The sequence below is a fragment of the Pseudomonas sp. FME51 genome, assembly GCF_014897305.1.
Map to the genome: position 1 here is coordinate 54,411 of NZ_JABUYN010000014.1, position 53,821 is coordinate 108,231.

55 protein-coding genes (1 of these 55 running past the window's edge) are annotated in these 53,821 nt (G+C 58.6%); 30 read left to right on the plus strand and 25 right to left on the minus strand.

Features of this window, described 5'->3' with window-relative positions; genetic code table 11:
• The 7 genes from rhlB to INT39_RS19380 all read right to left on the minus strand — a co-directional run.
• Positions 1-14, minus strand: partial view of an ATP-dependent RNA helicase RhlB gene (rhlB, locus tag INT39_RS19350; protein ID WP_193075625.1) — the beginning only. 1,516 nt of this gene lie to the left of the window's left edge; 14 of the gene's 1,530 nt are visible here — the first part of the coding sequence; it begins with the start codon at positions 12-14; its stop codon lies off the left edge, out of view.
• Positions 15-71: 57 nt separating this feature from the next.
• Complete coding sequence (locus INT39_RS19355; protein WP_193075626.1) at positions 72-734, minus strand: alpha/beta hydrolase; 663 nt, start codon at positions 732-734, stop codon at positions 72-74.
• A 9-nt stretch (positions 735-743) separates the two neighbouring features.
• A complete protein-coding gene (yeiP, locus tag INT39_RS19360; RefSeq protein ID WP_193075627.1) occupies positions 744-1,310 on the minus strand; it encodes an elongation factor P-like protein YeiP in 567 nt (188 codons plus the stop codon).
• 72 nt (positions 1,311-1,382) lie between these two features.
• On the minus strand, positions 1,383-4,682 hold the full coding sequence (gene mscK, locus INT39_RS19365; protein WP_193075628.1) for a mechanosensitive channel MscK: 3,300 nt from the start codon (positions 4,680-4,682) through the stop codon (positions 1,383-1,385).
• 158 nt (positions 4,683-4,840) lie between these two features.
• On the minus strand, positions 4,841-6,643 hold the full coding sequence (locus tag INT39_RS19370) for an acyl-CoA dehydrogenase (protein ID WP_193075629.1): 1,803 nt from the start codon (positions 6,641-6,643) through the stop codon (positions 4,841-4,843).
• Between the two features lie 139 nt (positions 6,644-6,782).
• Positions 6,783-7,757, minus strand: a complete 975-nt coding sequence (locus INT39_RS19375) for a serine/threonine protein kinase (protein WP_193075630.1) — start codon at positions 7,755-7,757, stop codon at positions 6,783-6,785.
• Positions 7,758-7,896: 139 nt separating this feature from the next.
• Positions 7,897-8,613 carry a ComF family protein gene (locus tag INT39_RS19380; protein ID WP_193075631.1) on the minus strand — a complete coding sequence of 239 codons (717 nt, stop codon included), beginning with the start codon at positions 8,611-8,613 and terminating at the stop codon, positions 7,897-7,899.
• A gap of 78 nt (positions 8,614-8,691) precedes the next feature.
• On the opposite strand from INT39_RS19380, the gene bioB reads away from it, so the two are divergent.
• From bioB to INT39_RS19415, 7 genes are all read left to right on the plus strand, one after another.
• The gene (gene bioB, locus INT39_RS19385; protein WP_193075632.1) at positions 8,692-9,741 is read left to right on the plus strand and encodes a biotin synthase BioB; all 1,050 of its coding nucleotides are present in this window, start codon (positions 8,692-8,694) and stop codon (positions 9,739-9,741) included.
• Positions 9,742-9,860: 119 nt separating this feature from the next.
• Positions 9,861-11,033, plus strand: coding sequence for an 8-amino-7-oxononanoate synthase (gene bioF, locus INT39_RS19390; protein WP_193075633.1), 1,173 nt, complete (start codon positions 9,861-9,863; stop codon positions 11,031-11,033).
• Positions 11,030-11,746: an alpha/beta fold hydrolase gene (locus INT39_RS19395; protein WP_193075634.1), complete on the plus strand. Its 717-nt coding sequence runs from the start codon at positions 11,030-11,032 to the stop codon at positions 11,744-11,746. Before bioF ends, INT39_RS19395 begins: the two co-directional genes overlap by 4 nt.
• Entirely contained in the window at positions 11,739-12,533 is a 795-nt protein-coding gene (gene bioC, locus INT39_RS19400) for a malonyl-ACP O-methyltransferase BioC (RefSeq protein ID WP_193075635.1), read from the plus strand. The genes INT39_RS19395 and bioC overlap by 8 nt, the downstream gene beginning before the upstream one ends.
• A gap of 13 nt (positions 12,534-12,546) precedes the next feature.
• Positions 12,547-13,251, plus strand: a complete 705-nt coding sequence (gene bioD, locus INT39_RS19405; protein WP_193075636.1) for a dethiobiotin synthase — start codon at positions 12,547-12,549, stop codon at positions 13,249-13,251.
• 48 nt (positions 13,252-13,299) lie between these two features.
• Positions 13,300-13,608, plus strand: coding sequence for a flagellar basal body rod C-terminal domain-containing protein (locus INT39_RS19410; protein ID WP_193075637.1), 309 nt, complete (start codon positions 13,300-13,302; stop codon positions 13,606-13,608).
• Positions 13,609-14,036: 428 nt separating this feature from the next.
• Positions 14,037-15,842 carry a phenylacyl-CoA dehydrogenase gene (locus INT39_RS19415; protein ID WP_193075638.1) on the plus strand — a complete coding sequence of 602 codons (1,806 nt, stop codon included), beginning with the start codon at positions 14,037-14,039 and terminating at the stop codon, positions 15,840-15,842.
• A gap of 460 nt (positions 15,843-16,302) precedes the next feature.
• Here the strand turns inward: INT39_RS19415 and egtB are convergent, their stop codons facing one another.
• From egtB to yjgA, 3 genes are all read right to left on the minus strand, one after another.
• A complete protein-coding gene (gene egtB / locus INT39_RS19420) occupies positions 16,303-17,511 on the minus strand; it encodes an ergothioneine biosynthesis protein EgtB (protein WP_193075639.1) in 1,209 nt (402 codons plus the stop codon).
• A 1-nt stretch (position 17,512) separates the two neighbouring features.
• Positions 17,513-18,487: an L-histidine N(alpha)-methyltransferase gene (egtD, locus tag INT39_RS19425; RefSeq protein ID WP_193075640.1), complete on the minus strand. Its 975-nt coding sequence runs from the start codon at positions 18,485-18,487 to the stop codon at positions 17,513-17,515.
• 75 nt (positions 18,488-18,562) lie between these two features.
• A complete protein-coding gene (yjgA, locus tag INT39_RS19430; RefSeq protein WP_193075641.1) occupies positions 18,563-19,087 on the minus strand; it encodes a ribosome biogenesis factor YjgA in 525 nt (174 codons plus the stop codon).
• Positions 19,088-19,183: 96 nt separating this feature from the next.
• On the opposite strand from yjgA, the gene pmbA reads away from it, so the two are divergent.
• The gene (pmbA, locus tag INT39_RS19435; protein ID WP_193075642.1) at positions 19,184-20,545 is read left to right on the plus strand and encodes a metalloprotease PmbA; all 1,362 of its coding nucleotides are present in this window, start codon (positions 19,184-19,186) and stop codon (positions 20,543-20,545) included.
• A 9-nt stretch (positions 20,546-20,554) separates the two neighbouring features.
• Here the strand turns inward: pmbA and INT39_RS19440 are convergent, their stop codons facing one another.
• The 10 genes from INT39_RS19440 to INT39_RS19485 all read right to left on the minus strand — a co-directional run bounded on the left by INT39_RS19440 (position 20,555) and on the right by INT39_RS19485 (position 27,483).
• On the minus strand, positions 20,555-20,833 hold the full coding sequence (locus INT39_RS19440; RefSeq protein ID WP_193075643.1) for an HPr family phosphocarrier protein: 279 nt from the start codon (positions 20,831-20,833) through the stop codon (positions 20,555-20,557).
• Entirely contained in the window at positions 20,830-21,684 is an 855-nt protein-coding gene (rapZ, locus tag INT39_RS19445; RefSeq protein WP_193075644.1) for an RNase adapter RapZ, read from the minus strand. The genes INT39_RS19440 and rapZ overlap by 4 nt, the downstream gene beginning before the upstream one ends.
• A gap of 5 nt (positions 21,685-21,689) precedes the next feature.
• Positions 21,690-22,145, minus strand: a complete 456-nt coding sequence (ptsN, locus tag INT39_RS19450; protein ID WP_193075645.1) for a PTS IIA-like nitrogen regulatory protein PtsN — start codon at positions 22,143-22,145, stop codon at positions 21,690-21,692.
• 16 nt (positions 22,146-22,161) lie between these two features.
• Positions 22,162-22,470: a ribosome hibernation-promoting factor, HPF/YfiA family gene (hpf, locus tag INT39_RS19455; RefSeq protein WP_193075646.1), complete on the minus strand. Its 309-nt coding sequence runs from the start codon at positions 22,468-22,470 to the stop codon at positions 22,162-22,164.
• Between the two features lie 113 nt (positions 22,471-22,583).
• Positions 22,584-24,086 (minus strand): RNA polymerase factor sigma-54, encoded by a 1,503-nt coding sequence (locus INT39_RS19460; protein WP_193075647.1) that lies wholly within the window; start codon positions 24,084-24,086, stop codon positions 22,584-22,586.
• A gap of 94 nt (positions 24,087-24,180) precedes the next feature.
• On the minus strand, positions 24,181-24,906 hold the full coding sequence (gene lptB / locus INT39_RS19465) for an LPS export ABC transporter ATP-binding protein (RefSeq protein ID WP_193075648.1): 726 nt from the start codon (positions 24,904-24,906) through the stop codon (positions 24,181-24,183).
• Positions 24,893-25,429: a lipopolysaccharide transport periplasmic protein LptA gene (gene lptA, locus INT39_RS19470; protein WP_193075649.1), complete on the minus strand. Its 537-nt coding sequence runs from the start codon at positions 25,427-25,429 to the stop codon at positions 24,893-24,895. The genes lptB and lptA overlap by 14 nt, the downstream gene beginning before the upstream one ends.
• A complete protein-coding gene (gene lptC / locus INT39_RS19475; RefSeq protein WP_193075650.1) occupies positions 25,416-25,988 on the minus strand; it encodes an LPS export ABC transporter periplasmic protein LptC in 573 nt (190 codons plus the stop codon). The genes lptA and lptC overlap by 14 nt, the downstream gene beginning before the upstream one ends.
• Positions 25,985-26,515: a KdsC family phosphatase gene (locus INT39_RS19480; RefSeq protein WP_193075651.1), complete on the minus strand. Its 531-nt coding sequence runs from the start codon at positions 26,513-26,515 to the stop codon at positions 25,985-25,987. The genes lptC and INT39_RS19480 overlap by 4 nt, the downstream gene beginning before the upstream one ends.
• On the minus strand, positions 26,512-27,483 hold the full coding sequence (locus INT39_RS19485; RefSeq protein WP_193075652.1) for a KpsF/GutQ family sugar-phosphate isomerase: 972 nt from the start codon (positions 27,481-27,483) through the stop codon (positions 26,512-26,514). Before INT39_RS19485 ends, INT39_RS19480 begins: the two co-directional genes overlap by 4 nt.
• A 181-nt stretch (positions 27,484-27,664) precedes the next feature.
• On the opposite strand from INT39_RS19485, the gene INT39_RS19490 reads away from it, so the two are divergent.
• The 10 genes from INT39_RS19490 to hisC are packed head-to-tail and all read left to right on the plus strand — an operon-like array spanning position 27,665 to position 35,371.
• Positions 27,665-28,483: an ATP-binding cassette domain-containing protein gene (locus tag INT39_RS19490; protein WP_193075653.1), complete on the plus strand. Its 819-nt coding sequence runs from the start codon at positions 27,665-27,667 to the stop codon at positions 28,481-28,483.
• A complete protein-coding gene (mlaE, locus tag INT39_RS19495; protein WP_193075654.1) occupies positions 28,480-29,262 on the plus strand; it encodes a lipid asymmetry maintenance ABC transporter permease subunit MlaE in 783 nt (260 codons plus the stop codon). Before INT39_RS19490 ends, mlaE begins: the two co-directional genes overlap by 4 nt.
• 18 nt (positions 29,263-29,280) lie before the next feature.
• The gene (gene mlaD, locus INT39_RS19500; protein ID WP_193075655.1) at positions 29,281-29,745 is read left to right on the plus strand and encodes an outer membrane lipid asymmetry maintenance protein MlaD; all 465 of its coding nucleotides are present in this window, start codon (positions 29,281-29,283) and stop codon (positions 29,743-29,745) included.
• Between the two features lie 10 nt (positions 29,746-29,755).
• The gene (locus tag INT39_RS19505; protein ID WP_193075656.1) at positions 29,756-30,403 is read left to right on the plus strand and encodes a phospholipid-binding protein MlaC; all 648 of its coding nucleotides are present in this window, start codon (positions 29,756-29,758) and stop codon (positions 30,401-30,403) included.
• A complete protein-coding gene (locus tag INT39_RS19510) occupies positions 30,400-30,744 on the plus strand; it encodes a lipid asymmetry maintenance protein MlaB (RefSeq protein WP_193075657.1) in 345 nt (114 codons plus the stop codon). The genes INT39_RS19505 and INT39_RS19510 overlap by 4 nt, the downstream gene beginning before the upstream one ends.
• On the plus strand, positions 30,731-30,967 hold the full coding sequence (locus tag INT39_RS19515; RefSeq protein ID WP_193075658.1) for a BolA family protein: 237 nt from the start codon (positions 30,731-30,733) through the stop codon (positions 30,965-30,967). The genes INT39_RS19510 and INT39_RS19515 overlap by 14 nt, the downstream gene beginning before the upstream one ends.
• 25 nt (positions 30,968-30,992) lie before the next feature.
• The gene (gene murA, locus INT39_RS19520; RefSeq protein WP_193075659.1) at positions 30,993-32,258 is read left to right on the plus strand and encodes a UDP-N-acetylglucosamine 1-carboxyvinyltransferase; all 1,266 of its coding nucleotides are present in this window, start codon (positions 30,993-30,995) and stop codon (positions 32,256-32,258) included.
• 10 nt (positions 32,259-32,268) lie between these two features.
• The gene (gene hisG / locus INT39_RS19525) at positions 32,269-32,910 is read left to right on the plus strand and encodes an ATP phosphoribosyltransferase (RefSeq protein ID WP_193075660.1); all 642 of its coding nucleotides are present in this window, start codon (positions 32,269-32,271) and stop codon (positions 32,908-32,910) included.
• 37 nt (positions 32,911-32,947) lie between these two features.
• A complete protein-coding gene (gene hisD, locus INT39_RS19530) occupies positions 32,948-34,258 on the plus strand; it encodes a histidinol dehydrogenase (protein WP_193075661.1) in 1,311 nt (436 codons plus the stop codon).
• Positions 34,259-34,309: 51 nt separating this feature from the next.
• Complete coding sequence (gene hisC / locus INT39_RS19535; RefSeq protein ID WP_193075662.1) at positions 34,310-35,371, plus strand: histidinol-phosphate transaminase; 1,062 nt, start codon at positions 34,310-34,312, stop codon at positions 35,369-35,371.
• A gap of 4 nt (positions 35,372-35,375) precedes the next feature.
• On the opposite strand, the gene INT39_RS19540 is transcribed toward hisC, so the two are convergent.
• Positions 35,376-36,518, minus strand: a complete 1,143-nt coding sequence (locus INT39_RS19540) for a S1C family serine protease (RefSeq protein WP_193075663.1) — start codon at positions 36,516-36,518, stop codon at positions 35,376-35,378.
• Between the two features lie 146 nt (positions 36,519-36,664).
• Between INT39_RS19540 and INT39_RS19545 the strand changes: the two genes are divergently transcribed.
• The 4 genes from INT39_RS19545 to tadA all read left to right on the plus strand — a co-directional run bounded on the left by INT39_RS19545 (position 36,665) and on the right by tadA (position 40,917).
• Entirely contained in the window at positions 36,665-37,426 is a 762-nt protein-coding gene (locus INT39_RS19545) for a Nif3-like dinuclear metal center hexameric protein (RefSeq protein ID WP_413468950.1), read from the plus strand.
• A gap of 117 nt (positions 37,427-37,543) precedes the next feature.
• Positions 37,544-38,449, plus strand: coding sequence for a sulfate adenylyltransferase subunit CysD (cysD, locus tag INT39_RS19550; protein WP_193075665.1), 906 nt, complete (start codon positions 37,544-37,546; stop codon positions 38,447-38,449).
• A gap of 28 nt (positions 38,450-38,477) precedes the next feature.
• Positions 38,478-40,385: a sulfate adenylyltransferase subunit CysN gene (gene cysN, locus INT39_RS19555; protein WP_193075666.1), complete on the plus strand. Its 1,908-nt coding sequence runs from the start codon at positions 38,478-38,480 to the stop codon at positions 40,383-40,385.
• A 67-nt stretch (positions 40,386-40,452) separates the two neighbouring features.
• Positions 40,453-40,917 carry a tRNA adenosine(34) deaminase TadA gene (gene tadA / locus INT39_RS19560; protein ID WP_226944904.1) on the plus strand — a complete coding sequence of 155 codons (465 nt, stop codon included), beginning with the start codon at positions 40,453-40,455 and terminating at the stop codon, positions 40,915-40,917.
• On the opposite strand, the gene mltF is transcribed toward tadA, so the two are convergent.
• Entirely contained in the window at positions 40,914-42,353 is a 1,440-nt protein-coding gene (gene mltF, locus INT39_RS19565; protein WP_193075667.1) for a membrane-bound lytic murein transglycosylase MltF, read from the minus strand. The genes tadA and mltF overlap by 4 nt on opposite strands.
• 170 nt (positions 42,354-42,523) lie before the next feature.
• On the opposite strand from mltF, the gene purL reads away from it, so the two are divergent.
• A complete protein-coding gene (gene purL, locus INT39_RS19570) occupies positions 42,524-46,420 on the plus strand; it encodes a phosphoribosylformylglycinamidine synthase (protein WP_193075668.1) in 3,897 nt (1,298 codons plus the stop codon).
• Positions 46,421-46,583: 163 nt separating this feature from the next.
• Complete coding sequence (locus INT39_RS19575; protein WP_193075669.1) at positions 46,584-46,934, plus strand: hypothetical protein; 351 nt, start codon at positions 46,584-46,586, stop codon at positions 46,932-46,934.
• 164 nt (positions 46,935-47,098) lie between these two features.
• Here INT39_RS19575 and INT39_RS19580 read toward each other — a convergent pair whose 3' ends face one another.
• The 3 genes from INT39_RS19580 to INT39_RS19590 all read right to left on the minus strand — a co-directional run bounded on the left by INT39_RS19580 (position 47,099) and on the right by INT39_RS19590 (position 50,025).
• Complete coding sequence (locus tag INT39_RS19580) at positions 47,099-48,064, minus strand: integron integrase (protein ID WP_193075670.1); 966 nt, start codon at positions 48,062-48,064, stop codon at positions 47,099-47,101.
• Positions 48,065-48,363: 299 nt separating this feature from the next.
• On the minus strand, positions 48,364-49,005 hold the full coding sequence (locus INT39_RS19585) for an NAD(P)-dependent oxidoreductase (protein WP_193075671.1): 642 nt from the start codon (positions 49,003-49,005) through the stop codon (positions 48,364-48,366).
• Between the two features lie 33 nt (positions 49,006-49,038).
• Positions 49,039-50,025 carry a DMT family transporter gene (locus INT39_RS19590; RefSeq protein ID WP_226944905.1) on the minus strand — a complete coding sequence of 329 codons (987 nt, stop codon included), beginning with the start codon at positions 50,023-50,025 and terminating at the stop codon, positions 49,039-49,041.
• Here INT39_RS19590 and INT39_RS19595 point away from each other — a divergent pair.
• The 6 genes from INT39_RS19595 to INT39_RS19620 all read left to right on the plus strand — a co-directional run bounded on the left by INT39_RS19595 (position 50,012) and on the right by INT39_RS19620 (position 53,695).
• A complete protein-coding gene (locus INT39_RS19595; protein WP_226944906.1) occupies positions 50,012-50,533 on the plus strand; it encodes a MarR family winged helix-turn-helix transcriptional regulator in 522 nt (173 codons plus the stop codon). The two genes, INT39_RS19590 and INT39_RS19595, sit on opposite strands and share 14 nt — an antisense overlap.
• Before the next feature lie 482 nt (positions 50,534-51,015).
• Positions 51,016-51,771, plus strand: a complete 756-nt coding sequence (locus INT39_RS22870; protein WP_319021393.1) for a heavy metal-binding domain-containing protein — start codon at positions 51,016-51,018, stop codon at positions 51,769-51,771.
• 113 nt (positions 51,772-51,884) lie between these two features.
• Positions 51,885-52,262, plus strand: coding sequence for a hypothetical protein (locus INT39_RS19605; RefSeq protein WP_193075672.1), 378 nt, complete (start codon positions 51,885-51,887; stop codon positions 52,260-52,262).
• Between the two features lie 83 nt (positions 52,263-52,345).
• Positions 52,346-52,690: a hypothetical protein gene (locus INT39_RS19610; RefSeq protein WP_193075673.1), complete on the plus strand. Its 345-nt coding sequence runs from the start codon at positions 52,346-52,348 to the stop codon at positions 52,688-52,690.
• Positions 52,691-52,797: 107 nt separating this feature from the next.
• Positions 52,798-53,163 (plus strand): glyoxalase superfamily protein, encoded by a 366-nt coding sequence (locus INT39_RS19615; protein WP_193075674.1) that lies wholly within the window; start codon positions 52,798-52,800, stop codon positions 53,161-53,163.
• Entirely contained in the window at positions 53,144-53,695 is a 552-nt protein-coding gene (locus tag INT39_RS19620; RefSeq protein WP_226944907.1) for a hypothetical protein, read from the plus strand. Before INT39_RS19615 ends, INT39_RS19620 begins: the two co-directional genes overlap by 20 nt.
• Positions 53,696-53,821 lie beyond the last annotated feature (126 nt).

The following is a 53,821-nucleotide window of genomic DNA, read 5'->3' on the forward strand; positions in this document are numbered from 1 at the left end:
AGTGCTTTGAGCACAATATTCTCTCGATTGGATATGAATAATCATCGAGCAGTGTAAAGCAACCCAGGCGGTTAGCGAAGACCCAGTCGGCTGACCAGCCAGGCGCGTATTTCGGTGATCTCCTGCGGGCATACTTCGTGGGCCATGGGGTAGCCATGCCAATGGGTGGTGTGCCCGGCGTCACGCAGCAGGTCATGAGCGCGGCGGCCCATTTCCGGTTGCAGGATATCGTCGTGCAGACCGTGGGCAAAGAAGGCATCCAGTGCTGGCCCTTGGTGATCGCTCAGCAGCTGTTCCAGGGTGGGACCATAGGTCGACAGCGCCATGATGCCGCCCAGCGGCAGGCCGCTTTCCAGAGCAGCATGCATGATCACCGCGCCGCCCTGGGAAAACCCGGCCAGAATGATACGTCCGACATCAATGCCGCTGGCGATCTGCTCGTCGATCAGCGCCTGCACCATGGCGACCGATTCGGCCAGCTGCTGCATATTCATGACCCGCTGCGGGGTGACCGTCAGAATGTCGAACCAGCAGGGCATGGGATAGCCGCCGTTGATGGTCACCGGGCGAGTGGGCGCCTGCGGGAAAGCGAAACGCACACGATGATCAGCCGGTAATTGCAGCGCCTTGACCACGGGAACAAAGTCGTAGCGATCCGCGCCCAGGCCATGCAGCCAGATGACGCAGGCATCAGCCGGCTGGGGTGATTCAATGATCAGGGGTTGGTTCGACATGCTTTATCCTCAGGCGCGCGACATGAATTTTCCGGTTTCGGTGTGGACGCGCACCACTTCGCCGGTTTCCAGGTATTCGGGAATCTGGATCTCCAGACCGCTGGCAAAACGAGCGGTTTTGGTACGTGCACTGGCGGAGGATCCCTTGATCGCCGGCGGTGTTTCTTCAATGGCCATTTCCACCACGGCCGGCAGTTCGATACCCACCAGGTTGCCTTCCACTATCAGGCCATAGACGCCCTGAATACCATCGTGCAGATAAGGGATCTGCTCTTCGAGGGCATCCTCATTCAGGGTGAACTGGGAATAGTCTTCATTATCCATGAAGGTGTAGCCGTCAGCATCCAGATAGAGAAACTGCACCGCGCGCTTCTGAAAGTCGATGGGGGTGAGGAAGTCATCACCGGTCAGACTCTGGTCGAGCTTCTGTTTGGTCTGCACATGGTTGAAACGCACCTTGTACAGCGTCGTACCGCTGCGCGAGGAAGGACTTTTCACATCGATCTGCGACACGATATACGGTTGGTTGTTGATCTGAACGATCTGGCCTTTCTTCAGTTCGGCGGCTTTTGGCATTGTGCTGGCTCGGTCACGGGGAGAAAAACGCTATTGTGCGTTCCTCTCCTGTCGCCGCGCAAGCTGCGCACTTCACTCTCTTTGGCTGCCGATCAGGCGTTGCAGCTCCTCGATGTTGATCAGATTGACATCCATCTGCCGGGAAGCGATTTCAATATCGTTTTCGGCAAACAGGCGATCGATCTCGCGGTTGGTTTCATCGATGGCCGCGTTGCGGTCGATCAGCTGGCGCACATGCATGCGCAGCTCGTGCTCCAGCCGGTGGTCATTGAAGTCGAGAAAGAACACCAGGGGTTCCGGATCATCCAGAACCCGCGGATTGTCTTGTGCTATCTGTAACAGCAGCTCGCGTACCCGCGTCACATCCGATCCGTTGGCGACGGCGACTTTCACCGTGACCCGGGTGACTGTGTCGGACAGCGACCAGTTGATCAGGTGCTCGGTGACGAAGGTCTTGTTCGGGACGATGATTTCCTTGCGGTCGAAATCGGTGATGGTGGTGGCGCGAATGCGGATGCGATTGACCGTTCCCGACAGGTTGCCGATGGTCACCACGTCGCCGATGCGCACCGGACGCTCGAACAGAATGATCAGCCCGGAAACGAAGTTGGCGAAGATTTCCTGCAGGCCGAAGCCCAGCCCGACGCCCAGTGCCGCCACCAGCCACTGCAACTTGTTCCAGCTGACGCCGAGGGCGGACAGGCAGCTGATGATGCCGACACTGACGATCACGTAGCTGAGCAGGGTGGTGATGGCATAGCTGCTGCCCTGACGCAACTCCATTCGTGACAGCACCAGTATTTCCAGTAGTCCCGGCAGGTTGCGCGCCAGGGTGATGGTCAGCCCCACGACGATGAACGCACCCAGCAGGTCGCCCGCGCTAAGCGGCTTCATCAATGGGTTGTCGGCGGTGCCGCTGTTGTATTCCCAGAGGGTGATGGATTCCAGGTAGGAGGCCGCGCTGATCAGGTCAGACCAGACCAGATAGACCAGTACGCTGAACAGTATCAGCAGCGCCAGCCGCCCGAGCCGCAATGACTGCTGGTTGATCTGCTCCAGTTTGAGCTCGGGTATTTCCAACGGTGTGTTGTTCTCGGTGCCATCGGCCTGTTCTTCCGCCTGACGCTTGCTGATCGCGCGCTGATAGGCGAGATGCCGACCGGCCACACGCAGGTTGCGCACTACTATGCCCTGCAGCAGCATCCAGGCGGTGATCAGGTACAGGGTATCAATCATCCGATCCGCCAGACGGATGGCGGTGTAGTGGTAACCCCAGATGGTCATGCCAGCCAGCACCAGGGGCGCCATGATCAGGATCAGCGAGGCAACAGAGTGGAATATCCGTGAGTTGTTCAGAGGCTCGCTCTGGCGCATGAGACGGCCGACCAGCAGGCTGAACAGGCACAGGGTGATGATCATTATCAGCCGGCCCAGTACGTCCCGGTCCAGATGCTCCGGATTGGTGGTGCCCAGACTGATGATCAGCACCATCGGCAAGAGCACCCAGGCTAGACGCCGAATCAATCTGCGCATGCGCGAGACCTTGGTCGCGGACCAGCGGAAGTGCAAGATGGTGATGCCCTGGAGATCGAATAGCCGATATAGCAGGTGCAGTACGAACCAACTCACTGACAGGTGTAGTAACGCCTGACCGAGTGTGGGCATGGCCGGTGTGTCGCCATAGCACAGGCCGAAGCCGGCGCCGGCCAGCAAAATGGGTATCGGTAACACCCAGACCGCTGTCAGCAGCAGCGCGAGGGGAGTGGTGCGCTGGCTGTCGAACCGATAGTGACCGACCTCGTCGTGAAGCTGTTGCAGGCGCGCACGCAATCGTTTGCGCAGCAGCAAGGGTATTGCCGCCAATGCCAACAGCAGCGCCAGCCAGCCTGGGTTGTCCTTGAGCGTCAGCAACAGGCGCTGAATCTGGGACAGGGGTTGCAGATCCTGCCACTGGGAAAGCATCTGCTGTGGCAGGTTGAGCAGCCAGGTACGGTTGATCGGCGGGTTGCTGGCTACCCAGAACAGCTGATCATCGATGGTTTGCTGCAGCTTGGTACTCAGTTGCTGCAGCTGGTTTTCGTTGATCTGCAGGGCGACGGCTTCTCCCAGCAAGGTGTTGATGTGGCTGCTGAGTTGTTCCACCAGCGTTCCCCGGCTGCGGATCAGCTGTAGCAGATCCCGGCGCAGGGCTTCCCGCTGTTCCTCCGGTAACTGATTGAGCAGCCGCAAGAGGTAGCCATTTTCGTTATGCAGTTGCTCGCGCAGCTGATTGATCTCGAACTGGCGAAGCCGCATGTTGGCTACGGCGTCGGGTAGTGTCCGATCAATCCGTACAACCGGCAGCGCCTGCTTTTCCTGGTGCAGTATGCGCGACAACAGCAGACTGCCTTCCAGCACGCTGATCTGCTGATCCAGTGCACTTTCCAGTTGTGTGAGGTAATCGACCTGTTGGGTCGTTCGGATATTGCGGCGTGACAGGCTGCTGATGCGGTTGGATGATTCCAGCAGCTCTTCACTGATCTGCTGATTGATCAGACTCTGCTCATGCAGCAGTTGATGATTGCTGATCTGTGTTGATTCGGCGGTGGTATCGCTGATCACCTGCTCTGACAGGTTGCGCCTTTTCTCATCGAGGGCGTCCTGTAATACATTGATTTTATTGTCGATATTGCCAAGTTTGGCGAGCAGTAAACGACGCTTTTCGTTAGCCAGTTCGAGTAAGGTATTGTTGGCTGACAACTGTTGGCGTAGCAAAGAGTTGGATTGTTCCAACTGGGACAGCTCGGCCTGCATGGCTGCTTCCCGCGCACGATTCAACGGGCTCTGCGGCTGGCGCTGCAGTTGGCGAAGCTGCTCATTGAGTTCATTGGCGCGTGACTGGTTGGCGGAGATCCGGCTCTGGGTCTTCTCCGGGCGGGTTTCAGCTGAGATCAGCTCGCTGTTGACTGCGGTCAGTTCGTTCTGCCAGTCATACATGATGGCCACCTGGTCGCCTAAGGTGGCGTCCAGCGCCTGCAGCGTGGTGGGGGCAAAACGTTGGCGCAACTGCTCTTCATTGACCGGCTCGAGAGCCTGGATCTCCTGGCGCAGCTGGCGTAATTCTTCAGGGGCGTTGTCGAGTGTCGACTGCAGCTCGGTCTGTTGCTCCCGCAGGGATTCGGTCCGTTGCAGCGCAGTCAGCGTTTGCTCCCAGGCTTCCTGCAGTTGTTGCTGTTCAGCAGCGGATTTGCCGCTGTCGGGCAGAGCGGCGATATCCGTCTGCAGGCGCTCGATGGCGCTGACATCGCTGTCACTCTCCTGGGCATTGGCTGTGGGTAACAGCAATGACAGACAGGCAAACAGAATGAGCGGCAACAGATGAAGGTGTGGCATGAATAGCAATCCGCAATGGGCTGATGACTAGGTTAGACGGCGGGACGGGGTAATGAAAGAGGGGAATAGGGGGAGGCGAAGGTGCCTCCCGCTCGAGCAAACAGATTCAGGCTCCCTCTCCCCTTGCGGGAGAGGGTTGGGGAGAGGGGGCTAGCGCCTCAGAACCAGCTGTCCTGCATTTCCATACAAGTCTGGTCACGTGCGTCGAGCAGGTCCAATTCATGGTGGCAGGCAGGCACTTCCCAAGTCAGGAAGTAACGAGCAGCCTGCAGCTTGCCACGGTAGAAGCTCTCATCGGTGGTGTTGCCTCTGGCCAGACCTTCCTCGGCGCGAATCGCCTGCTCCAGCCAGCGCCAGCCGATCACCGCGTGGCCGAACACTTTCATGTACAGCGCCGAGTTGGCCAGGGTTTCGTTGATCTTGCCGCTGCCCAGGTCGGTCAACAGTACCTGGGTGGTGGCCTGCAGGCGCTGCAGCAGTTGCTCCAGCGGAGCGCGCAGTTCCTGCAGTGATGCGTGCTCGCCGGCGCGCTTAATGCTGTCCTGAATCAGGCCGGTCAGCTGGCGCAGACCTGCGCCCTTGTTCTGGGTCAGTTTGCGGGCCAGCAGGTCCAGTGACTGGATACCGTGGGTGCCTTCGTGGATCGGGTTCAGGCGGTTGTCGCGGTAGTACTGCTCCACCGGGTATTCACGGGTATAACCGTGGCCGCCGAGGATCTGGATCGCCAGTTCGTTGGCCTTGAGGCAGAACTCCGAAGGCCAGGATTTGACGATCGGCGTCAGCAGATCCAGCAACTCGTTGGCCAGCTGGCGCTGCTCCTCGCTGGTGCCGGTCTTGGCGTCATCTACCAGTCTGGCGCAGAACAGGCCCAGGTCGAAGGAACCTTCAACATAGGCTTTCTGGGTCAGCAGCATGCGACGAATGTCTGCGTGCTCGACAATCGGCACCTGCGGGCTGGTCGGATCCTTGCCATCCGGGTGGCGGCCCTGCGGACGTTCACGGGCGTATTCCAGAGAATACAGGTAGCCAGCGTAGCCGAGCATGATAGCGCCCATACCAACGCCGATGCGCGCATCGTTCATCATCTGGAACATGCAGGCCAGACCTTTGTGCGGCTCGCCGACCAGGTAGCCCACGCAGTTGTCGTTGTCACCGAAATTCAGCGCGGTGGAGGTGGTGCCGCGCCAGCCCATTTTGTGGAACAGACCAGCCAGGACCACGTCGTTGCGCTCGCCGAGGCTGCCGTCATCATTGACCAGGAATTTGGGCACGATGAACAGGGAGATACCCTTCACACCGGGCGGGGCGTCGGGTAGTCGGGCCAGCACCATGTGCACGATGTTTTCCGATAGCGGATGGTCGCCTGCGGAGATGAAGATCTTGTTGCCCTTGATGCGATAGGTGCCATCGCCGGCCGGTTCGGCGCGGGTGCGCAGGTCGGTCAGCGAAGAACCGGCATGCGGCTCTGTCAGCGCCATGGTGCCGAAGAAGCGGCCTTCGATCATCGGCTGGAAGAAACGCTGTTTCTGATCTTCAGTACCGAAGGTGCCGATCAGGTTGCTGGCGCCCATGGTCAGCATCGGGTAGGACGAGGTGGCGATGTTGGCCGACTGGAAGTGCGCAAAGCAGGCGCGGGACAGCAGGTTCGGCAGCTGCATGCCGCCATCTTCAAAACTGCGCCCGGCATTCTGGAAGCCGGCTTCGATAAAGGCATCGACCGCTGGCTTGACCTCGGGAATCAGAACCGCGGCGCCATCCACATACTCCGGCTCATTCTCGTCGCTCTTGCGGTTATGCGGGGCAAAGAACTTTTCCGCTATCTGCCGGGCGGTAGCCAGCGCGGCATCGAAGGTCTCGCGGTTGTGATCAGCGAAACGCTCGCGTTGGGTCAGTTCCTCGGCGTTCAATACTTCATAGAGTTCGAACGCCAGGTTGCGTGGGTCGAGCAAGGTATCGGTCATGGTTGCACCCCAGTGAGATCACCTCTGTCATCCGTTGATTTGCAGAGGCTGCGAAGAATAATGTGCCGCAGTGTATGCGGCACATCGGTCGTCGGGGAACAGCCATTGATGGTATTGATGAAGCAGGATCAGAAGAGTTTCAGAACAGCCGCAGCGTGGGTTCATCCAGCGCAGCACGCTGTTCGCGCAAGGTGAGGACCTGATCGGCCCAATAGCGTTCGCTGGCAAACCAGGGAAAATGCATGGGGAAGGCGGGGTCATCCCAGCGGCGGGCCAGCCAGGCGCTGTAGTGGATCAGCCGAATGCTGCGCAGGGATTCGATCAACGGCAGCTGGCGCGGGTCGAAGTCGTGAAATTCGTTGTAGCCGTCAACCAGTTCGGCCAGTTGCGCCTGACGCTGATCGCGCTCGCCGGACAACATCATCCACAGATCCTGAATCGCCGGGCCCTGGCGGCAGTCATCCATGTCGACCATATACAGGCTTTCATCGCGCCACAGCAGATTGCCGACGTGCAAGTCGCCATGCAGGCGGGTGGTCTGGTAAGGGTGCGCGCGGTAGATCTCATCGATGCGCGCGAGCAGGTCATCGGCCACGGAAAAATAGGCTGGACGCAGGTTCGCTGGCACGCTGTCATGCTCGCGTAGCCAGGCAATGCTCTCGTGGCCGAAGGATTGCACGGTCAATTCCGGGCGATGTTCAAAGGGGCTCATGGCGCCGACCGCGTGCAGTCGCCCGAGCAGACGGCCGAGCATCAGCAGGTGATCGGGGTTGTCCAGCTCCGGCGCGCGGCCACCGAAACGCTTGAACAGACTGAAGCGAAAGCCGGCAAACTCGAACAGGGTCTGGCCGTCGATTTGCATGGGCGGGATCACCGGGATATCGCGTTCGGCCAGCTCCAGGGAAAACTGATGTTCCTCCAGAATCGCCGCATCACTCCAGCGCTCCGGTCGGTAGAATTTGGCAATCAGTGGCTGGCCGTCTTCGATACCGATCTGAAATACGCGGTTTTCATAACTGTTCAGCGTCAGGGTACGAGCATCGCTGAGAAAGCCGAGCGACTCCACCGCGTCCAGCACGGTATCGGGGGTCAGCAGGGCGAAAGGGTGACTCATCAACAACTCCTAATGAACGGCGAGCCGCAAGTTACAAGCGGTCCGTATCAATCGGATCGCTACTGAATGGCTTGCAGCTTACAGGGAATCACCACGCACCAGCCACCCGCACGGCCAGCATTCCTGAATGCCGCTGCGTCTAGGGCGTACGTGCGACACACCAGATACTGACGCTGGCTGCGCCGGCGTTCAGCAGGATACGGCTGGCTTCGTTGACCGTGGTACCGGTGGTCACTACGTCGTCGATCATGGCGAGGTGTTTTCCCGCTATGCGATCCGGATGACGACAGGCAAAGGCATTCTGCAGATTCTGCCGGCGGGCCTGGGCGTCCAGATCTTGTTGTGGTGCTGTCGGTCGCTGCCGCACCAGACTGTGCCGATCCAGCGGCAGGTTCAGCAGGCGGGCAATCGGGCGGGCGAGCTCAAGTGCCTGGTTGTATCCGCGTTGTGCCTGGCGAGCACGATGCAGGGGCATGGGGATCAGCAGGTCGGGAAGCGCTTGCTGTCGCTCATGGTAATGCTGGGCAACGGCTTGCTGCAGCAGGTGCGCGAGCAATCGACCGTAGATCAGTTGCTGATGGTATTTGAAGGAGGGGATGAGGCTGTCCAGCGGGAAGGCATAGCGGAAAGGTGTCACTACCTGAGTGAAGGCGGGTTGATTATGCAGGCACTGACCACACAGCTGATCCGGAGCGGGCATGGGCAAAGCGCATTGGCGGCAGGCCGGGCCCAGCCAGGGCAGGTCGCCGAGGCATCCATGGCACAGGCATTCCGGAATTCCCGCTGCTGGACCCAAGCATAAAAGACAGCGGTTGAATTGGTTGAAATCTAGCCAGTTGTAAACCTTGGTGATCATAAGTGGTTGACAGTCTCCATGCCGTCATTATCATGCGTTGCATAGTGAAATCCCTACCGACTCCAAGGATATGCCCCGATGACTGCGTCTGTTACCCGTCACGACTGGACTCCGGCAGAAGTGCTGGCCCTGTTCCGCCAACCCTTCAATGATCTGCTGTTCCAGGCGCAAACGGTGCATCGTCAGCACTTTGATGCCAACCGCGTGCAGGTCTCGACCTTGTTGTCGATCAAGACTGGCGCCTGTCCTGAAGATTGCAAATACTGCCCGCAGTCCGGCCACTACAACACCGGCCTGGACAAGGAAAAGCTGCTGGAAGTACAGAAGGTGCTGGACGAGGCGGTAGCGGCCAAGGCCATCGGCGCAACCCGTTTCTGCATGGGTGCAGCCTGGAAGCATCCCTCCGAGAAGGATATGCCTTATGTGCTGCAAATGGTGCGTGGTGTCCGTGAACTGGGTCTCGAAACCTGCATGACATTGGGCAAACTGACCCAAGAGCAGACCGCTGCACTAGCCGATGCCGGGTTGGATTATTACAACCACAACCTGGACACCTCGCCGGAGTTCTACGGCAACATCATCACCACCCGCACCTATGGCGACCGTTTGCAGACTCTATCCTATGTGCGTGATGCGGGCATGAAGATCTGCTCGGGCGGGATTCTTGGTATGGGCGAATCGCTGGAAGACCGCGCAGGTCTGTTGATCCAGCTGGCCAACCTGCCAGAGCACCCGGAAAGCGTACCGATCAACATGTTGGTCAAGGTCGCTGGTACGCCGCTGGAAAACGCCGAGGACATCGATCCCTTCGATTTCATCCGTATGCTCGCCGTAGCGCGCATCATGATGCCCAAATCCCACGTGCGTCTGTCTGCCGGCCGCGAACAGATGAGCGAACAGACACAGGCACTGGCATTCTTCGCCGGGGCCAACTCGATTTTCTATGGCGACCGTCTATTGACCACCAGCAACCCGCAGGCGGAGAAAGACATGCGCCTGTTCGACCGCCTGGGCATCAAGCCCGAGGAGCGTCAGGAGCATGATGATGAAGTGCATCAGGCAGCGATCGAGCAGGCATTGATCGAACAGCGCGACAGCGCCATGTTTACCAATGCGGCGGCGGTCTGATTATCGCCGCGTGATCAAGCTGTCCGAATAGTTGGCCCGGCGAGCGCCGGCATCCTGAATTCTTGAGTCTGCACAGCAAGCTCAGCGTGTGAGCTTGCTGCTGGCAGCTGCGTGGACCTATGCCGTTTGACCTATCCAGCCGCCTGGCCGAGCGCCGCGCTGCTCATCTCTACCGCCAGCGCCCACGGCTGACCTCGCCGCAGGATGTGCATATCACTGTCGATGGCCAGCGGTTGTTGGCGTTCTGCAGCAATGACTATCTGGGCCTGGCCAATCACCCCGAGGTGGCTGAGGCCATGGTCGAGGGCGTTCGCCGCTGGGGTGTTGGCGGCGGCGCCTCGCATCTGGTGATTGGTCACAGTGAGGCGCACCACCAGTTGGAGGACGCTTTGGCGGAGTTGACTGGTCGGCCGCGGGCGCTGCTGATGTCCAGTGGTTACATGGCCAATATGGGCGCTATTACTGCACTGGTCGGGCAGGGCGATACCGTTCTGCAGGACCGACTCAACCACGCCTCGCTGCTGGATGCCGGATTGCTCAGTGGCGCGCGTTTTTCCCGTTATCTGCACAATGATGCAGACAGCCTGAACAAGCGATTGGCCAAGGCCGTCGGCAATACACTGGTGGTCACCGACGGCGTGTTCAGCATGGATGGCGATCTTGCCGAGCTGCCGGCCGTCTGCGCGCAGGCCCGTGCTCAAGGCGCCTGGGTCATGGTTGATGATGCCCATGGTTTCGGTTGTCTGGGTGAGCAGGGTGGGGGTGTCGTCGAGCATTACGGATTGAGCCTAGATGACGTGCCGGTATTGGTGGGTACGCTGGGCAAGGCCTTTGGCACTGCCGGTGCCTTTATCGCTGGCAGTGAAGAGCTGGTCGAAACCCTGATCCAGTTTGCCCGGCCCTATATCTACACCACCAGCCAACCGCCGGCGGTGGCGTGGGCAACGCTGAAAAGCCTGCAGCTATTACGTGAGGAGAGCTGGCGCCGGGAACATCTGGGGCGGCTGATTGCGCGCTTCCGTGAGGGAGCCAGTGCCCTTGGTTTGCAATTGATGGATAGCCCCACGCCGATCCAGCCACTGCTGATCGGTGACAGCCAACGCGCCATGCAGCTGTCCGCGGCGTTGCGTGAACGCGGTATTCTGGTGACCGCCATCCGCCCGCCGACCGTACCGCAGGGCACGGCTCGATTGCGCGTTACCCTGTCTGCTGCGCATAGTGCGGAGGATATTGACCGCCTGCTGGAAGCACTGCAGCAGGCTCTATCCAGCTTGCCGGAGATAAGCGCATGAAACACATCACTCTATTACCGGGCTGGGCGCTGGCGCCGGACAATATGCAGCCGCTGCGCGAGGCGTTGCTTGAGCGCATCCCGAACGCCACTGTGGATATCCTGTCGCTGCCAGCGATTCAACTATCCAGTCTGGAAACCGACCTGAGTAGTCTTGCCCAACAGATCAGGCCGGGCGTGCTGATTGGCTGGTCGCTGGGCGGCATGCTTGCGGTGCAGCTGCATCGGCGATTCCCGGAGCATTTCCCACAGGTCGTCACCCTGGCCGCCAATGCCTGTTTTGTTGAGCGCAAAAGCTGGGCCGACGCCATGCCGACCGACACATTCAAGACGTTCTATAACGATTACCGCGATACGCCGGAGAAAACCCTCAAACGCTTCGCCCTGCTGGTCACCCAGGGCAGTCCACATGCCAGACAGCTGGCCAAAAATCTGTCCTGGGATGCTCTGGATGCTGATCAGCGTCTGCATGCCCTGGCCGTGCTGGGCATGCTCGATAACCGCGTGGCATTGAGTCGTCCAAACCAGCCCATGCTGCATTGTTTTGGGGCGCTGGACGCGCTGGTGCCTGAGGGTGTTGCACCAGCCATTGCCGCGTTGCATGACGTATCCAGCGTGGCGGTGCATCCTCAAGCCGGCCATGCCTTGCCGCTGGAGCAGCCTCTCTGGTTGGCCGAGGAAATCGCCGGGTGGCTGGAGTCCAGGCATGTCTGAGCAAGTACCTGACAAGCGGTTGATTGCCGATTCATTCAGCCGCGCTGCGGCGACCTACGATCAAGCCGCTGCGCTCCAGCGTACCGTTGGCAGTAATCTGCTGGCGCGCTTGCCACAAGGCGTCGCACCCACTGAGGTGATCGATCTGGGATGCGGCACCGGCTATTTCAGCCGAGCACTGCATGAGCGGTTCGAGCAAGGGGTCATGGGGCTGGATCTGGCCGAAGGCATGCTGCGGCATGCCCGGCAGATCAGCCCGGAGATAACCCATTGGGTGGCAGCCGATGCCGAAGCCTTGCCGCTGCGCTCGAACTCGCAGGGGCTGATCTTTTCCAGCCTGGCGTTGCAATGGTGTCCTGACCTGTTGCTGTTGCTGGTGCTGCGCGAAGCGTATCGGGTGCTGCGTCCCGGCGGTTGTCTGGCTTTCAATACCTTGCTGAATGGCAGTCTGCACGAGCTGCGCACGGCCTGGCGGGCGGTGGATGACTTTGTTCACGTCAACCGCTTCATGGTGCTCGAGGAGCTGGAAAACATACTGGCTGCGGCCGGTTTCGCCGACTGGCGCTGCGATGTGGAAGCGCACACTCTGCATTACCAGCGGCTCGGCGAGCTGACTCAGGAGCTCAAGGCGCTCGGTGCGCATAACATCAATCCCGGGCGGCCGGGTGGCCTCACCGGCAGGGCGCGACTGCGCCGGCTGACTGAAGCCTATGAAATGTTCCGCACGACCCAGGGGCTCCCTGCCAGTTGGCAAGTGGCACAGATACTGATGTTCAAACCCACCTGAGACGGAGCCTTCCATGCCCCAGCGTTTCTTCATCACCGGCACCGATACCGAGATCGGCAAGACCACCATTGCGGCAGGCTTGCTGCACGCGGCGCGTAAGCGTGGACTGACGACCGCGGCAGTGAAACCGGTGGCCGCCGGCTGTGAATCCACTCCTGAAGGTTTGCGCAACGACGATGCCCTGACGCTGCAGGCGGAATGCTCCCCGCCGCTGAGCTACGAGGTGCTCAATCCGGTAGCGCTTGCACCGCCGATCGCTCCGCACATCGCTGCCCGTGAGGCCGGCCTGGAGCTGACGGCTGCGAGTCTGGCCTCCGGCTGCCTCAAGGTATTCGAACGCGATGCGGATCTGACGCTGGTGGAAGGTGCTGGTGGTTGGCGCGTGCCGTTGAATGATCAGGAGACCCTGGCTGATCTGGCCATAGAGCTCGATGTGCCGGTAATCATGGTGGTAGGGTTGCGCTTGGGCTGCATCAATCACGCGTTGTTGACTGCCGAGGCCATTGCCGCTGACGGTCTGAAGCTGGCCGGCTGGGTTGCCAATCAGGTTGATCCGCAAATGGATCGCCAACAGCATAATCTGCAAACCCTGAAAACGCTGCTGCAGGCACCCTGTCTGGGGGTGGTGCCACGTCTGGAGCAGCTCAGCTCGGCTGCGGTTGCTGAGCATCTGGCGATAGATACGCTCATTGCTCCGACCGGCGGCATGTCATCCTGAGGTTTTATGTGCTTGAATTGGCATATTGCCACTATCTGAGTCCCAGCCATGGCTTCGCTTGATCTGCTTTCTTCCGGCTTTGATGCCATGCGTCAGGGTCAATACCGCGCCAACACCGCTGCCGCGGAAATCGCCCGAGCCGGCGCCCCGGTGAACGCCGCAGCAACTGGTGCCATTCCCCTGCAGCCGGCAACCGGCCAGCCCGCAGCCAGCACCCGAGTGGACAGCAATCGTCCGGTCAATCTGGCTGACAGCCTGGTCGAACTGCAACAGGCCCAGCGCGAAGTCGAAGTAGCCGCCGCAGTCATCGACACCGCCGACGAGGTGCTGGGCACCCTGATCGACATCAGAGTCTGAACCAGCCTTTGCAGGAGCGGCCCAGCTCTCCCGCTGGCCACTCGATAGTTACCCATCCCGCAACACCAGATCGTTCCCATGCTCCAGCGTGGGAATGCCTGTCGGGACGCTCCTGCGTCTCATCCCACACGCCCTGCAGGCTGACAGTTTGGACGCAGGCGTCCACGGTGCGGTTACTACGCGGAGTGCGGGAACCATCTCTTGGGGAAAGTCACGCGCTCACCTGCCAATCCGATCGCTACCCTCCACCACTCCTGTCTCTTGATCTTTACTGATAGTCTCAGGCTTCCCGTGTGCATTCTCCTGCTTTTCATCCAGCAGGGCTTGACATTATTGCGACTGAAACGTAAGTTTCAAACACGCGTTTGAATGGGCCAGCTGGCTCGTCGCCGTCCCGAATCCTGAAATAATCGTTGAGGTCAGTACCCATGCCAGAATACAAGGCTCCCCTGCGTGACATCCGTTTTGTTCGCGACGAAGTACTGGGTTATGAAGAGCATTACAGCAGCCTGCCGGGATGCGAAGACGCCACCCCCGATATGGTCGATGCCATCCTCCAAGAGGGTGCAAAATTCTGTGAGCAGGTCATCGCACCGCTGAACCGCGTTGGTGACACTGAAGGCTGCACCTGGTCTGCCGATGGCGTGAAAACGCCGACGGGCTTCAAGGAGGCTTACGAGCAGTTCGTTGAAGGCGGCTGGCCGAGCCTGTCTCTGGACCCCGAATACGGTGGTCAGGGCCTGCCCGATTCCCTGGGTCTGGCAGTCAGCGAAATGGTTGGTCAGGCCAACTGGTCCTGGGGCATGTACCCAGGTCTGTCCCATGGTGCGATGAACACCATCGAAGCCCACGGCACTGACGAGCAGAAGCAGGTTTACCTGACCAAGCTGGTTTCCGGCCAATGGACTGGCACCATGTGTCTCACCGAATCCCATTGCGGTACTGACCTGGGCATGCTGCGCACCAAGGCCGAGCCGGCTGGCGATGGCAGCTACAAGATCTCCGGTACCAAGATCTTCATTTCTTCCGGTGAGCACGACATGGCCGAGAACATCGTCCACATCGTACTGGCCCGCCTGCCCGACGCACCGGCTGGCACCAAGGGTATTTCCCTGTTCATCGTACCCAAGGTTCTGCCGAACGCCGAAGGCGAGAACGGCGAAAGCAACGCAGTGACCTGTGGCTCGCTGGAGCACAAGATGGGCATCCACGGTAACGCTACCTGTGTGATGAACTTCGACAACGCCACCGGTTTCCTGATCGGGCAGCCGAACAAAGGTCTGAACGCGATGTTCACCTTTATGAACACCGCACGTCTGGGTACTGCTCTGCAGGGTCTGGCCCACGCTGAAGTAGGTTTCCAGGGCGGCATCCAGTACGCCCGCGACCGCCTGCAGATGCGTGCATTGACTGGACCGAAAGCTCCGGAAAAGCCGGCTGACCCGATCATCGTGCATCCTGATGTGCGTCGCATGCTGTTGACCATGAAAGCCTTCGCTGAAGGTAACCGCGCCATGGTGTACTTCACTGCCAAGCAGGTCGACATCATCAAGCGCAGCCAGGACGACGAGCAGAAGAAACTGGCTGACTCCCTGCTGGCTTTCCTGACGCCGATCGCCAAGGCATTCATGACCGAAGTCGGTTTTGAAGCGGCCAACCACGGCGTGCAGATCTACGGTGGTCACGGTTTCATCTCCGAGTGGGGTATGGAGCAGAACGTACGTGACGCGCGTATTTCCATGCTGTACGAAGGCACCACCGGTATTCAGGCGCTGGACCTGTTGGGTCGCAAGGTGTTGATGACGCAGGGTGCTACCCTGCAGAACTTCACCAAGATCGTGCACAAGTTCATCAAGGCTCAGGAAGGCAACGAAGCCGTTCAGGAGTTTGTTGGCCCGCTGGCTACGCTGAACAAGGAATGGGCTGACCTGACCATGAAGGTCGGTATGGCTGCGATGAAGGACCGCGAGATGGTAGGTGCTGCGTCAGTGGATTACCTGATGTACTCCGGTTACGTGTGCCTGGCGTACTTCTGGGCTGACATGGCTCGTGTCGCTGTCGAGAAACTGGCGTCTGGCACCAGTGAAGAGGCTTTCTACAAAGCCAAGCTGCAGACTGCGCGTTTCTACTACCAGCGCATCCTGCCGCGTACTCGCACCCACGCAGAGGCCATGCTGTCCGGTTCCGCGAACCTGATGGACATGGACGAAGAGAACTTCTCGCTGGGCTATTAATCGCTGGCGTTGAGTGATCTACAAGGCCGCTCCTGGTGACAGGGGCGGCTTTTTTGTTTTTTGGCTGTTGTGGTTGTGTGTCTGTGTGAAGCCGGCTGGCCCTGCCCGGACACGCTGTAAATACGTCCCTGTAAGCTCGCGGTTGCCATCCCTGGCAACCGACGGTCCGGTCAGGGTCAGCCGGCTCCCCACTTATCAGCTATGTGCTGGCTGATGGTTAAACCCCCGCAAATGATCGTGGAAATCCTCTCGGATATGTGAGGAGGGCTCTCAAACCAAAAGGTTTTGGATGTTTAACAATCAGTGGCGTCTAGGGCCATTGAGTGCGGAGTCGGTAGGGGATGGCCGGACCGTTTGATGCCATGGATGGCATCAATGAGCTTACAGGGATGTATTCACAGCGTGTCCGGACAGCCCCTACCGACTTCGCACCAGCACTGAGCACCAAATAGAATCAAGCCTAACCTGCATCCCAAGCCAACCGAACCCCGCTGAATTGCCACCGCGCCCACGCCGGAAAGAAGTTTCGATACGAAGCCCGGCTATGACCGCCGGGCGTAGCCAGAGAGCCTCCGCGCAGGACCATCTGGTTGATCATGAACTTGCCGTTGTACTCGCCGACCGCCCCTGCGGCGGGCTGGAAGCCGGGGTAGGGCAGGTAGGCGCTATTGCACCATTGCCATACTTCGTCGAATAGGCCTTGCAGCTGCTGGTTCTGCGTTGCGGCGTGCTCCCACTCCATTTCGGTGGGCAATCGGGCGCCGGCCCAGCGGGCGTAAGCATCGGCTTCGTAGAAGCTGATATGGGTCAGGGTCGCCTCATCGTTCACGGGTTGGAGACCGTGAAGGGTGAATACATGCCAGCCACTGTCATCATGCTGCCAGTACAGCGGGGCTTGCCATTGTTCGTTGCAAACCTGATCCCAACCATCGGATAGCCATAGCTCTGGCCGCTGGTAGCCGCCGTCACGGATGAATGCCAGATATTCGCCGTTGCTCACATTGCGGCTGGCCAGAGTAAAAGGTTCGAGCCAGACGCGGTGACGTGGCAATTCATTGTCGTAACAGAAGCCGTTGGCGTCATGTCCCACCTCGACCAAGCCGCCTTCAAACGACAATGGAGTGGCAGCGGGACCGGCGGGAGTGTGTTGATCGGTGCCGGTCTCCCGCCAAGCCGGAAACAGCGGGTTACGGGAAAAGTGATGTTTCAGGTCGGTGAGCATCAGCTCCTGGTGCTGTTGTTCGTGGTTGAGGCCCAGCTCAACCAGTTTGGCCAGCTTGGTTGGAAAGTTTGCTGCGGCGAGTGCTTGTTGCATGTGCTGATCGACATGCCTGCGGTAGGCCAGCACATGCTCCAGCGACGGACGTGACAGCATGCCGCGTTCGGGGCGGGCATGGCGATCGCCCACGCCGATATAGTAGGAATTGAACAGTATCCTGAAGGCGGGATCGAAAGGTGCCGGTGGGCAGGCCAGTTCACCGAGAATGAAGGTTTCGAAAAACCAGCTGGTATGCGCCAGATGCCACTTGAGCGGGCTGGCCTCGGCCATGGATTGCAGCTGGCAATCTTCCGCGCTCAACCCGTCAATCAGCTCGACACTGTCATCACGCACGTTGCGATAGCGAGACTGCAGTAGTGCAGCCTCGGAGTGACGCGCTTGCATCGTCATCTCACGATTCCGCCAGAAAGACGCCGAACCATTGCTGTGGGTCGGTCCACAGGTGCTGGCAACTGAAGCCGGCCTGGGCGAGCAGGGTGCTGAAATCGTCGGTGGTGTATTTGTGGGAGTACTCGGTGAGAATATGCTCCCCCGCTTCGAAGCGCCGCTCCGCATCCTGAAGCTGAACGCTATGTGAACGCTGCGCTACCAGACGCATTTCGATGCGACTCTGGACCGGATCATACACCGCCTGATGAGCAAAATTGGCCGGCTCGAAATCCGCATGCAACAACCGGTTGGCCACCTGCAGCACGTTCAGGTTGAACGCAGCGGTAACACCCTCGGCGTCGTCATAGGCTGCTTCCAGAATATGTCTGGGTTTCACCAGGTCGATGCCGATCAGCAGTTGGCCACTATCACCGCAGTGCCGGCGGATACAGCGCAGCAGGCTGAGTGCGTCAGCGCGGGCGAAGTTGCCGATGGAGGAGCCGGGGTAAAAAAACAGTGGCGGACTGGACTGGTCTTCTGCGAGCAGTTTGCCGAGATCGAGGCGGTGAGTGAAATCGCTGACCACGCCGATGCATTCCAGCTCAGGATGTTCATCCGCGATGTCAGCCAGGCAGCTTTGCAGGAAGTCGCCGGCGATGTCGACGCCGATCAGTCTTGCTGGCGTGACATGCTTCAGCCAGCGTCGCGACTTGCTGCAATCACCACAGCCCAGATCTATCCATTGGGCGTGATTGACCAGCGCCGAGCTGATGTCATCCGCGCTGCGCTCGAAAATGGCTGCTTCGGTGCGGGTAAGGTAGTACTCCTCGAGCTCGCAGATGCGGGTGAATAGCTCGCATCCGGTGTCGTCGTAGAAGTATTTGGGGTTGATACAGGCTTGAGGTTGCATGAGCCCGACGAGCAGCTGCTGATGCTCGGTATCGATATCAGGGGGAAGCAGATTTTCCAGACGGGGCAAGGGCGTGGCGATATTCACGGCATGTCCTGTGGCTAGGTGGTCTCATTGAAACTAGCACATCAGCCGCAGATCGCCATTCGCCCTGCCGTCGGGTTACGCTGCGTTCTCGATGACTTCGCGGATCAGCTTGAACAGTTTGCGCGATGCAGCGGGTGGCTTGCCTTCCGCGGCTTCCTTCATGGCCTGGCGGACCAGTTGACGAATGGTCTGGCGCTCGGCGTCCGGGTAGGCCTCCATGAAAGCTTGCTGCTCCGCCGGCTTGCCGGTAAGCAGGCGATCACGCCAGCGTTCCATTTGATGGAAGAATTGCGCGTGGGCCTGACTGCTGCTGTCGAGCCGGTCGAGATAGGCCTGAATGGCTTCCACATCCTGAACCTGCATCAGCTTGCCAACGAAACTCAGGTGACGTTTCAGTGCGCCGCGTGCGGTGTGACGGTGCGCTTCCTCCAGTGCCTTGCGCATCTCGTCAGTGAGATCCAGTTTGTCCAACTGGTGAGGCTTGAGCTCAGTCAGCCGAAGACCCAGCTCCTGATACGCGCGCATCTCGCGCTTGACCTGACTTTTGCTTACCTCGTCTTCCTGGTCGTCGTTGTCGTGTTCTTCAGGGAAATCTGTCATGGTTGCTGCCCGTTCGCCGGTTCTGTTCAATGCGCCATGATACCCGTTCACAGGCCGGCTGTCCGGGGTACAATGGCTGCCTTACAAGGAGATCATATGACCGACCAGCTTCCTGTCCAGCACGATGACGACCCCAGCGCCCTGTGCCAGCAACTTGAGCAGCGCGTGGCTTTCATTCTCGACGAGGCCCGCCGTCAGGGCGCGTCAGCCTGCGAGGTGGCGGTCAGTCAGAATACCGGGCTGTCGGTTGGCGTACGCCGTGGTGAAGTGGAAACCGTGGAGCTGAATCGGGATCAGGGATTCGGCATCACTTTATACCTGGATCAGCGCAAGGGCTCGGCAAGCACATCGGATACCTCCGACGAGGCGATCCGTTCGGCAGTCGAGGCGGCGCTGGTGATTGCGCGCAATACCTCTGCAGACAGTTATTCCGGTCTCGCTGACGCGGCATTGATGGCGCATGACCTTCCCGACCTGGACCTGTATCACCCCTGGGCACTGGATGCCGATACCGCCATCGAACGGGCGCTGGAGTGTGAAGCGGCAGCACTGGCGATGGATTCACGCTTGAGCAGCGACAGCGCCAATATTAGCAGCCAGCAGGGCTGCCGGGTGTATGGCAATAGCCATGGTTTCATCGGTAGCTCGCTGGGCACGCGCCATAGCGCCTCGGCGGTGCTGATTGCCAATACCGAAGATGGCATGCAGCGCGACTACTGGTACACGGTGGATCGCAAGGCCGAGCGCCTGATGGGTGCGGAGGCCTTGGGCCGCAAGGCCGCTGAGCGCACGCTGGCACGGATGGGCGCTAAACCGGTGAAGACCGCCAAGGTACCCGTGCTGTTTGCCGCTGACCAGGCTTCAGGTCTGCTTGGGCAGCTGATCGGTTCGATTTCCGGCGGTGCGGTGTACCGTCAATCGACTTTCCTGTTGGACGCCATGGGAAGTTCGATATTCCCCGAGTGGGTCACCATCGATGAGCGACCGCATCTGCGCCAGGCGCTGGGTAGTACCGCTTTCGACGGAGATGGTCTGGCTACGCGGGCGCAGAGCTTCATTCAACAGGGTGTGCTGCAAAGCTGGGTGTTGGGCACCTATTCCGGACGGCGACTGAATCTGCCAAGTACTGCCAATGCGGGCGGCGTGCACAACCTGCATATCAATTCCAACGCCGGCGACCTGTCGGCGCTGCTGCAGGAAATGGGCACCGGTCTGCTGGTCACCGAATTGATGGGGCAGGGCGTCAATGGCGTCACCGGGGACTATTCCCGGGGAGCGGGTGGCTTCTGGGTAGAGAATGGCGTGATCAGTCACCCGGTCCGGGAAGTCACCATTGCCGGCAACCTGAAAGACATGTTCAGCAATCTGCGCTGTGTCGGCTCGGACATCGAGCGGCGTGGCAACTATCTGACCGGCAGCTGGCTGGTAGACGGAATGACCGTCGGCGGGGCTTCGTAAAGCGGCGCTTTACTCCCCCTCGCCGAAATAGTCGTTGATCAGCCCGAGCAATTCGTCCATTGCCTGCTCGGCTTGATCGCCTTCGCAGATAATGCAGACTTCAGTACCTTTGCTGGCGGCCAGCATCATGACCTGCATGATGCTCTTGCCGTCGACCATCTGCTGTTCATTACCGCCGATCTGTATGCTGCAATCATGTTGTTTGGCCACGCCGACGAACTTGGCTGCGGCCCGGGCATGCAGGCCCAGTTTGTTGATGATCTCTACCTGTTTGCACAGTCGGGTCATGGCAGGTCCCGGTGACGGATGAGCAGGTTCGGAGACTCTGCGCTGAGCTCTCTCACCAAACGTTCGGCGATGTATACCGAGCGGTGGTGCCCACCGGTGCAACCAATCCCGATACTCATGTAGCTACGCTCGCCGGCGGCGTAGCGCGGCAGCCATTTCTGCAGGAAGTGGTGGATGTCCTGATACATGTCCTGGACATCGGGTTCGGCATCCAGATAGTCACGAATCTGCTGGTCCTTGCCGGAAAACGGCCGTAGATCGGGCTTCCAGTAGGGGTTGGGCAGACAGCGCACGTCGAACACCAGATCGGCATCCACCGGCACGCCGCGCTTGAAGCCGAAGGACTGAATCAGGATCGAGGGACTGTTGTTCTGCGTGCTGAGCAAGCGTTGCTTGAGCAGGTCGCGCAACTGGTACAGCGTCAGATGGCTGGTATCGATCTTCAGGCTGGCCAGATCGATGATGGGTTCGAGCAGCTTCAATTCAGTAGCAATTGCCTCGCCGAGCGAGAGGTTGCCATCGGTCAGCGGGTGCTTGCGGCGGGTTTCCGAAAAACGCTTGATCAGTACCTCGTCGGTGGCGGCGAGGAACAGCACGTCGCAATGGATGCCCGCATCACGGACCTGCTTGAGCAGTTCCGGGAAGCGTTGAAGATCGCTGGGCAGATTGCGCGCATCGATACTGATGGCGACTTTAGGCAGACTCAAATCGGTGTTGTTGGCCTGTCGGGCCAGTTCCGGCAGCAGGCCTGCCGGCAAGTTGTCGATGCAGTAGAAGCCACTGTCTTCCAGAAGATGCAGAGCGGTACTTTTGCCGGATCCGGAACGTCCGCTGACTACAACCAAACGCATTACTATCAGTCTCCGCTGTTGCCAACCATGACCCGATACAGGCTTTCTGCATCCGGCGCCTGTCGCAGGGCCTCACGCAGGTCTTCCTGATCAAGTTTTTCGGCCAGCATCTTGAGTATCTGCAAATGCTGCTCGGTAGCCTCGTGGGGTACCAGCAGTACGAAAATCAGATCAACGGGCTCGCCATCGAGGGAATCGAAATCGATTTTGCTGTTGAGCTGCAACAGCGCGCCAATGGCTTCCGTGCATTGCTCCAAACGGCAATGGGGGATGGCAATGCCATTACCAAAACCGGTCGAACCGAGCTTTTCTCGGGCGATCAGGCTTTCGTAAATGGCGTCAGAATCCAGTTCGGTGTGCTGGGCGATCATCTTGCCGATCATCTCCAGCACACGTTTTTTTGAGCCCCCCTGCACACCGGCGAAGGTGAGCTGGGGGGTGAGTATGTGTTCTATTTGCATGGGTCTCTTTCAAGTCCTACCGGGCATTGACGCCCTGTTGGCGGCCAATATATTTTTCCTTGTGCTTGATCAGCTGGCGATCCAGGCGGTCGGCCAGCAGGTCAATGGCGGCATACATATCGGTATGTTCCGCTTCGGCAACCAGGTCGTTGCCGGCGATGTGCAGGGTACCTTCGGCCTTCTGCTTGAGCTTGTCTACCTCCAGAGTGATCTGGACGCTGATGATCTTGTCGAAGTGCCTTTCGAGGCGGGCGAGCTTTTCGGTTACGTAATCACGCAGAGCATCGGTGATATCGAGTTGAAGACCCGTGATGTTCATTTGCATAATACTTCTCCTGACTGGCTTTATGAACCGGGGCCCCGTTTCTGGTTACCCCAATGGTGCCACTTCTCGTTTTCGTATTCCTTGACTCTAGTCGAGTCTGCCTGTGCACAGGCTTAAACCAGGCGTTTTCTTTCGCTGGATGGCGCTATATTGAGCGACTCGCGGTATTTGGCGATGGTCCGGCGCGCTACGTGGATGCCTTGTTCTTCCAGTAGACCAGCGATTTTGCTGTCGCTCAATGGTTTCTTCGGATTTTCCGCCGCCACCAGCTTTCTGATTAGAGCGCGAATGGCGGTGGAGGAGAATTCTCCGCCTTCAGCCGTGCTGACATGGCTGGAGAAAAAGTATTTGAGCTCGAAGATGCCGCGTGGTGTATGCATGTATTTCTGTGTGGTCACCCGCGAAATGGTCGACTCATGCATGCCTACAGCCTCGGCGATGGCATGCAGTACCAGCGGTTTCATGGCCTCTTCGCCGTGCTCCAGAAAGCCGCGCTGATGCTCGACAATCTGGCTGGCAACCTTCATCAGGGTCTCATTGCGGCTCTGCAGGCTCTTGATGAACCAGCGCGCTTCCTGCAGATGGTTGCGCAGGTAGGTGTTGTCGCTGCTGCTGTCCGCCCGTTTGACCATGGACGCATACTGGCTGTTGACCCGCACCTTGGGTGCGGCTTCCTGGTTCAGCTCGACGATCCAGCGGTTCTCGTCGCGGCGCACGATGACGTCAGGTATCACATACTCTGCCTCGCCAGAGGCGATCTCGCCGCCGGGGCGCGGGTTCAGGGTCTGAATCAGCGCCACTACATCGCGCAACTGATCTTCCTTCAACCGCGAGCGGCGCATCAGCTGGGTGAAGTCGCGGCTGCCGAGCAGCTCCAGGTGATCACGGACGATCTGCTTGGCCTGTTCCAGCAGGGGCGTGGAGACGGGCAGCTGCTGCAGTTGCAGGCGTAGACATTCGCTCAGATCTCGGGCGCCGACGCCGGTCGGCTCGAACTGCTGAATCCGGTGCAGTACCATTTCGATCTCATCGAGTTCTACCTCGAGATCGGGGTCGAGCGAGGCAAGGATGTCTTCCAGCGACTCTTCCAGATAACCATCGGCAGTGATCCCGTCGATCAGCGCAATGGCAATCTGATGGTCGGTATCCGACAGGGGCAGCAGGTTGAGCTGCCATTCCAGATGGCTCTGCAGCGTTTCGCCAGTGCCGGTACGCGAGGTGAAGTCCCAATCCTCATCATCGGAGCTGGGCAGGGAGCTGGCGGAGGTCTGGTAGATATCTTCCCACTGGGTATCGACCGGCAGATCGTTGGGGATCTGCTCGTTCCAATTGCCTTCTTCTTCGCTGTGGCTGTGCTGGTCTATTGCGTCGAGGGCGACGGGTTCGGGCAATGCAGTGGCGGAAGGATCATCGTCACTGCCGGGGGTATCGGCGGTGCTGGGGCTGAAATCATCATCGCTGTCATCGGCCATTTCCAGCATGGGATTGGCTTCCAGTGCTTCCTGCACCTCCTGCTGGAGATCAAGACTGGACAGTTGAAGCAGTCGGATGGCCTGCTGCAGCTGTGGAGTCATGGTCAGCTGCTGCCCCATCTTGAGGACGAGCGTTGGTTTCATAGTGTTGCGGTTTACCTTATGCCTTTTTCAAGCCATTGATGGTTAAAACAAAATCATGGCTATTCGCCCTAGCATGCCTCAATCCGTCGAGTTATTACAAACGGAAGGCGTGGCCCAGATACACGTCTCGCACCAGCTGGTTGGCAAGGACTTCCTCGGCACCGCCTTCGGCAATAATGTGTCCGTCGTTGACGATGTATGCCTTGTCGCAGATATCCAGGGTCTCGCGGACGTTGTGGTCGGTGATGAGTACGCCGATGCCTTTGTCCTTGAGGTGCTGGATGATCTGCTTGATGTCATTCACCGAGATCGGATCAACTCCCGCGAAGGGTTCATCCAGCAGAATGAACTGCGGGTCGGTGGCCAGTGCCCGGGCAATCTCCGCACGTCGACGTTCGCCGCCTGACAGGCTCATGCCGAGGCTGTCACGCAGGTGATGGATATGAAATTCCCGCAGCAGCGAGTCGAGCTTGCCTTCGCGGCCCTTGCGGTTCAGGTCCTTGCGCGTCTCGAGAATCGCCATGATGTTGTCGGCGACGCTGAGCTTGCGGAAGATCGAGGCTTCCTGGGGCAGGTAGCCGATACCCTGGCGCGCCCGGCCATGCATGGGCAAGCGGGTAACGTCCTGCTCGTTGATCAATATACTGCCCTGATCAGCTTTGACCAGCCCGACGATCATGTAGAAACAGGTGGTCTTGCCGGCGCCGTTGGGACCGAGCAGGCCGACGATTTCGCCGCTGTTGATCGACAGCGATACGTCCTCTACGACCCGGCGTGATTTATAGGCCTTGGCCAGGTGGCGGGCTTCAAGTTTCGTCATTGGTGACCGGCTCAGTGCGCTTGCGTGGCTGGATGATGATTTCGATGCGTTCTGCAGAGTCGCTGTCCTGCGCATCAGACCTGCCGGCGTCCACTACCTGGCGCTGGATGTCGTAACTGATGCGCTGGCCCTGGAAGGTATTACCAGCCTGTTCGAGGAAAGCCTCCTCAATCAACACCACGCGGTCGGCGGCAGCATGATATTCAATGGTCAGGGCTCGCGAGTCCACCGGGCTGCCGTCCGCCTCGGGGGTCTGCTTGTAGGTGGCCGGGGAACCAACGGAAACCAGTTTGCTCACCTCGCCGTTGGCATCGGCGGTCAAGGTTACGCGACTGCCGGTCAGGCGCATGCTGCCCTGGGTGATGATGACATTGCCGGTATACACGGCAGTGTTGCGACGATCGTCCAGCGTGGCGGCATTGGCCTGGATGCGGATCGGTTGATCGGCGTCGTCAGGCAGCGCCAGGGCCGGCGTGGCAGCGCCCGCCAGCAGGGCAAGGCATAGAGTTCTAAAGAGCGTCATGTTCGCCTCTTACATTGGACAGCAGTTTGATGCTGCCATCGTTGAAATTCGCTTCCATGCCGGTAGCTGTGGTCACGCCATTGAGAGCTTCGATTCTGACGCTCCGGTCCGTCTCGGCAAAATTGCGCTCGGGGAAAATCGTCAGTTCCGGCGTCGACAGACGGCGCGCCGACTGTCCCGCCAGTTGCTGTTCAATCACTACATTCTGACTGAGAACCACCTGATCGCCACCCGCGCTCACTTCACCGTAGCGGGACTGTACATCCCAGGGTTGCTGGTCATCTTCGCGATAATGGAGCAGCTTGGGGGCGTCCAGTTCAGTGACGTCCTTGCCGACCTGGTGGGCCGCTCGCACGCTGTGGAGATCGTAGACAGGCTGCCCCTGCTCATTCAGCTGGCGGATTTTAGCGTTATCCATGAAGAAGTCAGGTTGCAAGGGAGCCTGCACGGTCTGCGGCGTAAAGCTGGCTGGACGAATATTCCAATAGCCGACCGCCAGCGCCAAAGCTACGGCGAGCAGCGCCACGCCGCCGGTGGTCAGATAGCGCGGGAAATTCACAGGTACTCTGCCTGTGCGCTATCGAGCGTGCCCTGGGCGCGCATGATCAGTTCGCAGAACTCACGTGCCGCACCGGCCCCGCCTGCGTTGACGGTTACGCCATGGGCATGTTCGCGGACAAAGGTATCAGCAGTGGCTACGGCCATGCCGAGGCCGACGCGGCGCATGACCGGCAGATCCGGCAGGTCGTCGCCAAGGAAGGCAATCTGATTCAGTTCAACCGGAACCAGCTTGCGCAGTTCGCTCAGTGCGGTGAGTTTGTCTTCTCGCCCCTGAATCAGATGCTGGATGCCGAGGTTGGCCGCCCGACGCTCGACCAGCGGTGACGTGCGGCCGCTGATGATAGCGGTCTGCACACCGGAGGCAATCAGCAGCTTGATGCCGTGGCCGTCCAGTGTATTGAAGGATTTGAATTCGGTGCCGTCGGGCATGAAATACAGACGCCCGTCAGTCAGCACGCCGTCCACATCAAAAATCGCCAGACGAATGTGGCGGGCACGTTCAAGCAGAGTCGGTTCGATACTCATACCACCCCCGCGCGCAGCAAGTCATGCATGTTCAGCGCACCAACCGGTTTGCCATTTTCATCCACCACGAACAGGCCGCTGATCTTGCCGTCTTCCATGATTTTCAATGCTTCGGCGGCGAGAATGCCCTGGCGCGCGGTCTTGCAGCGCGGGGTCATGACCTGTTCGATGCGTGCGTTGCGAATGTCGACGTCCTGATCCAGCGTGCGACGCAAGTCGCCATCCGTGAAGATGCCGGCCAGCTGGCCCTGGCTGTCGGTGATTCCGGTGAGGCCAAGGCCCTTGCGGGTCATTTCCAGCAAGGCATCGCGCAAGGGTGTTTCAGGTGACACCAGCGGCATCTGCGCGCCGCTGTGCATGATGTCATCCACCAGCAACAGCAGGCGACGACCCAGACTGCCGCCGGGATGGGAGAAGGCAAAGTCTTCGGCGCTGAAGCCGCGGGCTTCAAGCAGGGCGATAGCCAGGGCGTCGCCCATCACCAGTGCCGTGGTGGTGCTGGAGGTCGGTGCCAGATTCAGCGGGCAGGCTTCCTGCTCGACGCCGGTGTTCAGGTTGGCGACGGCGGCCTTGGCCAGGGTGGAGTCTGGGTTGCCGGTGAGGCTGATCAGCGGAATGCCGAGCCGTTTGATCAGCGGCAGCAGAGTGACCACTTCGGCGGTGTTGCCCGAGTTGGACAGGGCAATCACCACGTCCTGACGGGTAATCATGCCCATGTCGCCGTGGCTGGCTTCGCCGGGGTGCACAAAGAAGGCCGGGGAGCCGGTGCTGGCGAGGGTGGCGGCGATCTTTCTGCCGACATGCCCTGATTTGCCCATGCCGGTCACTACGATGCGTCCGGGGCACTGGATGAGAGTGGCGCAGGCAGTGTTGAAGTGGCCTTCGAGCCGAGTGAGCAGGCTGTTGACGGCGTCACGTTCCATACTGATGGTGCGCTGCGCTGATGCGGTGTAATCGAATTCTGGCATGGGCTCTGATTGTCTGTTTTCAGTCAGCGCTGAGTATAACGTTTTGTGGCGGTTAGCTCATCTGTGCTGTTTCGCTACAAATGAAAAACCGCACAGCTTGGGCTGCATCAGTGGAACTGGTATATTACCCCGTTCATTTTTCCGTCATTGCGGCGGTTAACAGGTAAGGCCGACTACAACTATGCCCGAGTCATCGGATTTTATCGTCGATCTGCAGCAGGTTACGTTCACCCGTGGGGAACGGACCATCTTCAATAATGTAGACATACGGATTCCCCGCGGCAAGATAACCGGCATCATGGGGCCTTCCGGCTGTGGTAAAACCACGCTGTTGCGCTTGATCGGTGCGCAATTGCGCCCGGACAGTGGCGCGATTCTGGTCAATGGCCAGAATATTCCTCAGCTGGGCCGTGAAGAACTGTTTGCCGCCCGTCAGCACATGGGCATGTTGTTTCAGAGCGGCGCGTTGTTCACTGACCTGAACGTATTCGAAAACGTGGCCTTTCCGCTGCGGGTACATACCAGCCTGCCGGAAGATATGGTTCGCGATATTGTCCTGTTGAAGCTGCAGGCGGTGGGATTGCGTGGCGCCAACGAGCTGATGCCCGACGAGCTCTCCGGTGGCATGAAACGCCGTGTTGCGCTGGCTCGTGCCATTGCGCTGGACCCCGAGCTGATGATGTACGACGAACCTTTCGTTGGCCAGGATCCGATTTCCATGGGCGTGCTGGTGCGGTTGATTCGGCTGCTCAATGATGCGCTCGGGCTGACCAGTATTGTGGTGTCCCATGATCTTGCCGAAACCGCCAGCATCGCCGATTACCTCTATGTAGTAGGCGACGGGCAGGTGCTGGGGCATGGCGCGCCGGACGAGCTGATGCACTCCGATAATCCGCGCATCCGGCAGTTCATGCAGGGCGAACCGGACGGCCCCGTGCCGTTTCACTTTCCCGCCCCGGACTATATGGATGATCTGTTGCAGAAGGAGCGCAGAAAGTGAGTAATTCCGCAGATCGGATTGCGCTGCTGGGTCGTTCCGGCCTGGATGTGGTTGCTGCCATAGGTCGTTCCGGCATCTTCCTGTTTCAGGCTCTGGCCGGACGTTCCCGGTACGGCAACGGCTTTACCTTGTTGCTCAAGCAATTGTACGCAGTGGGTGTTCTGTCGCTGGCCATCATCATGGTGTCCGGCGTATTCATCGGTATGGTGCTGGCGTTGCAGGGTTACAACATTCTCAAGGATTACGGTTCCGAGCAGGCCGTCGGCCAGATGGTTGCGCTGACGCTGCTGCGCGAGTTGGGTCCGGTGGTGACAGGCTTGCTGTTTGCCGGGCGTGCCGGTTCCGCGCTGACTGCCGAAATCGGGCTGATGAAGGCTACCGAGCAGCTGTCCAGCCTGGAAATGATCGGCGTTGACCCCCTCAAATACGTGATTGCCCCGCGTTTGTGGGCCGGCTTCATCTCCATGCCGTTGTTGTCACTGATCTTCTGTGTGGTTGGTATCTGGGGCGGCGCCATGGTTGCTGTCGACTGGCTGGGTGTCTATTCCGGCTCGTACTGGTCCAACATGCAGAATTCGGTACTGTTCGGAGCCGATGTGCTCAACGGCCTGATCAAGGCCGTGGTGTTCGCGGTAGTAGTCACCTGGATTGCGGTATTCCAGGGCTACGATTGCGAACCGACGTCGGAAGGCATCAGCCGGGCCACAACCCGCACTGTTGTCTATGCCTCCCTGGCCATTCTGGGCCTGGATTTCATTCTCACCGCTTTGATGTTTTGATCAGCCAAGGAAACTGCCATGCGCACCCGTAAACTGGAATTGACTGTAGGCCTGTTCATCCTGGCTGGATTGCTGGCTTTACTGATACTCGCCCTGCGCGTCAGCGGCCTGACCATGAGTACCAATACGGGCACCTACACGGTATATGCCCACTTCGATAATGTCAGCGGCCTGACGGCGCGCTCCAAGGTCACCATGGCCGGTGTGACTATTGGCCAGGTGAAAAGCATCACCTTTGACAAGAACCGTTATACCGGTCTGGTTGAAATGGCCATCAACTCTGAAGTTGATACCCTGCCGGCCGACAGCACAGCCTCGATCGTGACGGCCGGTCTGCTTGGTGAAAAGTACGTAGGTATTTCCGTTGGCGGTGAGGAGCTGGTGTTGGGTGAGGGTGATGAGATTCTCGATACCCAGTCGGCACTGGTGCTCGAGGAACTGATCGGCCGTTTCCTGCTCAATACCGTCAGTAAAGACGACTAAGGAGAATAGTATGCGCAATGTCATGACATGGGCCTTTGCTCTGTTGCTGAGCTTTCCGTTGCTGGCTCACGCCGCTGCGGCCACGCCCCACCAGGTGGTTGAGGATACTTCCGTGCGGGTGATGGAAGTGCTGAATGCCAATCGTGAACTGTACAAACAGGACTCCAACGCCTTCTTGCAGGGTCTGAATGAAGTACTGGATCCGGTAGTGGACTTTCGCGGCATTGCCCGCAGCGTGATGACCGTCCGTTACAGCCGCAGTGCCACGGACGAGCAGATGGACCGTTTCATCGATACTTTCAAACGCAGCATGGTCGAGTTCTACGGCAATGCGCTGCTGGAATTCGATAGCGGCAAGATAACCGTTTTGCCGCCGGCCAGAGGCTCCCAGCAGTCCGATGAGCGTGCCAGCGTGGATATGGAAGTGCGTGCCAATAACGGCAACGTCTATCCGGTCACCTACACCATGACCAATATCGACGGGCAGTGGATGGTGCGCAATGTGATTGTCGAAGGTATCAATATCGGTCTGCTGTTCCGTGATCAGTTTGCCCAGGCCATGCAGGCCCAGCGCAACGACCTGGATGCAGTGATCAACAACTGGGGCAGTGTAGTTGCTGAATCCCGTGAAATCGTTGAAAAAGAGACTGGCGAGTGAAGGCGCGCTGGGTACCTGAGGGCAAGCGGCTGCGCCTGGAAGGCGAGCTGGATTTTGTCAGCGTCATTCCGGTGCGCGAAGAGCTTGACCGTTTTCTGACGGCGTCGGCCGGCAAACAGGTGACGCTTGATCTATCCGGCGTTACCCGGGTCAACAGCGTTGGCTTGTCGCTGCTTCTGTCTGCTGCTCGTACGGCCCAGGCGAGCAAGGTCCAGTTGCAGGCTGATGGCCTGCCAGCTGGACTGATGAGCATGGCGACAGTCTGCGGTCTGGAAGCCTGGCTGGAAACACTTTCTGCTGCAACTGTCAGCACAACGGAGATACCCCATGCAGGCCATTGAAGTCAAAAAGCTGCTCGAACAGCATCTGCCCGAGACACAGGTGGAAGTGGAAGGCGAGGGCTGCAATTTTCAGCTGCTGCTGATCAGCGACGAATTGGCGGCGCTGTCGCCAGTCAAGCGTCAGCAGCAGGTCTATGCGCTGCTTAACGGACCGATTGCCGACGGCAGCATCCATGCGGTCACCATGAAATTTTTTACCCGCGAAGCCTGGGGCAACCGTTAATCGGACCCAGCACAAGAGAATCCGTATGGACAAATTGATGATCACCGGCGGTAATCGCCTGGATGGCGAGATCCGCATTTCCGGCGCGAAAAACTCCGCGCTGCCGATTCTGGCCGCAACCCTGCTGGCCGATGAAGCGGTTACCATCTGCAACCTGCCGCACCTGCACGACATCACCACCATGATCGAACTCTTCGGTCGCATGGGCATTCAGCCCGTGGTCGGTGACAAGCTCAATGTTGAAGTGAATCCGACCAGTATCACCACCCTGGTTGCGCCCTATGAGCTGGTCAAGACCATGCGCGCCTCGATCCTGGTACTGGGGCCCATGGTGGCGCACTTTGGTTATGCCGAAGTGGCACTGCCCGGCGGCTGCGCCATCGGTTCGCGCCCCGTGGATCTGCACATCCGCGGTCTGGAAGCCATGGGTGCCGAGATTACTGTCGAAGACGGCTATATCAAGGCGCGGGCACCGGAAGGTGGTCTGCGGGGAGCGCATTACTTCTTCGATACCGTCAGTGTCACCGGTACCGAGAATATCCTGATGGCGGCCACTCTGGCCCGCGGTCAGACCGTGATTCAGAACGCCGCGCGCGAACCCGAAGTGGTTGATCTGGCGGAATGCCTGATCGCTATGGGCGCCCAGATCACCGGTCATGGTACCGATACCATTACCGTGGATGGCGTTGAGCGCCTGCACGGCGCTACCTATTCGGTCATGCCTGACCGCATCGAGACCGGCACTTTCCTGGTGGCGGGCGCTGCTACCCGCGGCCGCGTCAAGCTCAAGGATACCGATCCCTCGATTCTGGAAGCGGTATTGCTGAAGCTGGAAGAGGCGGGCGCACAGATCGACACCGGCAAGAATTGGGTCAGCCTGGACATGAAGGGCAACCGTCCGCGTGCGGTCAACCTGCGTACTGCTCCCTATCCGGCATTCCCCACCGACATGCAGGCGCAGTTCATGGCCATGAATGCGGTGGCCGAAGGCACAGGTACTGTGATCGAAACGGTATTCGAAAACCGCTTCATGCACGTTCAGGAAATGAGCCGCATGGGTGCGCGTATTCAGGTTGAAGGCAATACCGCGATCATCACCGGTGTGGAAAAGCTCAAGGGTGCACCGGTCATGGCGACTGACCTGCGCGCTTCCGCCAGTCTGGTAATCGCCGCGCTGTGGGCTGATGGCGACACGCTGGTCGACCGCATCTACCACATCGACCGCGGTTACGAATGTATTGAAGAAAAGCTGCAAATGCTTGGCGCCGCTATCCGCCGCGTTTCTGCTTGAGAGGATTCACATGAGCAATAGCCTGACCATCGCCCTGTCCAAGGGTCGCATCCTTGACGATACGCTGCCGCTGCTGAAGCTGGCGGGTATCGAGCCGCTGGAAGATCTGGAAAAAAGCCGCAAACTGATCTTCGGCACCAGCGATCCGGATGTGCGCCTGCTGATCGTTCGCGCCACTGATGTGCCGACCTATGTCGAGCAGGGCGCTGCGGATCTGGGCGTGGCCGGCAAGGACGTGCTCATGGAATACGGCAGCCAGGGGTTCTATGAGCCCCTGGATCTGAAAATCGCCAATTGCAGGTTGATGACCGCCGGACCGGTGGGTACCCCAGAACCCAAGGGCCGCCTGCGTGTGGCGACCAAGTTCGTCAACGTTGCCCGCCGTTACTATGCCGAGCAGGGCCGTCAGGTGGAACTGTTCAAACTGTACGGCTCCATGGAGCTGGCTCCGCTGGTGGGGCTGGCGGACAAGATCATCGACGTCGTCGATACCGGCAACACGCTCAAGGCCAATGGTCTGGAGCCACAGGAGCTGATCGCGCACATCAGCTCGCGCTTGATCGTCAACAAGGCATCGATGAAGATGAAGCACGCCCGTATCAAGGCCCTGATTGACCTGCTGTCCGATGCTGTTGAGCGTCGTGCCAGCTGATTGCTGCACCCTGACCCTTATCTGAGAGGAATACACCATGAGCACGCCGTTGAAAATCGCCCGTCTGGATATCAATCAGGCCGATTTCAACCATCATCTGGATGGTCTGCTGGCGTGGGAAGGCGTATCCGACAAGGCCGTCAATGAGCGGGTCGAGGAAATCATCGCCGCCGTACGTGCCCGTGGCGATGCGGCGGTGGTGGAATATACTGCCCGCTTTGACGGGCTCGAAGTGGCCAGCATGGCCGATCTGACAGTGGATCGTGCCCGGCTGGAGCAGGCACTCGACCGTATCACTGCCGAGCAGCGTCAGGCCCTGGAAGTGGCCGCCGAGCGGGTGCGGCTCTACCACGAGCATCAGCGTCAGGACTCCTGGCGCTACACCGAGGCTGATGGCACCGTGCTCGGCCAGCAGATAACGCCGTTGGATCGGGTCGGTCTCTATGTGCCGGGTGGCAAGGCTTCGTATCCTTCTTCGGTACTGATGAACGCGATTCCCGCCAAGGTTGCGGGTGTGCCCGAAGTGGTGATGGTGGTACCGACGCCGCGCGGCGAGATCAACGAGCTGGTACTGGCCGCTGCCTGTCTGGCCGGTGTTGATCGGGTGTTCACCGTGGGTGGCGCACAGGCCGTTGCAGCGCTGGCTTACGGCACCGAAAGTATTCCCGGTGTGGACAAGATCGTCGGCCCGGGCAATATCTACGTAGCCACCGCCAAGCGTGCAGTGTTCGGCAAGGTCGGCATCGACATGATCGCCGGTCCATCGGAAATTCTGGTGATCTGTGACGGACAGACCGACCCTGACTGGATCGCCATGGACCTGTTTTCCCAGGCAGAGCATGACGAAGATGCCCAGTCCATTCTGCTGTCACCGGACGCAGCGTTCCTGGACGCTGTCGAAGCCAGTCTGAACAAGCTGCTTGGCAGTCTGGAGCGCAGCGACATGGTGCGTATCTCTCTGGAAAGCCGTGGCGCGCTGATCAAGGTCGACAGTCTGGAGCAGGCTTGCGAGCTCTCCAACCGCATCGCTCCCGAGCACCTGGAGCTGTCGGTGGCTGATCCTGACGCCATGCTGTCGCAGATTCGCCACGCCGGTGCCATCTTCATGGGGCGCTTTACGCCTGAAGCGCTGGGCGATTACTGCGCCGGCCCGAACCACGTTCTGCCGACATCCGGTACGGCGCGGTTCTCCTCGCCGCTGGGTGTGTACGACTTCCAGAAGCGTTCGTCGGTGATCTTCTGTTCGCCTGAAGGCGCTTCGGAACTGGCCAAGACGGCGTCGGTGCTGGCCCGCGGTGAAAGCCTCACCGCGCATGCCCGCAGCGCGGAATACCGAATCAAGCCCTGATCGAATCAAACACTGATAGTTTCCAGTTTCATTTCCGTTGAGGATTGCCCCGTGAGTCGTTTCTGGAGCCCTTTTGTAAAGGATCTGGTGCCCTATGTGCCGGGCGAGCAGCCCAAGCTGGATAACCTGATCAAGCTGAACACCAACGAGAACCCCTATGGCCCCTCGCCGGATGTGCTCGAGGCCATTCGCGGCGAACTGGACGCCAGCCTCCGTCTGTACCCCGCCCCCAACGCGGATCTGTTGAAGGAAACCATCGCCGAGTATTACGGCGTGACCACCGCGCAGGTTTTCGTTGGCAATGGGTCTGACGAGGTGTTGGCGCATATATTTCATGCGCTGTTCCAACACGGCAAGCCGGTGCTGATGCCGGATATCAGCTACAGCTTCTATCCGGTGTATTGCGGTCTGTATGGCATCGAGGCGAAAACCCTGCCTTTGGCCGAGGACTTCAGCATTCGACCCGAGGATTACCGGGGTGAGAATGGCGGCATCATCTTCCCCAACCCCAATGCGCCGACCGGCATGTTGCTGCCACTGGCGGGCATTGAGCAGATCCTGCAGGCCAACCCCGACTCGGTGGTCGTGGTAGATGAGGCCTATATCGACTTCGGTGGTGAAACTGCTATCGCTCTGGTCGATCGCTATCCCAACCTGCTGGTCATCCAGACGTTGTCCAAGTCCCGTTCACTGGCCGGATTGCGGGTCGGCCTGGCGGTCGGGCATGCGGATCTGATCGAGGCGCTGGAACGGATCAAAAACAGCTTCAACTCCTACCCGCTGGATCGTCTGGCCATTGTGGGTGCCGTGGCTGCATTCAAAGACCAGACGTATTTCGAGCAGACCTGTCAGGCGGTGATGACCAGCCGCGAGGCATTGAGCAAGGGTCTGGAGGCGCTGGACTTCATTGTGCTGCCATCAGCCGCGAACTTTGTTCTGGTGCGCCACGCCGAACGTGACGCGGAAGAGCTGGCAGCCGGGCTGCGCGCGCAAAAGGTCATCGTGCGGCACTTCCGTTCGCCGCGGATAGAGCAGTTTCTACGTATCACCATAGGTACGCCGGAGCAGAATCAGGCGTTGCTGCATGCCCTCGACAAGCTGTTGACCGCCTGAGGTATCAGGCGCCGAAGGTTGGCCGCACGCCAACCTCGGCAGTGAACGTCATGGCTTCGCCGCTGCGCAGCACGTCGAGTTCCACCTTGGCGCCCGGTTTTGCTCGGGCTACCTGGTTCATCGCATGCCTGCCATGGACGATGGCCACACCGTCTATTTTCAGAATGACATCACCCGGACGCAGACCTGCAGCCCAGGCGGGACCGTTGCGGTACAGACCGGAAACGACGATACCCTCGGCCTGAATCAGTCCGAAGGATTCGGCCAGATCGTTGGTCAGGGGTTGGACTTCCACGCCGAGCCAGCCACGAATGACCCGTCCGCGCTCGATAATCTGCTCCATCACGTTCAATGCCAGCGTTGCCGGGATAGCAAAGCCGATGCCCTGAGAGCCGCCGGACTGGGAGAAGATCGCGGTGTTGATGCCGATCAGCTGGCCACGAGCGTCAATCAATGCGCCGCCTGAGTTGCCCTGGTTGATAGCAGCATCGGTCTGGATGAAATCCTCATAGGTATTGAGGCCCAGTTGATTGCGGCCGGTGGCACTGATGATGCCCATGGTGACTGTCTGCCCGAGGCCGAAAGGGTTACCTATGGCCATGACGACATCGCCGGTTTTCTGCTGATCCGTCTGGCTGATTGTTACGGCGGGTAGATCCGGAAGGTTTATTTTAAGTACTGCCAGGTCGGTCTCTGGGTCGGTCCCGATCAGTTCGGCGAGGGCTTCGCGACCATCGCGCAGCGCCACCAGAATCTCATCGGCCTCAGCGACCACATGGTTATTGGTCAGCAGGTAGCCGTCTTCCCTGAGGATGACCGCAGAGCCGAGGCTGGATTGGCGGCGGGAAGGTTCCGGTATTGTATTGGAGTAATCGCGCAGGGTCGGGGGGGTGTTGAACTGCGAGCTGTCGTCAGAGCGACTGATCTGTTTTGTGGTGAATATGTTGGCAACCGCTGGCGCGGCCTTGTTGACCGCATCGCTATAGGACACCACGCCCTTGGTGGTAGGCAGCGTCAGGGCGGGAGCCATTTGATATGCTGAATTTTCCGGGAGTCCGAGCCACTGGGGGAACTGCTGGATAATCAGCAGAGCGAACAGCAGACCGCAAACTGCAGGCCAGCCCAGATTACGCAAAAAACCTTTCATTGGGGGAACCTTCCAGTGAGGCCAGAGTCAGCCCGAGAATTTGCCATTATAGATAGATTGATATGGATTGGGCAGGGGTCCAGTTCACAACCTTGTATCATTCTGCAGCACACAACAGACTGCCATTTTCTTATTGGGGGAGAGTCATCATGACACAATGTTCAGAATTGGTTGCCTACTGCAACAACCTGCTGGAAAGCAATGCCTTTCAGGATTATTGCCCCAACGGCCTGCAAGTGGAAGGGCGGGGCGAAGTCCGCCGCGTGGTCAGTGGGGTGACGGCCAGTCAGGCATTGATCGAGGCGGCTGCCGCGCAGGGGGCTGACATGTTGCTGGTGCACCATGGTTACTTCTGGAAGGGCGAAGCTGCACCTGTTACCGGACTCAAGCAGCGCCGGATCCGCGCTTTGCTGGAGCATGGTATCAATCTGGTTGCCTATCATCTGCCCTTGGATGTACACGCCAAGCTGGGCAACAACGTGCAGCTGGCACAGTTGCTCGGTTGGCACATTACCGGTGGTCTGGAGCCGAACAATCCGCGGTCGGTGGGATTGCAGGGCGAGTTGGCCGAGGCCGTCAGCGGCACCGAACTGGCGCAGCAGCTCAATGTGGCGCTGGGCCGTGAGCCCTTGTTCATCAGTGGCCACAGCCGACCGGTCAAACGCATTGCCTGGTGTACCGGTGCGGCTCAAGGCTATATAGAAAAGGCCGTGGCTCTGGGTGTGGATGCCTTCATTACCGGTGAAGTCTCAGAACCGACCATTCATATCGCCCGTGAATGCGGGATCAACTTCTACGCAGCGGGGCACCACGCCACCGAGCGCTATGGAGTGAAAGCCCTGGGGGAGCATCTGGCCGAGCATTTCGGTTTGGAGCACCAGTTCATTGATATAGATAACCCGGTGTGAGCTGGCTCAGGGTATATATGCTTATAGCTTAAAGGTATAGCAGGTCTGCTTATTAGAATGGGAAGGCTTTGATACAATGCCGACATTCTCGTTCATGCCCTTCACCGTGAGTACCCCATGCTGGAAAAACTGACCCATCTCAAACAGCTGGAAGCTGAAAGCATCCACATCATTCGTGAGGTTGCAGCCGAATTTCAGAATCCGGTGATGCTCTATTCGATCGGTAAGGACTCGGCCGTGATGTTGCACCTCGCGCGCAAGGCCTTCTACCCCGGCCGGCTGCCGTTCCCGGTACTGCACGTCGATACCGGCTGGAAATTCCGCGAGATGTACAGCTTCCGCGAACGCATGGTCGAAGAGATGGATCTGGATCTGCTGGTGCACATGAATCCCGAAGGGGTGGAGCAGGGCGTAGGCCCCTTCACCCACGGCAGCGCCGTGCATACTGATGTGATGAAGACCCAGGGTCTGAAGCAGGCATTGGACAAATACGGTTTCGACGCTGCCTTCGGTGGTGCGCGCCGTGACGAGGAGAAGTCCCGAGCCAAGGAGCGTGTCTACTCTTTCCGTGACAAGCACCACCGCTGGGACCCGAAGAACCAGCGTCCGGAACTGTGGAACATCTATAACGGCAAGGTTCACAAGGGCGAAAGCATCCGCGTATTCCCCCTGTCCAACTGGACCGAGCTGGATATCTGGCAATACATCTATCTGGAAAGCATCCCGATCGTACCGCTGTACTTTGCTGCAGAGCGTCCGGTGGTCAACCGCGATGGCTCGCTGATCATGGTCGACGACGAGCGCATGCCGCTGCAACCGGGTGAAACGCCGGAAATGAAAATGGTGCGTTTCCGTACTCTGGGCTGTTATCCACTGACCGGTGCTGTGGAGTCCACAGCTGCAACGCTCCCGGAAATCATCCAGGAAATGCTGCTTACCCGTACTTCCGAGCGCCAGGGCCGCGTGATCGATCACGATCAGGCCGGATCGATGGAAGAAAAGAAACGCCAAGGTTACTTCTAAGTAAGCGCCCAGCCCGGAGAATTGTTACATGAGTCACCAATCTGATTTGATCAGCCAGGATATCCTGGCCTATCTGGGGCAGCACGAGCGCAAGGAACTGTTGCGTTTTCTGACCTGCGGTAACGTTGATGACGGCAAGAGCACCCTGATCGGGCGTCTGCTGCACGACTCCAAGATGATCTACGAAGATCACATGGAAGCCATCACCCGCGATTCGAAGAAATCCGGTACCACCGGCGAAGAAGTGGACCTGGCGCTGCTGGTCGACGGCCTGCAGGCTGAGCGCGAGCAGGGCATCACCATCGATGTGGCTTACCGCTATTTCTCCACTGCCAAGCGCAAGTTCATCATTGCCGACACTCCCGGCCATGAGCAGTACACCCGCAACATGGCTACCGGTGCCTCGACCTGTGATCTGGCGATCATCCTGATCGACGCCCGCTACGGTGTGCAGACCCAGACCCGCCGGCACAGCTTCATCGCCTCGCTGCTGGGTATCCGGCATATCGTCGTGGCGGTCAACAAGATGGATCTGATGGACTTCGACGAGACCGTCTTCAATCAGATCTGCGCCGATTACAGCGAGTTCGCCAAGGGCCTTGAAACCCTGGCTGACAGCACAGTGCATTTTGTACCCATGTCTGCCCTCAAGGGTGACAACGTGGTCAACCGCAGCGAGCGCAGCCCTTGGTACACCGGGCCAGCGCTGATGGAAATTCTGGAAACGGTAGATGTGTCGGCTGACCGTAATCTGACCGACCTGCGCTTTCCGGTGCAGCTGGTCACCCGTCCCAACCTCAACTTCCGCGGCTTTGCCGGCACCATCGCTTCCGGTGTGGTGAACAAGGGCGATGAGTTGGTGGTATTGCCCTCCGGCAAGAGCAGCCGGGTCAAATCCATTGTCACCTTCGATGGCGAGCTGGATGCGGCTGGGTCAGGGCAGGCTGTTACCCTGACGCTGGAAGATGAAATCGATATCTCCCGCGGCGACATGCTGGTCAGTGCTGACAACCGACCGCTGATCGGTGATCTGTTCGAAGCCAATATGGTCTGGATGTCCGAGCAGCCCATGCAGCCTGGCCGCAAATATGACATCAAGCGTGCGACCAGCTATAGCCCGGGGTCCTTTACCCGCATCCTTTTCCGTCAGGATGTGAACACCCTGGCGCAGGAAGAAACCGCGGAACTGGCGCTGAATGAAATTGCGCGGGTCGAGCTGGCGTTGGAACGGCCTATCGCCTATGACGACTACCGCGCCAACCGCACCACCGGCGCCTTCATTGTCATTGATCGTATGACCAACGCCACTGTTGGTGCCGGCATGATTTTGGCCAAGGCGCAGGGCGAGAAGAGCACCGGTGGCAGCCAGCAGGGTGAGTTTGCCCACGTGACCCCCAGCGAGCGAGCCGTGCGTTACGGCCAGGAGCCGGTTACCTTGTTGTTCACCGGCCTGTCCGGCGCGGGCAAGAGCACTCTGGCCTACGCTGTGGAGCGCCGCCTGTTCGACCGCGGCCGTGCCTGCTTCGTGCTGGATGGCAAAGCCATGCGTCAGGATCTGAGCAAAGGTGTGGGGCGTGATGCGGCTGGCCGTGCGGAAAACCTGCACAAGGGCGCTCGCGTTGCCCGTCAGCTCAATCAGGCCGGTCTGATTGCCTTGGGCGCTTTCGTTGCACCCACGGCAGAAAGCCGCGCGACTGCCAAACACATTCTGGGTGATCGTTGCCTGATGGTGCATCTGAATACCTCGCTGGAGGTATGTCAGGCGCGGGATCCGTCCGGGCTGTATGCGGCCGGTGAAGAAGGTACGATTCCGGGGATTTCCTTCCCCTACGAAGCGCCTGAAGACGCCGATCTGGTCATCGACACCGCCGAGCTGGATCTGGCAGCCAGTGTCGACAAGGTCATCGAGCTGCTGCGCGAGCGGTCGCTGATTTAACGTTGTCTCCCTCCGGCGGGCAGCAATGCCCGCCACTGATTCTGCGTAATTGTGTATCCTGTGCCAGATGAAACCTGCTGATATCGACTTCATGCTTGAAGCAATCGCCGAGGCGCGCAAGGGCGCTGAACTGGGCGAGGTGCCGGTGGGCGCCATTCTGGTGCGCGAGGGCAAGATCATTGGCCGCGGCTTCAACCAACCCATCAGCAGTCACGACCCCAGTGCCCACGCGGAAATGGTCGCCTTGCGCCAGGCCGCCGCTGATGACGCAAACTATCGGCTGCCCGGCACCACTCTCTACGTCACCCTCGAACCCTGCACCATGTGCTCCGGCCTGCTGGTGCACAGTCGCATCTCGCGTTTGGTATTCGGTGCCAGTGAGCCACGCTCCGGTGCCGTGATCAGCCGCAGCCAGGTGCTGGACCAGCCGTGGTTGAACCACCGGGTGCAAGTGGAGGGTGGGGTGCTGGCGGAGGAGTGTGGGGCATTGTTGACGGCGTTTTTTCGGGCGCGGCGGTCAAGTCCCCCTTAAATCCCCTGCGGCAACTGATCCAGAATCCCCGGCGCGTGATACTGCTCGCTCGGTTGTTGCGGCGTTTCCGACTGGGGTTGAGTCACCCAGGTGAGAATCTCGTAATAGCGGCGGATGTTCTGCACATAGTGAACCGGCTCAGCACCACGGGCATAGCCGTAGCGGGTCTGGCTGTACCATTCTTTCTTCGACAGCAGCGGCAGATGATCCTTTACATCTATCCAGCGGTTCGGGTCGCGGCCATTATTGCGGGTCAGGATGCGGGCATCGTCGAGATGGCCGATACCGACGTTATACGCCGCCAGGGCGAACCAGGTACGATCAGGTTCAGGGATGTCGGTGGACAGCTGATCGCGCACCCATACGATATAGCGCGCACCACCAGCGATGCTCTGCGCCGGGTCAACGCGGTTGGTCACGCCAACGAACTTGGCCGTGGGCAGGGTCAGCATCATCAGGCCGCGCACACCGGTCGGCGAGCGGGCATCCACATCCCAGAGTGATTCCTGATAGGCCATGGCGGCCAGCAGGCGCCAGTCCATTCCCTGCTGATCGCCTGACTGGCGAAAGAGCTTCTCGAAGCGCGGCAGGCGTTGCTGCATATGCCGGGCAAAGGCACGAGCGCCGACGTAATCCAGCACATCGGCATGCCCATAGAAGCGTTCCAGCAACTGATCGAGCGTCCCGTCGGCGCGAATGGTCTCGAAGAACTTGTTCACTTCCAGCAGCAGGCTGTCATCATCGCCGCCGGGCAGCGCCCAGGCCATCGGCTTTGCCGGGCTCAGATCGAAGCCGACGTGCACAGCAGGATAGAAGGCCTGGTTGACGATCAGCTCATTGGAATAGACCACCGCAAAATCAATTTCATCGTCGTTGACCAGACGCAACAGGTCGACGACTTCCAGATTATCCGACTCTTCGAACACCAGCTGCGGATGCTCGGCCTGCAGTTCGCGCAGCTGGTCTGCCAGCGAGCTGCCCTTGAGCACCATGATGCGCTTGTCGTACAGATCCTCAATGCCGCCTGGCTGGCGATTGCCACGGCGGTAGACGACCTGGGGAGTCACCTGCAGATAGGCTTCTGCAAAACGTACCTGATCCGCGCGCGCTGGATTGGCGGTCAGGCCAGCGGCGGCAATATCCGGTCCCTTGTCCTGTGCGAGTTGCTGATAAAGGTCGTCCAGCGTCGGACTGGCGACCATCTTCAGCTCGAGATCCAGGCTGTCGGCGAAGCGTCTGCTCAGTTCGTATTCCAGCCCTGTATCACCGTGTCGGCCCTGATAGAAAGTGGTCGGCGTGTTGCGGGTGATGACATGCAGCGTACCTTCCTCGCGCAACTGTTCCAGGCGGCTGGGCTGTTCACAGGCAGTCAGCAGCACTGAACACAGGACGGCCAGTACGGAAATAGCAGTAGGGCGAAGCAGGTTTTTCGACATATCCCGAGTATATGTAAATACGCCTCTCGGCAATAGCTCGGGATTGTAGCAAGTTGCTGGTTGCGGCAGCTGGTCACACCGTTCCGGCCTACAATAGCCCGAACGCGCAGCATGGGTTATCCTATGCGTCTTCTTTTCCAATCTCCCACGTCTCTGAGGCCGAAATCAACATGCATATACTGCGTGGAGCCCCTGTCCTTTCCGATTTCCGACGCAACAAGCTGCTTGCTCGTCTGCAACAACAGGTCCCCGGCGTGAGTGGTGTATACGCCGAATTCATGCATTTTGCCGACCTGACCGGTGAGCTGGCAGAGCGCGAGCAAGCGGTGCTGGATCGCCTGCTCAAGTACGGTCCGACTGTTGCGGTCGAAGAGCCGACTGGCACGCTGGTATTGGTGTTGCCGCGTTTCGGCACCATCTCGCCATGGTCGAGCAAGGCGACAGACATCGCGCATAACTGCGGGCTGCGGGCTATTGAACGCCTTGAGCGCGGCATCGCCTATTATGTTACCGGCGAGCTGAGCGCGGCTGAGCTGCAACAGGTTACTGCATTGCTGCATGACCGCATGACCGAATTGGCGCTGGACAACCTGGAGGCTGCCGAGCAGCTGTTCCACCACACCGAGCCCAAGCCGTTCAACCGTGTGAACATCATTGAAGGCGGCAAGGCTGCCTTGGAGCAGGCCAACAGCGAGCTGGGTCTGGCTCTGGCCGATGACGAGATCGACTACCTGGTACAGAGCTTCAGCGACATGGGGCGCAACCCCAGCGATGTCGAGCTGATGATGTTCGCCCAGGCCAACTCCGAGCATTGCCGTCACAAGATCTTCAACGCCAGTTGGGATATTGATGGTGAAGCGCAGGACAAGAGCCTGTTCGGCATGATCAAGAACACCTATCAGATGCGCAGCGAAGGCGTATTGTCTGCGTACAAGGACAACGCTGCGGTGATCGAAGGTTCTGTCGGCGGACGTTTCTTCCCCGAGCCGGGCACCGAAGAATACCGCTCGCATCAGGAACAGATTCACATCCTGATGAAGGTCGAGACGCATAACCACCCGACTGCGATTTCCCCGTTCTCCGGCGCCTCCACCGGCTCCGGTGGTGAGATTCGTGACGAAGGCGCTACCGGCCGCGGCGGCAAGCCCAAGGCCGGCCTGACCGGGTTCACCGTCTCCAACCTGCGTATCCCCGGCTTCGAACAGCCCTGGGAAGAAGACAACGGCAAGCCGGGTCGCATTGTCACCCCATTGCAGATCATGATCGACGGCCCGCTCGGCGGCGCTGCGTTCAACAACGAATTCGGCCGCCCCGCGCTGACCGGCTACTTCCGTACCTTCGAGCAGACCGTACAGTCGCCCCGTGGCCCGGAAATCCGTGGTTACCACAAGCCGATCATGATCGCCGGCGGTATGGGTAACATCCGCGCGGATCACGTCGAAAAAGCCGAGATTCCCGTGGGCGCCAAGCTGATCGTGCTGGGCGGTCCGGCTATGCTGATCGGTCTGGGCGGCGGCGCTGCTTCCTCCATGGCCACCGGCAGCAGTGCCGAAGACCTGGACTTTGCCTCCGTGCAACGGGAAAACCCGGAAATGGAGCGCCGCTGCCAGGAAGTCATCGACCGTTGCTGGCAAATGGGCGCCAAGAACCCCATCGCCTTCATCCACGACGTCGGCGCCGGTGGTTTGTCCAACGCATTCCCCGAGCTGGTCAATGATGGTGGCCGTGGCGGCCGTTTCGAGCTGCGCAACGTACCGAATGACGAGCCGGGCATGAGCCCGCTGGAAATCTGGTCCAACGAATCTCAGGAACGCTACGTCATGGCTGTGCCTAACGCCGACTTCGAGCGTTTCCAGGCCATCTGCGAACGCGAGCGTTGCCCTTTCGCCGTCGTCGGCGAAGCGACCGAAGAGCAGCTGCTGGTCCTCAACGACAGCCACTTCGATAACCAACCGGTGGACATGCCGTTGTCAGTATTGCTCGGCAAGGCCCCACGCATGCACCGCAGCGTCACCCGCGAAGCAGAGCAGGGCGATGACTTCGACGCTTCCAGTCTCGCGCTGGAAGAAGCCGCGCTGCGCGTACTGCGCCTGCCGGCTGTGGCCAGCAAGAACTTCCTGATCACCATCGGCGACCGCAGCATCACCGGTCTGGTTGCCCGCGATCAGATGGTTGGTCCCTGGCAAGTACCGGTCGCAGATTGTGCCGTCACCGCCACCAGCTTCGACGTCCACACCGGTGAAGCCATGGCCATGGGCGAGCGCACACCGCTGGCCCTGCTGGATGCCCCGGCTTCCGGTCGCATGGCCGTTGCCGAAACCGTCACCAACATGGCCGCTGCGCGCATCGACAAACTGTCGGATATCCGTCTGTCTGCCAACTGGATGGCCGCTGCCGGTCACCCCGGCGAAGATGCCCGCCTGTACGATGCGGTCAAAGCGGTCGGCATGGAGCTGTGCCCGGAGCTGGGTATCACTGTCCCGGTAGGCAAGGACTCGATGTCCATGCAGACACGCTGGAGCGATGACGGACAGGACAAGAGCGTTACCTCGCCCATGTCGCTGGTCGTCACTGGCTTTGCTCCAGTGCAGGACGTGCGCCAGACCCTGACTCCGCAACTGCGTGTAGATCAAGGTGATACTGACCTGATTCTCATCGATCTGGGCCGCGGCCAGAACCGTCTCGGTGGCTCCGCACTGGCGCAGGTCTACAACCGCATTGGCCAACAGGCACCGGATCTGGACGACGCCGAAGACCTCAAAGCTTTCTTTGCAGTGATCCAGGGCCTGAACCAGGACGACTTGCTGCTCGCCTACCACGACCGTTCCGACGGCGGCCTGCTGGCCAGCGTCGCGGAAATGGCCTTCGCCGGTCATTGTGGTCTGGATATCAACCTGGACGTATTGGCCGATAACGCCAGCGATCTGCCTGCTGCCTTGTTCAACGAAGAGCTGGGTGCGGTGATTCAGGTGCGCCAGAGCGATACTGAAGAAATACTCAGCCAGCTGTCCGCCGCTGGCCTGGGCGATTGCAGCGCCGTCATCGGCAGCCCGACGGAAGAGCAGGTGCTGAACTTCTGGTTTGCCGGTGAAAGCGTGCTCAACGGCACCCGTGCCGACTGGCAGCAAGCCTGGAGCGAAACCAGCTGGCAGATTCAGCGCCTGCGCGACAACGTCGAGTGCGCCGATCAGGAGCACGAACGCCTGGCCGACGACAAGAACCCCGGTCTGCAGGCCATGCTCAGCTACGACATCAACGAAGACGTCGCTGCGCCTTTCATCAACACCGGCATGCGCCCGGCAGTTGCCATCCTGCGCGAGCAGGGCGTCAACGGTCAGGTGGAAATGGCCGCCGCGTTCACCCGCGCCGGCTTCACCGCCATCGACGTGCACATGAGCGACATCCTCAGTGGTCGTGTCGATCTGGCCGACTTCCGTGGACTGGTCGCCTGTGGCGGCTTCTCCTACGGTGACGTACTGGGTGCCGGCGAAGGCTGGGCCAAATCGATCCTGTTCAACGAACAGGCCCGCGAAGCCTTCACCGCCTTTTTCGCCCGCCCGGATACCTTCACTCTGGGTGTGTGTAACGGCTGTCAGATGCTGTCCAACCTGCGTGAATTGATTCCCGGCAGCGAGCACTGGCCGCGTTTTGTGCGCAACCGCTCGGAGCAGTTCGAAGCCCGCGTCGCCATGGTCGAAGTCCAGCCATCGTCGTCGGTCTTCCTCAGCGGCATGGTTGGCTCACGCATGCCGATCGCCATCGCCCACGGCGAAGGCTTCGCCGAGTTCGCCAACAGTGCCGCTGTCGATGCCTGCGAAGCCAGCAGCAGCGTTGCCCTGCGTTTCGTCGACAACCACGGCCGCATGACCGACCGCTACCCAGCCAACCCCAACGGCTCCCCGCGCGGCATCACCGGCCTGACCAACCGCGACGGCCGCGTCACCATCATGATGCCGCACCCGGAACGGGTCTTCCGCACCGTACAGAACTCCTGGCATCCCGATGACTGGAGTGAAGACGGCGCTTGGATGCGCATGTTCCGCAACGCCCGAGTATGGGTAGGCTAACAACCCACCCCGCACCAACAAAAATCCCGGCCAAGCGCCGGGATTTTTGTATGCACAGAACAGCTGCTGCACAGCCCGATTCCCTTTACCCTCGCGGGAGAGGGTAGGGAGTCTCAAGAAGAACTAATATGCTTCAATGATTACCTTCTTCAGAGACCACCCCATGAAAACAACAGCCCTAACAACCCTCGTCCTCCTCACCACCGCCTGCACAACCCAAACCACCCACATCTACAAACCCGACGGCACCAAACAGTGCGAGCCCGCCACCACCACTCTCACCGAGAGCAGCAATCAACTGACCAACGCCGGCATTAAAGTCCTGACCTCAAACTGCGCCACCCAAACCGGCATGGCCGTAATCACCGTCTGTGGCGCCCCAACCCTGGGCATCCATCTCCACCAAATCAACACCGGCGATGTGCAGAAAGCCAAAGAACTCGGCTACGAAGACGCCAACAACCTGATCAACCAAGAGCGCGGCGCGGGCTACGAAATAACCAACTGCCCCTAACGTCATTGAAATGGCCAGATGCCTGCATTATGGTTAAAGCCACGCAGGGAATGCAGACACTCTCCTCCAGGGCACCGGACAGCCTTCAATTCCCTCCAGAATAATTACCGCATATGCCTGAATGCTCGAGGTAGGGCGGTAGCGTGCCTGAACACCTGTAATGATTAACCCAGCGGGCTCTGCACCCCAGCAAAGCCCTGACCAAGCACATGAGTGTAAATCTGTGTAGTGCGGACATCCGCATGACCCAACAAGGTTTGTACCGTACGAATATCACTACCTCGGCGTAACAACTCGGTAGCAAAAGTGTGCCGGAAAGTATGACAACCAGCAGGCTTCTCGATACCGGTAACGCGAACCGCCTGTTTAACAGCACGCTGAATGGTGCTGACATGCACATGATGGCGAACGCTTCGACCATCTTCGTCAAGACAGATCCCGCTTGAAGGGAAAAGCCACTGCCACGCCAGCGAAACAGAAGCGCGTGGGTATTTACGTCGCAACGCGAAAGGGAGAGACACAGGAACCTTGTACATTTCCTCCTGTGAGCGCCATGCAGCCTCAATCTGCTCTATACGATGCTTAATAGGGGTTATCAAGGGAGCGGGCAGTAAAGTGGTTCTATCTTTTCCACCTTTGCCGTCCCTGACTACGATCGTCTGATTTCGGAAGTCTATATCTTTGATGCGCAGACGGGACGACTCGACTACCCGCAGCCCCGCACCGTACATAAGAGAAGCCAATAAGCGGTACGGTTGGCCCAAATGCTCAATGATAGACATAGCCTCCTGGTGGGTGAGTACCGTCGGCAACCTCGGTGGCCGCTTTACCCTGACCACGTCACCGATCTCGCCTAGAGGCTGTTCAAGGACGCGTGCATATAGAAATACAATGGCATTCAGTGCCAGATTTTGGGTCGCAGCCGCAACTTGACGGTCAGTGGCGAGCCAGCTGAGAAACGCATTCACATCAGACGTTCCCAGCTCAAGAGGGTGGCGCATTCCGTGGAAGCGTATGAAATAACGGATCCAGTACCAATAGCTTTTCTCCGTGCGGATGCTGTAGTGATTTAAGCGCATCACCGAGCGAAACTGCTCCCTCAGGCGAGGCTTAGGAGCTAGGCTGTCCATGTGTCGTCCTTTGCTGTTTTTTTATACAGTAGTAATAGATGTGCGAAATGACGAAGTCAAGCGAATACAGAAGGAGTAGAGATGGTTATGGATAAGTCACTGATTTTGAAGGAATTTAATATGGCGCGTAATCCAGGCTATCCGGAGTTATACCGAAGTCATTCTTATGCATTAGTGCCGCATGCGGTCTAATCACTGTTAGCCCAACTACAAGGCGTCCCGCTTAGGTGTACGTACATCTAAGGATATTTCATAAGCTGTTAGTTTCACTCCCGGCCTCTTCACAATATTCGACTAGTTCAGTACCCCACAGTGAAAGCACGCCGAACGTGTTTGTGCCCTTCCGCTTCATCCAACATCGCCACAGCAAAATCTTCCATTGAGATATGAGACACACCGCTTTCGTCAACCACGAGGGTATCCGTGCCAAGACGATAGCGCGCTGTGCGGTCTCCCGGAGTCAGCATGGCGGCCGGTGAAAGGTAGGTCCAGTCCACACGGGTTTCACCCAAGCAGAGTTCATACTGCGCCTGGCAGGCGCGAGCGATCGCAACCGCCGCCGCGGGCAGATAATCCGGTGCACTCAGTACCGTTTCGCCGTCGCGCCCCGGTATCAGTAATCGCCCCGCGCCACCAACGACAAGGACGCGCACACCTGCGGCGGCGGCCCCGTCCAATATTGAGTGAGTTAACGCCGCCAAGGCATCCTCGTGCCCATCCGACGGTCGGAGTGTACTGATGACCAGGTCTTGATCTTTCATAGTGAGGGCAAGTTGCTGCTGGTCGGATACATCCGTGGCACATGGGCGCACATTATCGGGCAGCTTGCCAAACTGAGCCTTCGTCCTCACGACGGCGGTAACGTTGTGCCCGCGCGCTAGCGCTTCACTAGTAATGCGTTTACCGACGTTCCCGGCGGCTCCGTAGATAGTGATATTCATAAGGTATCTCCTTCGTAGAATTGTGTTGATAGGTTATTTAGATTTGGGGCTACCAAGCGTGAGCAGGGCAATGCCAGCGGCAATCAGGGCAGCACCCAGGAACAGGCCCTCGGGTGGCGCTTCGCCCTGCAGAAATATCGCGACTGGTACGCCCACAAGTGCGCCGACAGAGCCCAGCAGGCTCAGTAGAACCGGCCCGCCTGTTTTCTGCAGCAGGAATAACAGCAGGAACATCCCGGCGAAAACGACGGACTGCACGGCGATCAAGACAAGCGTCAGGCTCTGATCCATAGGTACGGAGAGCGAGAGACCAGGCAAGAACCCGGCACCCAGCAACATCATCGCAGCGGCAACCAGCATTCCCGGTGCCAACGCATCGGCGGATACACCTTTAGGCCAGCGCAGCGTTCGATAAAGATTGCCGAGGGCCAACAGAACCGGCCCCACAAGGGCAAGGAGAATCCAGAACCCATCGGCATCGGGTGCGGAAATCTTGCGCGCCGCCAGAACACCGACTCCCGCCAACGCCGCCACCACTCCTGTGGCGCGGACTGTTTGAAACCGTTCCATTTTGAGTGCCAGGGCTCCGACATAGGTCAGCAGCGGTGGCAATGAGATGATCAGCGCCACAAAGCCGGCGCCAACATGCGGAACGGCCGAAAAAAAGATCAAGTTGGAGCCGGCCACACCCACGAATGCAGACACGGCATAGTATTCAAGAGTGCGGGTGTTCACTGGCGGTAGATTTCGGCGCAGTGCTGCCACGACCATCAGGACAATCGCCGCACCAATGATTGACCAACACAGAAACGCTAAAGGCGGCAGATGCGTCTCACCTGCAAGTTTTGCCAGGTTAGTCGACAGGCCTAACAGCGCACCGCCGGACAGCAAGCATAACAGCGGGGCTAGCCACAACCTTTGGCGCTTAGATGCGTTTGTTATCGGGATCGTCATAGAGTCCACTCCGGATAGTATCTTGACGTCAAGATATATATCGACAATCTTGATGTCAAGATACATTCGTGTAAAACTGAATCTTATGGACCATATCGAAAGAATTCTTACTCAATGGCGGCAAGAGCGGCCTGATCTTAAGGTCGCTCCGATGGGGACAATCGGGCGGATTAAGCTGTTAAATCAAAAGCTCACCCGTGGGATGGAAAAAACCTGGTCGGCGCACGGTTTGAACGGCGCGAGCTTCGATGTTCTGGCTACTCTGCGCCGGTCAGGTTCACCCTATGCGCTATCGCCCGGAGACCTGATGGCGTCGACCATGGTGACTTCGGGCACGATGACGCATCGCGTCGACCAATTGGTAAAGAGCGAACTGGTCGAACGGGTCAGGAATCCTGACGATGGTCGTGGTTTTCTGATTTCTCTTACTTCGAAAGGGCACGAACTCATTAATGAGGCAGTGACCGCCCATGTCGAGACGCAAGCCAAACTGGTTGCTGCTCTCACTGATGAGCAGCGCGCTCAATTGGATGATTTACTAAGACAGTTCTTGGGAGAGTTTGAGCGTAGTTGATCTATCTGTCGACAGAAGCACAGGGCTAACAAGTTGTTCGAGCGGACGCAAAATTGCTTCGCGATTTTCCGCCGCTCAACATTGGCGTTAAAGGCCTACTCCGGTGTTCTTGGGTTTGGTGTTTTGCCGCGGTTTGGCAGGTTGCCGGCAGGCAGAAAACAGCCCCCAGTCTGGCAACGGCTTTGCCTGGTAATTCGGTGTTCAGGTCGCGGGGCAATCCGGCGCGTTCGTCGTGCAGTTTCCGCTCATTCGGTGCTCTGGTTCCTGGCGCAATGGGTCAAGCTGGTACACAGTATCGGGAGTCGGCATTCAGCAGTGGGTGCCAAATCAAAAACCAAGGGTGAACAGGCCCTTAACAAGTCGCAGCAGTACGCGGCCGATGGCCGCCGGACGCCCTTTCCATGGCTCCTTCGTCGCCATTCCAAGGTCGCCGCTGTGCTCAGCGTTAGGCGCCCAGTGACACTTAGAGGAGGATTGAAACCGTGAGCAAAACTTGTCTCAAGTGCGGGCATTCGGCTGAGGTTGAGGCGGCCGATCCCACAGCACAATGCCCAAGCTGTGGCGTTTACTATCACAAGTTCGAAGCACAAGCTGAACGGCTTGCCGCGGAAGCCGGGTTGTCGGTGGCCGAGTACCTTGAGAAAGCCAAACAAGAAGCGGAAGAATTACGCCGGCAGAGTCGTGAAAAAGCCGAACGGCAACTTGAGGATGAGGCCGCAAAAGCCGGATTGTCTGTCGCGGCATATGTTGAGAAGGTCAAACGAGACGAAGAGGAACTACGACGGCAGAAACGCCAAAAAGCCGAGCGTCAACGTGTCGAGCAGGCCGATCGGATCGAGAACGCGAAGCGGTCTGGAGACTGGAGTGGCATATCCAAAGACGAGGTCGCTGGTATATTTCAGGGGGTTGTATTGACAACAACCCATACAATTCCTGGATACGAGATCAAAGCCATTAAAGATGTCGTGTCTGCCGAGTGTGCATACGGAATGAATATTCTTTTCGACCTCTTTGCAGACATTCGAGATTTCGTCGGAGGGCGCAGCCAAAACGTTCAAAAGGTTCTTCGCGCCGCTAGGGCGAATGTGATGGTCGAGTTGAAGAAAGAGGCAATGATGGTTGGTGGAAATGCCGTCATCGGCGTAGATCTTGATTACAGCGAATTTTCCGGTAAAGACAAGAGCATGCTGTTTGTGGTGGCAACTGGCACGGCAGTCGAAGCCGAGAAGGTGGAGTAGTGTGTGCGCCTAACAAGTCGCTGCAGTTGACGTTTGACCCGCCACCCACTTTTGCTGTCGCAAAAGCGGGCGTCGCATCAAACGCAACTGAGCTCAGGCGTTAGGCATTACTAATGAATGAACTAAGTGATCGGAAAAAGGAGCTTGAGGCCCAAGTACATAATTTGGCTCCGATCGTGCAAGGGCTGAAGAAGGCTCTCAAGGTTCTGGCGCTCTCAAATGATGACCAAGAGGTTCTCTCCCGCCTTTATGAGACGAACAAGGCAGTATATGAAGAGAGCAGAAAAGAGCTCAAGAAGATAAAGAAATCGATCAAACCTAAAAAATCTCGTCAAACCAGGCAGCCGCCTAAGACAGTTGATCAGATTAAACTGAGTTATCGAAAAAAGGTGACAGAGAAAATCCAAGAAATTCATAAGATTTCGGGTTTTAATCGCCGCCGCCCAAAGATTGTACAAGGTGGGGCGCCCGGTCTAGGTAAAAAGTCATAGAGCCTAACAAGTGGCTGTTGTCGGACGCACCTACGCTTGCGCTTCGGTGCGCCGCAAAGCCAAGGCGTTAAATGGTAAATCGGATGGCCAGACAAAAGCAGTTCCTGATAGTGCTAGGCTCCTGCGTTGGTATGGCATTAATTTTGGGGCTCATCAACAGATTGGTTCACCACCAGAGCTTGGATCTCTGGGTAATGATCGGTGTACTGTGCACTGTTGGTTTTGTACTGACGTTCTTTCTGTCTTGGGGAATGGCTCTCGTTCTAGCTGTTGGCATGCCCCTATTGGTTACGATTGGAATGTCACTTCTAGCAAAGCCCGGCGCTGAGCAAGGCCTCGAAGGAATCCTTTTCATCGTGTTGTCGATGTTCTTCATGCCAAGTGTTGCTGGTGGTCTGGCCATAAGGTTGGTTGTGAGGCGCATTTAACCAGTAGTTGTAGTACGTTCCGGGCCTCCGGCCCTACACCGGACGCCCATTTCGCTGCGCTACATGGGCGCCGCTAAACAATGGCGTTATGTGTGAGGAGAGCATGGATGCGATTTCAAGCCATTCCAATCATCCGAATCTTCGATGAGACCAGGGCCAAGGAGTTCTACCTGGACTTCCTCGGCATGTCGCTCGATTGGGAGCATCGCTTTGAGCCGGGATTCCCTATCTACATGCAAGTCTCTCGAGATGGGTTGGTTTTCCACCTCAGTGAACACTCTGGAGATTGTACCCCCGGTTCCAAAACGTTCGTGAATACTGATGAACTTGAAGCCCTGCACCGCGAAATTAGTTCACGAGGTTACAGGTATTCTCGGCCAGAGATTACGACTGCACCTTGGGGTGATAGGGTGTTCGAAGTGGTAGATCCGTTCTCAAACAGAATTTTGTTCAATGAACGTACAACCACATAACCAGTCATTCCAGTTCGTTACGGCCCTGATGGGCCTCCACCGGACGGCCTTTTCTCCGCTTCGCTACGCAAAGGCCGCCGCTGAATATTGGCGTTATGCATTAAAGGGGGAGTCAGTGCTCGAGCCAGTAGTTCAGGAAGAAACCACGGGATGCGGAATCGCGTCGGTTGCCAACATTCTGGGCAAGACGTACTCAGAGATGAAGGCCGTAGCCAATGCTATGGGCATCCATGCTTCGGACAAATCGCTGTGGTCAGATACACAGTATGTCCGGCGTATGTTGTCGAGTGCAGGTGTCAAAACCTCCGCTGATGAAGCCCCATTTGAATCTTGGGAGGCATTGCCCAATCTGGCATTGTTGTCTATCAAGCACCATCAGGAAGAAGGCAAGGACTTCTGGCACTGGGTTGTATTCAAGCGCGTGGGAGGTGAACCATTTGTGCTGGATTCGGCTAGTTACCTGCCATCCAATATCCGTCAGGATTTCGACGCCATGCAGCCAAAGTGGTTCATTGAGGTCGAAAATGCATAACCAGGCGCTCTTGTCGCCGCTGTCGCGGCTGGGACGGCTTACGCTTCGCTCCAGCCGCCCCAAAGCTTGTCGTTATGCCTCAAGGGGTAACAATGATGATTCTTGAAAACAAAATTCCGCCACCAA

Coding starts and splice junctions, on each gene's coding strand:
- INT39_RS19355 (WP_193075626.1), bottom strand. CDS start 734: ATGTCGAACCAACCCCTGATCATTGAATCACCCCAGCCGGCTGATGCC.
- yeiP (WP_193075627.1), bottom strand. CDS start 1,310: ATGCCAAAAGCCGCCGAACTGAAGAAAGGCCAGATCGTTCAGATCAAC.
- mscK (WP_193075628.1), bottom strand. CDS start 4,682: ATGCCACACCTTCATCTGTTGCCGCTCATTCTGTTTGCCTGTCTGTCA.
- INT39_RS19370 (WP_193075629.1), bottom strand. CDS start 6,643: ATGACCGATACCTTGCTCGACCCACGCAACCTGGCGTTCGAACTCTAT.
- INT39_RS19375 (WP_193075630.1), bottom strand. CDS start 7,757: ATGAGTCACCCTTTCGCCCTGCTGACCCCCGATACCGTGCTGGACGCG.
- INT39_RS19380 (WP_193075631.1), bottom strand. CDS start 8,613: ATGATCACCAAGGTTTACAACTGGCTAGATTTCAACCAATTCAACCGC.
- bioB (WP_193075632.1), top strand. CDS start 8,692: ATGACTGCGTCTGTTACCCGTCACGACTGGACTCCGGCAGAAGTGCTG.
- bioF (WP_193075633.1), top strand. CDS start 9,861: ATGCCGTTTGACCTATCCAGCCGCCTGGCCGAGCGCCGCGCTGCTCAT.
- INT39_RS19395 (WP_193075634.1), top strand. CDS start 11,030: ATGAAACACATCACTCTATTACCGGGCTGGGCGCTGGCGCCGGACAAT.
- bioC (WP_193075635.1), top strand. CDS start 11,739: ATGTCTGAGCAAGTACCTGACAAGCGGTTGATTGCCGATTCATTCAGC.
- bioD (WP_193075636.1), top strand. CDS start 12,547: ATGCCCCAGCGTTTCTTCATCACCGGCACCGATACCGAGATCGGCAAG.
- INT39_RS19410 (WP_193075637.1), top strand. CDS start 13,300: ATGGCTTCGCTTGATCTGCTTTCTTCCGGCTTTGATGCCATGCGTCAG.
- INT39_RS19415 (WP_193075638.1), top strand. CDS start 14,037: ATGCCAGAATACAAGGCTCCCCTGCGTGACATCCGTTTTGTTCGCGAC.
- egtB (WP_193075639.1), bottom strand. CDS start 17,511: ATGACGATGCAAGCGCGTCACTCCGAGGCTGCACTACTGCAGTCTCGC.
- yjgA (WP_193075641.1), bottom strand. CDS start 19,087: ATGACAGATTTCCCTGAAGAACACGACAACGACGACCAGGAAGACGAG.
- pmbA (WP_193075642.1), top strand. CDS start 19,184: ATGACCGACCAGCTTCCTGTCCAGCACGATGACGACCCCAGCGCCCTG.
- INT39_RS19440 (WP_193075643.1), bottom strand. CDS start 20,833: ATGACCCGACTGTGCAAACAGGTAGAGATCATCAACAAACTGGGCCTG.
- rapZ (WP_193075644.1), bottom strand. CDS start 21,684: ATGCGTTTGGTTGTAGTCAGCGGACGTTCCGGATCCGGCAAAAGTACC.
- ptsN (WP_193075645.1), bottom strand. CDS start 22,145: ATGCAAATAGAACACATACTCACCCCCCAGCTCACCTTCGCCGGTGTG.
- hpf (WP_193075646.1), bottom strand. CDS start 22,470: ATGCAAATGAACATCACGGGTCTTCAACTCGATATCACCGATGCTCTG.
- INT39_RS19460 (WP_193075647.1), bottom strand. CDS start 24,086: ATGAAACCAACGCTCGTCCTCAAGATGGGGCAGCAGCTGACCATGACT.
- lptB (WP_193075648.1), bottom strand. CDS start 24,906: ATGACGAAACTTGAAGCCCGCCACCTGGCCAAGGCCTATAAATCACGC.
- lptA (WP_193075649.1), bottom strand. CDS start 25,429: ATGACGCTCTTTAGAACTCTATGCCTTGCCCTGCTGGCGGGCGCTGCC.
- INT39_RS19480 (WP_193075651.1), bottom strand. CDS start 26,515: ATGAGTATCGAACCGACTCTGCTTGAACGTGCCCGCCACATTCGTCTG.
- INT39_RS19485 (WP_193075652.1), bottom strand. CDS start 27,483: ATGCCAGAATTCGATTACACCGCATCAGCGCAGCGCACCATCAGTATG.
- INT39_RS19490 (WP_193075653.1), top strand. CDS start 27,665: ATGCCCGAGTCATCGGATTTTATCGTCGATCTGCAGCAGGTTACGTTC.
- mlaD (WP_193075655.1), top strand. CDS start 29,281: ATGCGCACCCGTAAACTGGAATTGACTGTAGGCCTGTTCATCCTGGCT.
- INT39_RS19505 (WP_193075656.1), top strand. CDS start 29,756: ATGCGCAATGTCATGACATGGGCCTTTGCTCTGTTGCTGAGCTTTCCG.
- INT39_RS19515 (WP_193075658.1), top strand. CDS start 30,731: ATGCAGGCCATTGAAGTCAAAAAGCTGCTCGAACAGCATCTGCCCGAG.
- murA (WP_193075659.1), top strand. CDS start 30,993: ATGGACAAATTGATGATCACCGGCGGTAATCGCCTGGATGGCGAGATC.
- hisG (WP_193075660.1), top strand. CDS start 32,269: ATGAGCAATAGCCTGACCATCGCCCTGTCCAAGGGTCGCATCCTTGAC.
- hisD (WP_193075661.1), top strand. CDS start 32,948: ATGAGCACGCCGTTGAAAATCGCCCGTCTGGATATCAATCAGGCCGAT.
- INT39_RS19540 (WP_193075663.1), bottom strand. CDS start 36,518: ATGAAAGGTTTTTTGCGTAATCTGGGCTGGCCTGCAGTTTGCGGTCTG.
- cysD (WP_193075665.1), top strand. CDS start 37,544: ATGCTGGAAAAACTGACCCATCTCAAACAGCTGGAAGCTGAAAGCATC.
- cysN (WP_193075666.1), top strand. CDS start 38,478: ATGAGTCACCAATCTGATTTGATCAGCCAGGATATCCTGGCCTATCTG.
- tadA (WP_226944904.1), top strand. CDS start 40,453: ATGAAACCTGCTGATATCGACTTCATGCTTGAAGCAATCGCCGAGGCG.
- mltF (WP_193075667.1), bottom strand. CDS start 42,353: ATGTCGAAAAACCTGCTTCGCCCTACTGCTATTTCCGTACTGGCCGTC.
- purL (WP_193075668.1), top strand. CDS start 42,524: ATGCATATACTGCGTGGAGCCCCTGTCCTTTCCGATTTCCGACGCAAC.
- INT39_RS19575 (WP_193075669.1), top strand. CDS start 46,584: ATGAAAACAACAGCCCTAACAACCCTCGTCCTCCTCACCACCGCCTGC.
- INT39_RS19580 (WP_193075670.1), bottom strand. CDS start 48,064: ATGGACAGCCTAGCTCCTAAGCCTCGCCTGAGGGAGCAGTTTCGCTCG.
- INT39_RS19585 (WP_193075671.1), bottom strand. CDS start 49,005: ATGAATATCACTATCTACGGAGCCGCCGGGAACGTCGGTAAACGCATT.
- INT39_RS19595 (WP_226944906.1), top strand. CDS start 50,012: ATGTCAAGATACATTCGTGTAAAACTGAATCTTATGGACCATATCGAA.
- INT39_RS19590 (WP_226944905.1), bottom strand. CDS start 50,025: ATGTATCTTGACATCAAGATTGTCGATATATATCTTGACGTCAAGATA.
- INT39_RS19605 (WP_193075672.1), top strand. CDS start 51,885: ATGAATGAACTAAGTGATCGGAAAAAGGAGCTTGAGGCCCAAGTACAT.
- INT39_RS19610 (WP_193075673.1), top strand. CDS start 52,346: ATGGCCAGACAAAAGCAGTTCCTGATAGTGCTAGGCTCCTGCGTTGGT.
- INT39_RS19615 (WP_193075674.1), top strand. CDS start 52,798: ATGCGATTTCAAGCCATTCCAATCATCCGAATCTTCGATGAGACCAGG.
- INT39_RS19620 (WP_226944907.1), top strand. CDS start 53,144: ATGAACGTACAACCACATAACCAGTCATTCCAGTTCGTTACGGCCCTG.